Here is a 53,849-nt window from a genome sequence, read left to right as displayed (position 1 = left end):
CTGATCCCCGGTGGCACGTTCGCTCTCGCGTGGTGGCACTGGACGACCGCCGATCGCGGCTACGCGCTCATCGCGGCGGGGTCCGCGCTCTGCCTTCTCGGGTCGTACGCGTCCGACCTCCTCGATGGGCGGGGCGAGCCGTTCGTCGCCGCCGCGCTCGCGCTCTTCGGACTCGGCTGTATCGCCGTCGGCGCCCGCACCGCCTACGCGGAGCCCGGCGCCTGATCGAGGAGCACGCCGACGCCCGCTCGGCCCGCCTCGGTGAGCTCGTAGCCGCGTTCGCCGTGCACGTCGGCCTCGGTGACGAGGCCGGCGGCGCGGAACTCGGTGAAGAGACCGTGGGCGTCGCTCTCGCAGAGGTCGTACTCGGCGAGCACCGTCCTGACGGGGAGGGCGCCGCGCTCGTGGAGCTCGCAGAGGAGGCCGAGCGCGCGCTCGCTGCGCGCGACGGTGAGCACGCGTCGGACGGGATCGGGGACGGCGCGTGCGGCGGCTTCGAGGGGATCGACTCCACCCGCCGGCTCCAGCTCGTCGTTCGGCAGGTGGGTCTCCGTCCCGGTCTCCGGATCGCGGACGCGGCTGCTCTCCGCCGAGCGCTTCACGAGCAGGTAGGTGTGACCGTCGGCGTCGCGGACGGTACGCATACCCGATCGGTGGGACTCCGCGGTGGTAGGCGTGTCGCCTCTCACGCCGCCGGGTCGTCCGCCGTCGCGTCCGCCGGATCGGCCCCGTCGCTCGCGGCCTCTCCGTCAGCGCCGTCCGCCGGCGTGTCGTGTTCGCCGGCGTCGATGGCGCGCTGGACGCGCCGGTAGGTGACGAAGCCGTAGGCGAGGCCGGCGAACCCGACGACAGCGAGGCCACCGCCGAGGAGGAGCCGACCGCGGAAGTAAACGAAGAGCAGGCCGAGCGCCGCCGCGAGGACGGCGAGATTGAAGACGACGACGAGGTAGACGAACTGGCGCTGAAGCGGGTCGCTGAGGTCGACGTCGGGGGACTCCTCGTCCCCGTCGTCGCTCCCGTCCGCGTCGGCGCTCTCGGGCTTCAGCGAGTCGAACACGAACGGAAGACCGCCACCGAGGATAAAGAGCGTTGCTAGTTATCGCTGGTCGCCCAGCGGGACCGCGTGCGTCGCCTTCAGCCACGCGAGCGGGTTCTCCGAGTCGTAGAGCACGACCCCGTCGGTGGTGTCGTAGGTCTCGATACCGTCTCGGGGGTCGTGGCCTTCCGGGAGCTGGGGGACGTTGTTCCCGCGCTGATCGTCCTGCGTGGCGTTATCGGACACGTCGTTCACCTCTGATCTATGGTATGGAGTACCACGGTATATACCTTTCCCCCGTCCGGCGGTCGATCGACGTCACCGCGTCGGTCGCGGCTCGATCGAAGGAGCGGGCTTTTAGGAACGCGGGCGCAAGCAACGCGCAATGAGCAACGCGAGTCTCTCCGACTTCCCCTCGGGGACGAACGACGGGGGCGGCGACGGCGACGCGGCGGCGACCCCGCGGCCCGACGAGGAAGCGCGGTACGTCGCCGGCGACGACGACCCCCTCGTCAGCGAGGTGTTCGACGCCGAGTCCGGGGCCCTTCCGGACGTCGACGCCACCATCGACCTGTTGGTGACGCAGGTCGACTACACCGTCGAGGGCTCCGGCGAGCGCGAGCGCCCGGTCATCCACGTCTTCGGCCGGACGAGCGAGAACACGGTCGAGCACGTCCGCGTCCACGGCTTCCGCCCGTACTTCTACGCCCCCACCGACTCGCTCACCGAGGACGACCTCGCCAAGGACGTCATCACCGGTCACGAGGAGGGCTACGAGTCGATCCGCGGGGACGACCTCACGAAGATCTTCGGGCGCACCCCGCGCGACGTCGGGAACATCCGCGACGAGTACGATCACTACGAGGCGGACATCCTCTTCCCGAATCGCTTCCTCATCGACAAGGACGTCAACAGCGGGGTCCGCGTGCCCGCCCGCCGCGCCGAGAGCGACGGCGCGCTCGTCGTCCGCCACGACGAGGTCGAGGCCGTCGAGGCCGACGCCGAACTCCGCGTGAACACCTTCGACATCGAGGTCGAGGACCGCAACGGCTTCCCGGAGGACGGCGAGGAGCCCATCGTCTGTCTCACCAGCCACGACAGCTACCGCGACGAGTACATCGCGTGGCTCTACGACGCCCCCGACGGCGACGCGCCCGCCCCGGACGACCTCCCCGACTACGACCTGCTCGACGACGCGGCCGACGCGTCCCTCGACGTCCGGGTCTTCGAGGAAGAGGCGGCGATGCTCGACGCGTTCCTCGACTACGTGTCGGAGACCGACCCCGACGTCCTCACCGGGTGGAACTTTTCCGACTTCGACGCCCCCTACCTCATCGACCGCCTCGACGTGCTCGACTCGGGCGCCGACTACGATCTCTCGTACCACCGCCTCTCGCGCGTGAACGAGGTGTGGCGTTCCGACTGGCAGGGCCCGAACGTCAAGGGCCGCGTCGTCTTCGACCTCCTCTACGCCTACCAGCGAACCCAGTTCTCCGAGCTCGACTCCTATCGGCTCGATGCGGTCGGCGAGACCGAACTCGGCGTCGGGAAGGAGCGCTACGCGGGCGACATCGGCGACCTCTGGGAGGACGACCCCGAACGCCTCCTGGAGTACAACATCCGGGACGTCGAGCTCTGCGTCGAGATCGACAGAAAACAGGACGTGATCTCCTTCTGGGAGGAGGTCTCGACGTTCGTCGGCTGCAAGCTCGAAGACGCGACGACGCCGGGGGACGCGGTGGACGTCTACGTCCTCCACAAGGCCCACGGGCGCTTCGCGCTCCCCTCGAAGGGCCGCCAGGAGTCCGAGGACTACGAGGGCGGCGCCGTCTTCGACCCGATCACCGGCGTGAAGGAGAACGTGACGGTGCTCGACCTGAAGAGCCTCTACCCGATGTCGATGATGACCATCAACGCCTCCCCGGAGACGAAGGTCGACCCCGACGAGTACGCGGGCGACACCTTCCGCGCGCCCAACGGGACGCACTTCCGGGAGGAGCCGGACGGCATCATCCGCGAGATCATCGACGAGACGCTCTCAGAGCGCGAGGAGAAGAAGGGACTCCGCAACGAGCACGAGCCCGGGACGAACGAGTACGAGCGCTACGACCGCCAGCAGGCCGCCGTGAAGGTCATCATGAACTCGCTCTACGGCGTGCTGGGCTGGGAGCGCTTCCGCCTCTACGACAAGGAGATGGGCGCCGCCGTTACCGCCACGGGCCGCGACGTCATCGAGTTCACAGCCGACGCGGCGGGCGAACTCGACTACGAGATCGCCTACGGAGACAGCGTCACGGGCGACCGACCGGTCGTCGTGCGCGACCCCGAGGAACGCGTCCGCATCACGCCGATCGAGGACCTCTTCGAGCGGGCGACACCGTCGGAGAACGTCCTCGTCACCGCCGACGGCGGTCCGGTCGCGAGCGTGTCCGTCGGGAAGGACCGCCGGACGCTCGACGGGTGGGACGCGCTCTCGCTGAACGACGCCGGCGAGACGGAGTGGAAGCCGATCACGCAGGCGATCCGCCACGAGACGGACGGGTCGGTTGTGAACCTCCGGCACAAGCTCGGTGAGTCCACGACGACGCGCGACCACTCCTACGTGGTCGAGGGACCGGACAGCCTCGAAGAAGCCGCCCCGGTGGACGTCGACGAACCGCTCCGCGTTCCCGATATGCCCGACGTCGAGCGTGCCACCCAAATCGACGTCTACGATGTGCTACAGGGGTACGAACGCGAGTACGAGGACGGTCGCGGAACCGGCGGAACGACGGTGAAGACGAAGCGCGTGTACGCGGACGACGAACACGTCTGGTTTGGCCACGAGCACTACGGCGAGCTCGACTCGACCGTGAAAGTCCAGCGCCACATCGACCTCACCTGCGAGGACGGTGAGGCGCTCGTTCGCCTCCTCGGGGCGTACGTTCCCGAGGGGAGTGCCTCGACGGTCGAGACGAGCGACGCGAAGTTCGGCGCGAGCATCGCGGAGTCCCGTCGCGAGTGGCTCGAACGGCTACAGGACGACTATCACCGACTCTTCGAGAACGCGACGGCCAGCATCACGGCGAGCGACTCGTGCGAGGAGCGGACAGTCGAGTACGAGACGGACTCCGGTGAGGGGTCCGCGACGTACGACGACCGGACGCTGAAGCTCCAGATGATGAACGAACTCTCGGCGGTGTTCTTCCGGGAGTTCGCGGGCCAGACTTCGCGTGGGAAACGGATCCCCTCGTTCGTCTATCACCTCGACGAGGACCGACAGGCGCTCTTCCTCGACATCCTCGTCGAAGGCGACGGCTCACGCGAGTTCCCACGGTACTCCGAGGAGCACGCGGTGCGGAACTTCGACTTCGAGACGACGAGTCGCGAACTCGCCGCAGGACTCTCGATGCTCCTCACGCAACGCGGGGAGCAGCACTCGCTGAAGTACCGCGACAGCAAGGACTCCTACACGATTCGGACCTGCGACTCCTATCGTGGCGGGCGTGACCCCGTCCTCACCGAAGCCGAGCACGACGGTTACGTCTACGACCTGAGCGTCGCGGACAACGAGAACTTCGTGGACGGCCTCGGGGGAATCGTCCTCCACAACACCGACTCCGTGATGCTCGAACTCGGCGGCGACGTCGAGACGGAGGACGCCATCGAGCAGTCCTTCGAGATAGAGGAGTACATCAACGGTCGCTACGACGAGTTCGCGCGCGAGGAACTCGACGCCGAGGAGCACTTCTTCGAGATCGAGTTCGAGAAGCTATATAGACGGTTCTTCCAGGCGGGCAAGAAGAAGCGCTACGCCGGCCACATTGTCTGGAAGGAGGGAAAGGACGTCGACGACATCGACATCACGGGCTTCGAGTACAAACGCTCGGACATCGCGCCGATCACGAAGGAGGTCCAGAAGCGCGTCATCGACATGATCGTCCACGGCGAGGACACCGACGCGGTGAAGGAGTACGTCCACGGCGTCGTGGAGGACTTCCGGAGCGGCGACGTCGACCTCGACGACGTCGGCATTCCGGGCGGGATCGGGAAGCGCCTCGACAACTACGACACGGACACCGCGCAGGTGCGCGGTGCGAAGTACGCGAACCTCCTCCTCGGGACGAACTTCCAGCGGGGATCGAAGCCCAAACGACTCTACTTGGAGAAGGTCCACCCCGAGTTCTTCCGGGAGCTAGAGGAGGAGAACCCGACGCTCGTGGAGGACCCGCTCTACATTGAGTTCAAGCGCGACCCGGACGTCATCTGCTACGAGTACGCCGACCAGATCCCGGAGGCCTTCGAGGTGGACTGGGAGACGATGCTCGAGAAGACCTTGAAGGGGCCCATCGAGCGGATCACGGAGGCGCTCGGCGTCTCGTGGGACGAGGTCGAATCGGGGCAGACCCAGACCGGACTCGGCTCCTACATGTAGGCGGGCGAACGCCTAAGCCCGTGCCCGCCGTATATCCGTGCGGGTGATACCCATGGGAAAGAGACTCCTGATGATCGTCGGCGACTTCGGTGAGGACTACGAGATCATGGTTCCGTTCCAGGCCCTGCAGGCCGTCGGCCACGAGGTCGACGCCGTCTGCCCCGAGCGGGAGGCCGGGGAGGCGGTCAAGACCGCGATTCACGACTTCCGCGGCGACCAGACCTACCTCGAGGAGCGCGGGCACGACTTCGAGTTGAACGCGACGATGCGCGACGTCGATCCCACGGACTACGACGGCCTCGTCGTCCCGGGTGGGCGCGCCCCCGAGTACCTCCGGACGCACGAGATCGTTCTCGACGCCGTTCGACACTTCTTCGAGGCGGGGAAGCCGGTGGCGGCGCTCTGTCACGGCCCGCAGATCCTCGCGGCGGCGGGCGTCCTCGACGGCTACGAGATGACGAGCTATCCGGCGGTCCGCCCGGAGTGCGAGGCCGCCGGGTGCTCGTGGGTCGACGAGGTGACGACGGACGGCAACCTCGTGACGGGGCAGGCGTGGCCGGACCACCCGGAGTGGATCGCGCAGTACCTCGACCTGCTCGGCGACGAGGTGTCGCACGCCGACCCCGCCGCCGCGGACGACTGATCCGGCGCGCCTTTCTACAATCGAAAAATCGTTTTTCACTCAGAGAACTAGAGGGGGTAGGTTCCGAAACGTTAATCCCGCGCGCGGGCGTTCATACGAACGACCCAACCAATGGCCACGATCGAGCTTAAGAACGTTCACGCGGAAGTCGCCGAGGGGGACGAACAGATCCTTCACGGCGTCGACCTGGAGGTCAAGTCCGGCGAGATTCACGCCCTTATGGGCCCCAACGGCAGCGGGAAGTCCACCACGTCGAAGGTCATCGCGGGCCACCCGGCCTACGACGTGACCGAGGGCGATATCCTCCTCCACCTCGAGGCGGACGACTTCGACGGGATCGACGAGATCCCCGAGAGCGCACGCACTTGGGACCTCCTCGAACTGGAACCGAACGAGCGCGCCGCGCTCGGCGTCTTCCTCGCCTTCCAGTATCCGGCGGAGATCGAGGGTGTCACGATGACGAACTTCCTCCGCACGGCACTCAACGCGAAGCTGGAGGAGCGAGACGAACTCCTCTTCGGCGAGGACGAAGACGAGGACGAGGACGACGAGGCGGACGCCGGTTACGAGACCTCCCCGATGGAGGGCCCCGCGGACGAGGGCGAAGTCGGCGTCGCCGAGTTCCAGCAGCTCCTCTCGGAGAAGATGGAGCTCCTCGACATGGACGCGAAGTTCGCGCAGCGCTATCTCAACGCCGGCTTCTCCGGCGGCGAGAAGAAGCAGAACGAGGTCCTGCAGGCGGCCATCCTCGAACCCACCATCGCGGTGCTCGACGAGATCGACAGCGGTCTCGACATCGATCGCCTCCAGGACGTCGCGGACGGCATCAACGCCCTCCGCGACGAGCAGGGCACCGGCGTCCTGCAGATCACGCACTACCAGCGCATCCTCGACTACGTCGAACCCGACACCGTCCACATCATGCTCGACGGCGAGATCGCCATGGAGGGCGGTCCGGAGCTCGCCGAGAAGCTCGAGGACAAGGGGTACGACTGGGTGCGCGAGCAGGTCTACAACGCGGCTTAAGATACAATCATGAGTTCAGAAGAGAACCTACAAGAGACCGACACCGAGGCGCGCTTCGAGTTCAAGAAGGAGCAGCATTCGGCCTTCCAGTCCGAGAAGGGACTGACCGAGGAGACGATCCGACTCATCTCCGAGGACAAGGACGAACCCGACTGGATGCTCGAACGCCGCCTCCGCGCGCTCAAGCAGTACAAGAAGATGCCGATGCCGACGGATTGGCCGGGCCAGCCCGACCTCTCCGAGCTCGACGTCGAGGAGATCGTCCCGTACATCCGCCCCGACGTCGAGACGCGCGGCGGCGCGGAGAACTGGGAGGACCTCCCGGACGAGATTCAGGACACCTTCGAGAAGCTCGGTATCCCGGAGGCCGAGCGCGAGGCGCTCAGCGGCGTCGGCGCGCAGTACGAGTCCGAGGTCGTCTACCAGAACATGCAGGAGCGCTGGGAGGAGAAGGGCGTCGTCTTCTGCAACATGGACGAGGCCGTCCAGGAGCACGAGGAGCTCGTCAAGCAGCACTTCATGACGAAGTGCGTCCCCGCCAGCGACAACAAGTTCGCGGCGCTCCACGGCGCGGTCTGGAGCGGCGGCTCGTTCGTCTACATCCCCGAGGACGTCACGGTCGAGATGCCCGTGCAGGCCTACTTCCGGATGAACTCGGAGGGGATGGGTCAGTTCGAGCACACGCTCATCATCGCCGAGGAGGGCTCCGAGGTCCACTACATCGAGGGCTGTAGCGCGCCGAAGTACGGCACGCACAACCTCCACTCCGGTGGCGTCGAGGTCTTCGTGAAGGAGGACGCCCACGTGCAGTACTCGACCGTGCAGAACTGGTCGAAGAACACGTTCAACCTCAACACGAAGCGCGCCATCGTCGAGGAGAACGGCACGATGGAGTGGGTCTCGGGCAGTATGGGCTCGAAGGCCACGATGCTCTACCCCTGTTCGATCCTGAAGGGGCGTGGCGCGACGGACAACCACATCACCATCGCCTTCGCGGGCGAGGGCCAGGACATCGACACCGGCGCGAAGGTCTACCACAACGCGCCCGACACGAAGTCCACCATCGAGTCCAAGTCCATCAGCAAGGACGGCGGCCGCACGAACTACCGCGGCCTCGTCCACATCGCGGACGGCGCCGAGGACTCCTCGACGTCCGTCGAGTGTGACGCGCTGATGTTCGACAACGAGTCGACCAGCGACACCATGCCGTACATGGAGATCAACGAGTCCAAGGTCGACGTCGCCCACGAGGCGACGGTCGGGAAGATCGGCGACGAGGACGTCTTCTACCTCCAGAGCCGTGGGCTCGACGACGACGACGCGAAGCAGATGATCGTCGCCGGCTTCATCGAGCCGATCACGGAGGAACTGCCCATCGAGTACGCCGTCGAGCTCAACCGCCTCATCGAGCTCGAGATGGAGGGGAGCCTCGGGTAGCATGAGCGGAGCAACACGGTTCCACGCCGGCATCGACGTGGAGACGGTCGAGCGGATCGCCGAGGAGCGCAACGAGCCGAAGTGGCTCCGCGCGAAGCGCCTCGACGCCTTGGAAGCCCTCTCCGACCTCGACTACCCGGACGTCATCCAGACGCCGGGCCGGACGTGGACGAACCTCGCGGACCTCGACTTCGAGGCACTCGTCGAGCCGTTCGATCAGACCGAGGAGAAGGACTGGGTCGCGGACGATCAGGCGACCGTGGTGCCGTTCCACGAGGCGCTGAACGACGCGGACCTCGAAGCGCTCGTCAAGGAGCACTTCGGGAGCGTCGTCGACCCCGAGGAGAACCGCCTCACCGCGCTCTCCACCGCGCTCTTCACGACCGGGACGGTCATCTACGTCCCCTCGAACGTCGACGCCGAGGACGTGAAGATCCGGACGACGATGAACGGGACGTCCCTGTTCAACTACACGCTCGTCGTCACCGACCAGAACGCCTCCGTCACGATCCTGGAGCGTCAGGACACCGGAGCGGACGCCGCCACCGAGGAGCGCTACTACTCCGGCATCGTCGAAGCCGCGGTCGGCGAGAACGCCTACGTCCAGTACGGCTCGCTCCAGGACTTCGATCAGTCCACGTACAACTACACGCTGAAGCGCGGCGTCACCGACACGTACGCGACGCTGAACTGGATCGAGGGCAACATCGGCTCTCAGCTCACGAAGACCGGCGTCTCGACCCTGCTCGAGGGCGAGTCCTCGGAGACGAAGATCGTCGGCGCGTTCTTCGGCCACGAGGACCAGCACTTCGACCTCGACTCGAAGGTCTGGCACCGTGCCGAGCACACGACGGCGGACCTGGTGACGCGCGGCGTCATCGACGACGAGGCCCGGAGCGTCTACGAGGGCGTGCAGGACGTCGGTCGCGACGCGTGGGACACCTCGAGCTACCAGCGCGAGAACACGCTGATGCTCAGTGACGAGTCCGAGGCCGACGCCTCGCCGAAGCTCATCATCAACAACCACGACACCGAGGCGAGCCACTCCGCGACGGTCGGCCAGATCGACCAGGAGGACCTCTTCTACATGGAGGGGCGCGCCATCCCCGAGCAGGCCGCGAAGAACATGCTCGTCGAGGGCTTCTTCGTTCCCGTCCTCGAAGAGGTCGAGGTCGACGAGCTCCGCGAGGACCTCGAAGAGCGGATCCACGAACGCCTCCACTAACGCGCGTTCCGCTCGCCCCCGTTTTTCGACCGCGTTTCGCGTCGTCCTCGGTGAAAGCGCTTAGGTACTCGCTCCACATAGCGGGGGGTATGCGACCGAGAGCACGACGCGGGGAGGGACCGTGAGCGTCGCGTCACAGGTCGACTCCGACGGTCAGCTCGCCCGTCTCCTCCAGATCGGCATCGTGCTGGAGGAGGTCGTGGAGGCCCGCGCGTACGAGCACTACCAGCGTCTCCCGGACGACGAACGCGACGAGCGCATCGAGGAACTCCTCCGAGAAGCCCGTGAGGAGTCCGCCGACCACCGCGAACGCCTCAAGGCCATCGTCGACCGACTCGACATAGACGAGGACGCGGCGATCGACATCACGCCGCTCGTCCGCGAGCAGTACGCACAGACCGGGCCCGAGGACTTCGACGGGATCCTCTACGACCAGCTGAACGGCGAGGAGACCGCGTACAAGTTCTACGACGACCTCATCGAGGCCATCGAGCGGAGCGAGACCTCGTTCAGTATCGACCGTGAATCGCTGCTCTCGACCCTGCGGGACATCCGCGAGACGGAGGCCGAGGGTGCCGAGGCAGTCGCCGAACTCATGGAGTCACGCACATGACACGCTACACGACGACGGAGGACGCATCGTGAACACCGCCGATCAGTACCTGAAGGCGGTCTTCCTCGTGCAACAGATCGAGGACGGCCCGGCCTCCACGGGCGCGCTCGCCGATCGCCTCGGTGTCAGCCCCGCATCCGCCAACGAGATGGTGGGGAAACTCGCCGATCAGGACCTGCTCGTCCACGAGAAGTACAAGGGCGCGACCCTCACCGACGCCGGCGAGGAGCGCGCGCGCGACGCGCTCGCCACGTACTGCGTCCTCGAACGCTTCCTCGCGAACGTCCTCGACGTCGAGGAGTACCGGGACGAGGCCGGCCAACTCGAGGCCGTCATCGACGAAACCGTCGCCGACCGCCTCGACATGATCATCGACCGCGAACCGGACTGCCCGGACTGCTTCGACGCGGAGGCCGACGCCTGTTCGCACCTCGTCGAACAGCTCGGTGAGGCCGGCGCGGGTGCGGGTGCCGGTGATTGAGGGCTGCGGAGACGATCGCTATACGACGCGTCTCCGTCCACTCCCCCATCGACTGTCCGACGTGCGGCGACACGCTCGCCACGGAGCGCGGCGTCCGTCGGCATCACACGAAGGTTCACGGTGACCCGCTCCCGAACCGGACCTGTAGGGCTGTAGCGTCGAGTCCTACGACCCCGAGTCGCAGCGGGACCTCTGCGACGACTGCAACCCGAACGCCGGCGAGTACAACGGCAACTACCGCGACGCGACGGAGGCCGCGACGTGTCGCGTCTGCGGCGACGAGTTCGACTACTACCCCTCGGACGAGGACGGCGTCTACTGCTCGGCGTGCGTCGAGGCCGCCGAGGGGTTGTTGCCCGAGAACCCGGCCGAACGCGAGCGCGTAGACACCGCGTGTACGTACTGCGATACCTCCCCGTCCGTCGTGCCGTCGCGGTTGGACGGGGCGACGCGCGGGCCGTTCTGTACCCTCGACTGCTATGGGTCGTGGTTGTCGGAGAACGTCGTCGGTGAGGACTACCACCAGTGGGAGGGCGGCCCACTTCGCTACGGCGACGGGCGGTGGGCGATCCGGCGCGAGGCACTCGAACGCGACGGCCACGCGTGTTGTCTCTGTGGCGACGGCGTCGAGACTCTCGGCCGGGAGCCCGACGTCCACCACATCGAACGGAACGGGCCCGCGACTTCGATACACCGGCGGACGCGCACACGCTCGACAACGTCGTCACCCTCTACCGGCCGTGTCACCGCCGAGTCGAGAGCGGCGATCTCGCGGTATATCGGTCCGAAGAGTAACTCCTTAGTAGTGCACGAGCCACTACCGACATGAAGTCCCGTGGTGTAGTGGCCAATCATAGCGGCCTTTGGTCGTATTCGGTTCCGGCCGGTACGGAAGAAAGCCGTTGACGGCGGTTCGAATCCGCCCGGGACTATTCAGACACCTACCGCTAATCGGGTGCGTCGACGATCTTCGAGATCTCGGCGCCCCCGGGTCCCAGTTCGTCGTCGAGAGTGGCGCGGTGGACACGCCCACCCGTAGACGTTGAGGGAGGCGCCGGTGACGACGTCACCGACTCGTCCGCCGCGCGAACCGGGGCGGTTATCACGCTCCTGTCTCTCCGTTCGGATATGCACGTATTTCGTGCCACGTGGAAACTGCTCCGTACCGGATTCGCCCTCGCCGGCGTCCTCGCAGTCGCGTTCGTCGTCCTCTCCTACGGGTGGAACGGCGAGCCGCCGACTCTCTCCCTCGAGTGAGGCGCCCGAGCGTAACGGTTTAGCGCACGCCTCGCCTTCTCGTGTTCATGTCCGCTCTCTCCTCGCTCCCGGATCGCCCGCTCACGACCACCGAAGTCGCCGCGCTGAACGACGCCGACGCCTTCGACCTCGTCGTTCCCGTCGAGCGCGAGGAAGCGGTGCGCGCCGACGACAACGAACCCGTGGTCGTCACCGAGTCGCTCGTGCTCGCCGCCGCGGACTGGGTGAAGGGGGTCGTCCACGAGGACGACGGCTGGCGCGTCGTCGAGAGCGTCGCGGTCGAGGGCGACGACCGAACGGAGGCGATGTTGACCTGCGAGGCCGCGGTCGAGGACGCGCTCAAGCCCGGCGTGCGCGCCGAGACGGACGTCTGAGACGCCCGCGTGCGGGCGTCGGCGCCTGCAAAAGGCTAAAGAGCGAAACAGGCGTCTATTGACGTAACAATGACAACGCGACACGAACCCCCGCCGGAGGTGAGGCGATGGGTGTCGAGATAAAGGAGTCCGCGCTCACCGCCGACGAACTCGCGTCGATGGAGGCCTTCGTCTACGACTACCTCAGCGCGAGCGTCGAGAACGAGGAGGACGGCGGCCGGATGCGCTGGTACCCGTGGCACTCCGCCGAGTATCGCTTCAACCACATCTGCAACGTCCGCGAGCTGGCGAGCACCATCGCGGAGCGCGAGGGCGCGGACGTCGACGTCGTGCGCGTCGCCGCGCTCTTCCACGATATCGCCAAACTCGACGCCGAACAGGAGGTCCACGCGGAGGAGGGCGCACGCGTCGCCCGCCAGTACCTCGAGACGCACGGTGAGTACCCTCCATCGTTCGTTGATCGCGTCTGTCGCGCCGTCGCGTCGCACTCGGAGACCGGGGACCTCGAATCGCTCGACCTCGAGAGCCGCTGTCTCGTCGAGGCGGACATGCTCGATAAGGTCGGCGCGAACGGGATCGCCCTGATGCTCCTCCGGATGGGGTACGAGGCGCGCACGCACATGGACGCGGCGGAGATGGTGACGCGCGTCCTCGAACGCGGTGAGGAGGCTCGAAACCGCGTCCACAGCGACGCCGCGGAGTCGATCGCCCACCAGCGACTCAAGCGCGTCCGGTGGTTCCGCGAGTGGCTCGACACGGAAGTCCCACGGATGGACGCCGAGCCCGAAACGGAGCGTTAGACGGCGTCGAAGAGGAACCACAGCCCGAAGGCGCAGAGCACGACGGCGCTCCCGTACCCGACGACGCGTTCGAGCGTGTCGATCGCGTCGCCCGCGACGCGCAACAGCGCCGGGAACCCGGTGATCCAGAGGAGGATCCCGCAGAAGAACCCGATTACGGTGAGCGCGCCGTTCGTCACGCCGACGGTGTAGCCGAAGGCCGACACGGTCCCGGGGTCGAGGAGTGCGACGCCGGCGGTCAGCCACCAGATTATCTGCATCGGATTCGTGAGCGCCGCGAGGAACGTCTTGCGGAAGCCCGCACCCGACTCGGTCTCCGCGGCACCCTCGCGCGCGCTCTTCACCGCCCCGTACGCGAAGTAGCAGAGGAGGAGGCCACCGACCGCCTTCATCGCGGCCTGGAGCGTCGGCGCGTGTCTGATGAAGGCCACGACGCCGGCGTACGCGAGCGCGAAGAAACAGGCGTCCGCGGTCATGGCGCCGAGCCCGGCGCGGAACCCCGCACGCCACCCGCGCACCACCGACTCCTGGGCGATGAGGGCGTTCATCGGGCCGGGGGGCGCGGCGAGCGAGAGGCCGAGCGCGATCCCGGCGACGAGCGACACGAGGCCGGACATGGCGCATACGCGGACGCGATGTGCGAAAAAACCGTCGGACGGCGATCGATCTGTCCTCTGTGAGATGTGCGGGGCGTGCGACGCGAACGCGGACGACGCGTGCGGCGTCCGCGGCGCGCTACGCCGCCGCCTCCGCGGTCGATTCGACGCGAATACTCGCCGCGATCGACGTCGGTAGGTGGACGTCTCGGCCGTCGACGCGCACCGTCACCATGTCGATCGGCGCGATGGCGACCACGTCGAGTTCGGCACCGGGTTCGATGCCCCGCTCCGCGAGGTACCGGAGGTGTTCGTCGTCGCGGTCGCTGACGCGCGCGACGGTGACGGTGTCGCCTTCCTCGGCGTCGGCGAGCACCCCGGTGTCGTCGTCGGCGAGCGGCGTGAGCTCCGCGGTGGGGATCGGATCGCCGTGCGGGTCGACCGCGGGTTCGCCGAGTGCGTCGGCGACGCGGCGTTCGAACGCCTCACTGATGTGGTGTTCGAGCGCGTCGGCCTCCTCGTGGACCTCGCTCCAGTCGTAGTCGAGGTGCTCGGCGAGGTAGGATTCGAGGAGCCGATGGTGGCGTAGCACTTCGAGCGCGACCGTTTCGCCCTCCTCGCTGAGCTCGACGCCCTTGTACTTCTCGCGGACGATGAGGTCGCGCTCGTCGAGTTTCTCCACCATGCTCGTCACCGTCGGCGGCGTCACGCCGAGGTACTCCGCGAGATCGGACGTCCGGACCGGCGGCTCGCCTTCGCGTTGGAGGACGTAGATCGCTTTCAGGTAGTCTTCCATCACGTCGCTCAGCATCACTGTCCCGAGTTAGATGCGTCTAAGACTTAGGGTTGCCGTCCGCTAGATCCCCTTGCTCATCAGGTGCGAGCGCAGGACGTCGTCGTCCTTGCTCCCCGCTCCCGCGTTGACGAGGACGAGCGTGTCATCGGCGTCGAGCTCGCCGCGTTCGGCGAGCGCGTAAGCGGCCGCGACCGCGGTCCCGCTCGACGCGGAGAGTTCGAGTCCGGCGGTCCCCGCGAGTGACGTCGCCCCCTCCAGCGTCTCGGGGTCGGGCGCCGCGACGGCCCCACCGCCCGTCTCGCGGATCGCGTCGAGCGCGAGGTTCCCACCCGCGGGGTCGGGGATCTCGATGCGTCCGCAGATGGTGTCCGGGGCGTCCCACGGCTCGTACGCCTCGCGGCCCTCCTCGAACGCGCGGACGATCGGGGCACACCCCTCGGCCTGCGCGGCGTAGAGCTTCGGCGTCCCCGACGCGAGTCCGAGCGCGTCGAGTTCGCGCGCGGCCTTGCGAAAGGCGTGGAGTCCGGCGCCGCGGCCGGTCGGGTGGATCACGCGATCCGGCGTCTCCCAGTCGAGTGCCTCGGCGATCTCGACGTACGCCGTCTTCAGCCCCTCGTGGGGGTACGGTGTCGAGAGCGCCTGTACGGGGTGCCACTCGTCGTGCTCGGCGACCGCGTCCGCGAACGCCGACGCCGCGGCGTCGATGCGTCCCTCGACGACCGACATGTCCCCGCCGTGAACGTTCACCATCGCCTTGTTCGTGAAGGTCGCGCGCGACGGGACGAACGTGTGGCTGTCGAGGCCGGCGCGGGCCGCGTACGCCGCCGCGGACTGCCCGTCGTCGCCCGTCGAGGCGAGCGCCACGTCGCTCGCGCCGGCGCGCTTCGCCGCCGTCACCGCCACCGACTGCCCCCGATCGTCGATCGTTCCCGTCGGGTTCCGTCCCTCGTCCTTCACGTAGACGGCGGCGACGCCGAGTTCTTCGGCCAGCGACGGCACCGGCACGAGCGGCGTCCCGCCCTCCATCGTCGTCACCGCCGCCTCGGGGGAGAACGGGAGGAGCTCGTGGTAGCGCCACTGCGAACGGGTCGTGCGCGCCGCGAGCGTCGTCGGTTCGAGATCGACCGCGTCGAGCTCGTAGGCCGCGTCGAGTACGCCCCCGCACGACGGACAGCGTCCCGCCACGTCGTCGCCGTCGACCGTCGCGTCGCAGGCCGTACACCGCGCGCCCGTGAACGCCGGGTTCGTCTCCATGCCTGAGTCGTGAACGACGCGCGCGTTAAGCCCTGCCTTTCGGGACCGGTGGCTCTTTGACGCCCAGCACCGAGGTGTCGCGTATGACCGACGTCCTCGCGGACAAACGGACCGCGACGCGGTTCCGCGTGCTCGTCGAGATCGCGGACCGCCAGCCCGCGGTCAGCCAAGGGGAGATCGCCGACGCCGTCGGCGTCACGACGCAGGCCGTCAGCGAGTACATCCGCGACCTCGTCGACGACGGCCTCGTGGAGAAGGAGGGGCGCTCGCGCTACCGTGTCACCAAGGAGGGCGTCGACTGGCTGTTGCGCACCGCCGACGACGTCCGGCGCTACGCGGATCGCGTCACCGAGGACGTCCTCGGGAGCGTTCACGAGGACGCCGCCATCGCCCTCGACGACGTCGACGCCGGCGACGCGGTCACGCTCACGATGCGCGACGGCCTGCTCCACGCCGACCCGGGCGGCGAGGGATCGGCCTCCGGCGTCGCCACGACCGACGCCGCGGCCGGCGACGACGTCGGCGTCACCGGCTTCGAGGGCATCATCGACCTCGAGCCCGGTCGCGTCACCGTCTATCAACTCCCGCCCGTCCGAACCGGCGGGAGCGACGCCGTCGACCTCGATGCGCTCCGGGACGCCATCGCCGACGTCGACCTCGTCCTCGCCGCCGGCGTCGAGGCCGTCGTCGCCCTCCGAAAGGTCGATCGCCCCCCCGCGGTCACGTTCGCCGTCGGCGAGGTGGCCGCCGAGGCCACCAGCCGCGGCCTCGACGTCGTCGTCGTCGCCACCGCCGACACCGTCGGCCGCGTCACCGACCCGCTGCGCGACGCCGACGCCCGCTACGAGGTCGCGGACATCACGTAGCGAAGACGGACCGGTCCCGACTCCCTACGCTCCCGGAACTCGACGCCACGGTCGGCGAGTCCCGACCCACCGCGGTCCGAGCACACCGCCCGTTAGCCGATGTAGCGTAGGTCCTCGTCGCCGCCCGCGCTCGGCCCGCTCTCCATCTGTTGCATCTGCTCGACGACGTCCTCCATCTCGTCGGCCCGTTCGTCGAGCGCCTCGTAGTCCACCGCGAACCCGAGGAGGTCTTCGAGCGTTTCGAGGACGACGCGCGCGCTCTTCGGGTCGACGAGGTAGCCCGACGTCTCGCCCATCAGACACGCCGCGTCGAAGCCGCGCCGGCCGCCGAGGCCGACGAGCAGCCCGGAGGTACCGACGATGCCACCCGCGGGCTCCTCCGCTCGGAACTCGACGCCGACCTCTTCGAGGGACGCCTTGCGCTCGTCGTTCGAGACCGCGCCCACGACCGCGTGGTCCTCGACGAGTTCGCCCGTCGGCACGCCGCCGAGCGCGTACACCTCCTCGGTGCCGAAGTCGGCGGCGACGTCGAGGAACGCGTCCGTCAGTCGGTAGTGTCCGCGGTTGTCGGCGGCCTGGTGGTCACCGGTGAGCACGAGGAGGTCACGCCCCTCGGTCTCGATCGCGTGGAACGTCGCGTCGGCCAGCGAGGCGACACCGTCCTTGTCGACCGTCACCTGCGGCGGGAACGCCTCCGAGAACACCCGGCGGACGAGCGTCCCCCCGCCCTCCTCGATGAGGTGTTCGGCGACGAGTTTCCCGACGTGGCCGACCCCGGGGAGCCCCTCGATGAGGACCGGGTCGTCCAACTCGACGTCCGCGACGACCTCGATGTCGACTTCGTCCATGCGACTTACTCGCGTGCGCGGCGCTTAAGTTTGCGTCGGTACTCGCCGTACGGGTCGTCGGGATCGAACGGCGCGGGCGCCGAGTTCTCCGTCCGCTCGCCGCACTCCGGACACGTCTCAGAAAGGGTGTAGACGGGGCGTTCGTGCGCGCGGCAGAGACGGATGTCCGCGTGCACGGCCCTACGCCTCTTCTTCGAGTTGCCGCTCGCGGTGGAACTCGCCCGTCCCGCCGTGCGCTTCGACGTCCTCGGTCGCGCGCCCGGCGGCGGCCTCGAGCTCCGTCTCCGCCGTCTTGTAGTTCGGCGCTTCGACGCGCACGCGGTACTCGGGCGCGCCGACGTACGTCACTTCGAGTTCGGCCTCGTCGGGGACGCTGTCCGCGTCGCCCTCCGCGGCCCGGAGCGCGGACTTGATGTCGTCGACGCCGGCCGGCGACGGCGATTCGAGGTGCACGTACCCCGTCACCGTGACGTACGGAACGGAGACGTTCTCGCGCGCCGTGCTGACGATCGCGTCGACGTCGTCGTCGTCGAGGTCGCACGGCTCCAGGGCCTCCTCGCCGTGGATGGCGGCCTGCTCGAAGCCGTCATAGAGCGACCCGAACTCGGCGACGAGTTCGTTGGCGACCGCACGGAAGCGATCGTCCGCCATCTCCTCGCCGAAGGCCAGCTCCATCCACTTGTCGGCCTTCTGTTCGTTCTTCCACTCCTGGATCGCGTCGGAGCGCTGGTGGTCGTTGACGTCCTTGATCGAGAGGTCGATCTGCTTGGACGACGTGTCGACGTCGAGGACCTTGGCGACGACCGTTTGGTCCTCGCGGACGTGGTCCCGAACGTTCTTGATCCAGCCGGATGCGACCTCGCTGATGTGGACCAGCCCGCGCTTATCGCGGTACTCCTCCAAGTCGACGAAGACGCCGAAGTCCTCGATCTCGTCGACCTTCCCGACGACGAGTTCGCCGGGCTCGGGCCAGCCCTCGTACTTCATCGGGCCTCGACGGTCTCCGTGACCTCGGCTTCGATGGTTGCCTTCCCGCCGGTCGGGCGCGCGAGCGTCGTCCCGCAGACGGCGCACGCGACCGTCGAGGAGGCCTTCTCGAAGACGACCTGTTCGTTCTCACAATCCGGACAGCGGACGCGGAAGAAGTTCCCGGACATCGTTACTCCTGGAACTCCAGCTTGCCGGCGCGCCATCCCTCGCGGAGGTGGGCGTTGCCACACTCGCTGCAGCGGTACTTGAGGTCCGTCTTCTTCGTGGGCTTGTCCCCACCCGGCACCTTCGAGAACTTCCCGGAGTTCCCGATGCGGGAGGTCTGGCGCTCGCGCTGGCGGCCCTGGACCTTGGTCATGCCCGAGGTGCGGCCCGAACGGACCTTCTCGACCTCGTGCTCGTGGTGTTCGTGGCAGTGCGGACAGTAGGTGTTGAAGCGTCGTGGCATCTCCATAGCGAATCAGCTCTGTTGTCCCTCGGTTCGACTCCGACGCTTAAAATGGACACGGTTCGCCCCCGACCACGCGACGGTGTGGCCGTCGCTTCACACGGCCGTAGTTATTTGCCGTCGGCTGACACACCGCTCGGTATGGTCCGCCGCCGCGCTCTCCTCGGTTGTGTCCTCCTCGTCGCGGTGCTCGCCGTCGTCGTGACGCCCGCCGCTGCGCGCCCACCGCCACAGCCCGTCTCGGGCTTCGACGGGTTCGGCGGTGACGCGCGTGCGCCCGGGACCGGTCCGCCCACGGAGACGACCGACGTCACCGTGAACGTCGCCGTCGCCGCGAACGGGTCGAGCGTCTGGACCGAACGCGCGACGCTCACCGACCCCGACGCCGCCGATGCCCTCCGAGCGAACGAGAGCCGCCGCAGGGCCGTCATCGCCGCCCAATTCGACCATCGGTTCGGCCGCGACACCCACGCTCTCGCCTCGCACGTCGAGAACGACACGCTCGTCGTCACGTATCGTCTCGACGGCGTCGTCCATGAGGCGGGCGGCGGGGTTCTCTTCGCGCCGTTCGCCGACTACACCAACGACTACTACCCGGGCGACGCGGACGTGACCGTCGACGCGCCCGCGGGCTACCGGGTCGTCGATCGCCCGGACGCGATGGCCGTCGCGGACGGCGGCGCGACGCTCCGCTGGAACGACTCGACCGGCGCGGGCGACGCCGGCGTCTCCCCCGGCCTCGTGACGTTCGCGTCCGCGGGCGCGACACTCCCGGGCGTCCGCGCGGAACTCGCCGTCCTCGCCGCCTACGGTCTCCCGACGGTCGGCGTGGGCGGCGTCTACGCGCTCCTCTTCGGCGCCCCGTTCGGTCTCGTCGCCTCCGGCGGCGTCAGACTCGTCCGCGACGACCGACGGACGGTGCGCGCGAGCGCGCTCGCCGTCGCCCTCTCCGTCGGCGTCGTCGCGGCCCTCACGACCTATCCCGCGACCGGCAGTGTAGTCGCAGGCACCCTCCACCCCTTCTTCCTCACACTCGCCGTGCCGTTCGCCCTCCTCGTCTCGCTCGTCGGCATCGGGGTCCACGTCGCCATCGCCCGCCACGAGCGATAGCGCCACCAGTGCGATGGCTTTAATCGGCGGCCCGCTGAACCGGCGCGCATGAAGCGGCTCATCATCCACGGGGATCCCGGCGTGCGCAACGGCGCGGTCATTGAGCACGACGGCGCGGAGAAGGTCCTCTTCGGCGTCACCCGAAACGGCGACTGGCACGGCCCCGAACGCGTCCAGCTCTGGTGCGTCATGGGTGAGCGGGACGAGCTCGAGGACTACGAGAAGCGAAACTACGTCCCCCACTGGCTCGACGTCGAGACCGTCGACGCCGAGGACGTCACGGTCGTCACCGAGTCGCAGACGTCGCTGACGATCGAGTAGAACGCCCGTGCGATCCTCGCCGCTCATCGCGGCGACGAGTCGGTGACTTCGCGAGTGAGGGACGAGACCGATTCGGGGAACGACGAATCAGAGAACGGAGATAGCGGGTGGTAGATTTGAACTACCGATCTCCGGGTTATGAGCCCGGCGGAATCTCCTGGCTATCCCAACCCGCTGATTCTTCGTAACGCCCTCCTGCGGATAAGGCTTGCGAAGCCCGGTGCCGTGTGCGGGTTTTTCTCTCCCTCAGAGACCGAGTTCGTCCGCGAAGGTCGCGGCGGCGTCGGCGGAGGACTCCGGGCCGCGCGCGGTCACGAGGTCGCCGTCGACGGTGACCGAGGTGTCGGCGTCGAGTTCGGCGTCCCAGTTCGCGCCGGCCGCGACGACCTCGTCCTCGACCCAGTAGGGGAGCTTGCGGCCGTCCGGCATCAGGTCGTGCTCGTCGACGATTCCCTCCTCCCACTCGTTCGGGAAGCCGGTGACGTCGCGGCCGGCCACGACGAAGTCGCCGTCGGCGTCGCGCGCGAACGCGAGGATGCCGACGGCGTGGCAGACGACGAGCGCCTTCCCGTCCCCGCCCGCGACCTGCTCACGGAGGAGGCGTCTCGCGTCGCGGTCCTGATTCACGTCCCACGCGGTGCCGTGGCCGCCGGGGAAGACGACCGCGTCGTAGTCGGCCGCCTCGACCGCCGCGATCGGCTCGGGATCGTTCAGGCGCTCGTCGGTCTCGTCGACCTCCGTCACCCACGCGGCGGTCTCCTCGCCGACGTTCTCCGGGTCGACCGAACGCTCGTCGACGACCGGCGGGTTCCCGGTCGGCGTCGCCACCGTGATCTCGGCGCCGCGCTCGTCGAGCGTCGTGAGCGGCTCGATACACTCTTCGCCCCAATATCCCTCCTCGCTAACGACGAACAGTACGGACGTCATGGCGTCGTCAACTTCGGGCGCACCGGGGTTAACCGTGACTTCGTGTGCGACGCTCGCCGCTTCGGCCACCGCGCGTGACCCGCCTCCCCCGCCAGCGTCGACGCGACGTTTATATCCCGAGGGGGTCGTGTTGTAGGAACATGGTCGATGGGGCGGCTCCGACGCGACGCCGGTTCCTCGCGGCCGGCGCGGGCGCGGCGACGTTCTCCCTCGCCGGCTGTTTCGGCGACGACGCGACGTCATCGGCAGCGACGTTCGCGCTCGGGACGAGCGGATCGTTCGCCGGCCTGAACCCGCTCGCCACCGCCTCCTCGCACTCGTGGATCCTCCTCGATCTGGTGTACGAGAGCGGCACCGTGGTCGATCCCGTGACGTTCGACGTCCGCCCGAACGTCTTCACTGACTGGCGGATCACGGGCGCGGACGGCGCCGACGCCCGTCCCGCCATCGACGTCGCGGTCCGCGACGGTCTCACGTTCACCGACGGGACGCCGCTCACCGTCGCGGACGTCCTGTTCACCTACCGCTACCTCCGCCGACAGCGCCCGGCGCGTTATCTCCCGGTCGTCTCCGCGATCACCGCCGTCGAGCGCGCGCCCGACGACTGGGACGTCCGTCTCCGCCTCTCCGAGCCCGTCGGGACGTACGCGAGCAGCACGCTCGCGCTCCCGATCCTCCCCGAGCACGTCTGGAGCGACGTCGACGACTACCGCCGCTACCGCTCCTCGGAACGCGGCGGCCCCGTCGGTCTCGGCCCCGGGCGCGTCACCACCTACGACCCCGACACGTCCGCGTCGCTCGCCTTCCGCGATTCGGACGAGTACGTCCTCTCCTCGCTCGACTGGCGCCGCGACCACGACGTCCTCGACGCGGGCGGACCGTTCCTCGACGAGCTCCGCGTCCGCGTGTACGGCTCCGACGCCGCCCTCCAGCGCGCGTTCCTCGACGACGAGATCGACGCGATCTACCGGACGGCCGCCACCGCCTCCCTCCCGGAGATCGAGTCTGCGGCCGACAAGACGCTCGTCGAGGGGTCCGCGACCGGCTACGGCTACTACGGCTTCAACCTCCGGCGCGAACCGCTCGACGACCTCCTCTTCCGGCAGGCGCTCGCCTTCGCCTTCGACGACTACCACTACGTCACCGAACTCCACGACGGCTACGTCACGCGTGGCGACTTCGTCGTCCCGCCGGGATACACCGCCGTCCGCCCGGAGACGGACGCGGACGCCGCGGTCCTCGCCGACCCCGCCACGGAGGCCTACGCCTATCGCGGGCGCGACGACGGCGCCGCCCTCGACGTCGCGGCCGTCCGCGACTTCCTCACGAGCGGCGAACCGATCACGGGCGAACCCGGGACGTACGCGGGCCGGTCGTACCCCGGGAGTCTCACGGGCGTCCGCGCGAGCCAGCGCGGCGCGCGCCACGACTACACCTTCGGACCGGTGCGATCCGACGCGCTCGCGGACGCGGACACGGACGTCGAACTCCGCGTCGACGGCCGGACGATCCCGGACCTGCTCGGCGGTCCGCTCGAATTCCTCATCACGCCGGCGTCGCGCTCGCCCGAGCGTTCGGCGATGACGTCGGCCTGGATCGAGGCGCTCGGACGGCTCGGGATCCCGGCGACCCGAACCGTGTTGAGCCTCACCGCGATGGTCGAGGCCGTCTACGCCCGCGAGGCGTTCGACGTCTACCCGCTGAGCGTCGGCGACCTCTCGCCGTTCGCCGTCACGTCGCTCTACTCGCTCTTTCACGGCGACAACGCCGATCCCGCGGGCGACGACGCCGTCCGTGCGAACAACCCCACGGGATACGGGCTCGCCGCGCACGCGAGCGCGAACGACCTCATCGAGCGCGCGCTCCGCGAGACCGACGGCGAACGGCGCAACGCCCTCGCGCGCCGCGCGGTCGAACGGATCTACCTCGACGCCCCCGTGATGGTGACCGAGTATCCGCGGATTCGATGGCCCCTCGACACCGACGCGTGGACGAACTACGTCGCCGACATCCCCGGGCCCGGCTCCACGAACCTCGCGACCGAGCTCGCGCAACTCAGGCCGCGGAGGTGAGACGCGTGGGCGAGCCCGCGGCCCCGTGTCGCCGCACTCGTCGTCAGCGATCCACCGCCCGTCCGCGCCGGGGTCGTCGTCCCGTCGTGCCGCGGCGGTCGGGCCGCCAGTCGAGCGGGTGGTGCGCGTGACGCGCGTCGGCGCGGCCTACCTCGTCCGCCGCCTCGCCGTCGCGTACGCCACCCTCCTCGTCGTCATGACGCTCCTCTTCGTCCTCCTGCGCGCGATGCCCGGGTCGTTCGTGAGCGCGATGACGACGCCGGGGATGACCACCGCACAGCTCGCGCGCTTGGAGGCCGCGTGGGGCGTCCACGATCCCCTCTGGGTGCAGTACGGCCGCTTCCTCCTCAACTATCAGACCGGGCAGTTCGGCTGGTCGCCGACGATGCACGCGCCCGTCGCCGACGTGCTCGCGCGCCGCCTCCCGCGCACGCTCGTCCTCTTCGGTGCGGCCCTCCTCGCCTGCTACGTCGTCGGCCCGCTCGTGGGGATGGTGCTCGGCTGGTACCGCGACGCCCGCGGCGGGACGCTCGCCCTCGCCGTCTCGCTGTTCGTCTACGCCACGCCGGTCTTCTGGGTCGCGTGGCTCCTCGTCTGGCTCTTCGACCACCGACTGGGGTGGCTCCCGAGCGCCAACATGGTGACGCAGTTCCCCGCCTTCGCCCCCGCGCCCCTCCCCGTCGCCCTCGACTTCCTCCGGCACCTCGCGCTCCCCCTCCTGTCGGTCGCCGCGGTCGGGTGGGTCGGCGCGGCGCTGCTCGTCCGCCCCGCGATGCGCGACGCCATGCGCGCCGACTACGTTGACCTCGCGCGGGCGAAGGGGCTGCGCGAGCGCACGGTCCTCTTCAAGCACGCCGGTCGCAACGCCCTCGTTCCCGTCACGACGAGCGCCGCGATCGCCCTCGCTTTCCTCGTCGACGGGGCCGTCGTCACCGAGACCGTCTTCTCGTGGCCGGGGATGGGACGACTGATCGTCACGGCCGTTCTCGACCGCGACTACCCGCTCGCGCAGGCCGCGTTCTTCCTCGTCGCCGTCGTCGTCGTCGTCGTCCGCCTCTGTCTCGACGTCGTCTACACGTACCTCGATCCGCGGATCTCGCTCGGAGGGCGCGACGAATGACGGGCCGCGCCGCAGACCGCGACGCGAGCGCCGTGTCGCCGCGGGCGCGCCGGGCGCTCCGCCGGTTCCTGACGAATCCCCTCGCCCTCGTCGGGACGGTCGTCCTCGGCGTCGTCACGTGCTGCGCGCTCGCCCCGGACGTCGTCGCCCCCCACGACCCCGAGTGGGTGGCGTACGTCGGGACGGGCGACGGCCGCCTCACGCTCGCCCAATCGCGCTCCCTCCCGCACCCGCCGGCGTTCGGCGATCCCTTCTTCGCCCCGCTGGGAACCACGGCGTCCGGCCACGGCGTCTTCACCGAGCTCGTCTACGGCGCGCGCACCGCGCTCCTCGTCGGTCTAGCCGCGGCGCTCCTCTCCTCGCTCGTCGGCGTCCCGCTCGGCCTCTGCAGCGGCTACTACGGCGGCTGGGTGGACGAGGCGATCCAGCGCGTCGTCGACGTCCTCTACGGCGTGCCGTTCCTCCCCTTCGTCATCGTCCTCGTCGCCATTCGCGGGGCCTCGACGACCACCGTCGTCCTCGCCATCGCCGCGACGTCGTGGCTGAACAACTGCGTCGTCGTCCGCGGAACGACGCTGTCGCTCGTCCGGCGCACCTACGTCGACGCCGCGCGGGCCGCCGGTCTCCCCGCCCACCGGATCGTCGCCAGACACGTCCTCCCGGACGTCCTCCCCGTCGCCGCGGTCCTGCTCGTGCAGGACGCCGCGACCGCGATCCTCGCCCACGCCACCCTCGCGTACCTCGGCCTCGCGGACGTCACGACGGCCTCGTGGGGGGTGTTGCTCCAGCAGGTGCAGGCGACCGGGCACGTCTTCGACGCGCCGTGGTGGCTCCTCCCGCCCGGCCTCGCCATCGCGTCCCTCGTCGCCGCCTTCTACTACGTCGGGCACGCCGTCGAGGACGTCACGGGTGCCGACTGATGCTCCTCGACATCGACTCCCTCACGGTCCGCTATCGGCCGTCCGCCGGCGGCGCTGATCCCGACCCCGTCCGCGCGCTCGACGACGTCTCGCTGCGCGTCGAACGCGGCGAGACGTACGGCCTGCTCGGCGAGTCCGGCTCCGGCAAGACCACGCTCGCCCGCGCGCTCGTCGGCCTCCTCGACGACGCCGGCGGGGTCGTCCGCGGCCGCGCGTGGCTCGACGCCGTGCCGCCGGCGTGGGCGAACCCCGACGGGACACCGCGTGCGGCGGTCGTCGCCGACGACGCGTCCCCGGTGCGCGCGGACGGCGCCACGGACCTACTCGCGCTCCCCGACGGACACCTGCGAGACCTCCGGTGGGCCGAGATCGCCCTCGTCCCCCAGCGCGCGATGGGTGCCCTCGATCCCGCGTACACCGTCGGCGCGCAGATCCGCGAGGCCGTCCGGCGACACGACTCCGACGCGGACGCGGGCCGGCGCGCCCGTGACGCCCTCGATCGCCTCGGCCTCGGTGCGACACGGGCGGGCGATCGCCCGCACGAACTCTCGGGTGGCGAACGCCAGCGCGCCGTCCTCGCCATGGCGCTCGCGTGCGATCCCGCGTTGATCGTCGCCGACGAACCGACGACGGGGCTCGACGCCGTGACGCGCGATCGCATCCTCGACGACATCGCGTCGCTCGACGCCGCCGTCCTCCTCGTCAGTCACGACCTCGCCGCGCTCGCCGAGACCGCGACGCGCCTCGCCGTCCTCCACGACGGCCGGGTGGTCGAGACCGGGCCGACGGAGGCGGTGCTCGGCGAGCCGACGAACCCCCACACGGCCGCGCTCCGCGATGCGTGGCGCCTCGGAGGTGGCGCGTGGGACTGATCGAACTCGACGGCGTGTCGAAGGCCTACGGCGGCGAGCGCACCCTCCTCGACGTCCTGCGCGGGCGCGATCCCGACCCCGTCCGCGCGCTCGACGATGTCTCGCTGCGCGTCGAACGCAGCGAGACGTACGGCCTGCTCGGCGAATCGGGAGCGGGGAAGACCACGCTCTGTCGCCTCCTCGTCGCCCTCGACGCGCCGAGCGCCGGAACCGTCCGCTTCGACGGCCGCGACGTTCACGCGCACACCGGAAGCGAGGAGCGCGCGTTCCGCGCGCGCGTCCAGCCGGTGTTTCAGGACCCCTACGAGAGCCTGAACCCGACCGTGCCCGTCGGGCGAACCGTCGCCGAGCCCCTCGTCGGCCGTCTGGACGGTCCGGCGCGCCGCGAGCGCGTCCGGCGGGTCCTCGCGGACGTCGGCCTCACCCCCACCGACGCCTACGTCGACGCGCGTCCCCGGGAGCTCTCCGGTGGCGAACACCAGCGCGTCGCGCTCGCCCGCGCGCTCGCTTCCGACCCGGACGTGATCGTCCTCGACGAGCCCGTCTCGATGCTCGACGCGCGCACCCGCGCGGCCGTCCTCGCCCGACTCGCGGACCTCCAAGCCGACTACGGTCTCACATACGTCCTCGTCAGCCACGATTACCGCCTCGTCCGCGGCGTCTGCGACCGCGTCGCCGTCCTCTACCGCGGCCGCGTCGTCGAGCGCGGGCCCGCCGCGACCGTCCTCGCCGACCCGCACCACCCCTATACGGCCGCGCTCCGCGACGCTACGCCGACGCTCGATCCGACGACCGAACGCCGCCACGCGGACGTCACGCCCGCCGTCACCGACGCCGACGACCCGCCCTCCGGGTGCCGGTTCCACCTCCGCTGTCCGCGCGTCGTCCCGCCCGACGACTGGAGCGGGAGCCGCGACGCCTTCCGCCGCGCCCTCCGCTTCCGCCGCCGCGTCGCGGAACGCGATCCGGTCCTCGACGGTCACGCCGACGCCGACGCCGTCCTCGCGCACGGCCTCGTCCTCGACCTGCCACGCGCTCACCGGACCGCGTCCGAGCGCGACTCCGGTGGGACGCGCGTCGACCCCGATGCCCTCGACCTCGGCCGGGACGAACGCGCCGCGCTCGACGCCGCCGCCGCGGCGATCGTTCGCGGCGACGACGAGGCGGCGGAAGCGGCGCTCCGCGGCGTCGTCGAAACCGCCTGCGCGCGCGAGGCGCCCGCCGAACGGACCGTCGACGGCAGCACCGTCACCTGTCACGACCCGGTGTCGAGCGAGCGCGACGCGTAGCTACCGACTCTCCGCTATTCGAGGAGACGCCGAAACAGCCGCCAACAGCCGTACGCCATCGTGAGAAGGGCACACCCGAGGGCGACGATCGGGAGGCTCACCCGGAGCGGGACCGTTCCGTAGGCGGTGACGCCGGCGGCGAGCGCCGCGCCGAACCCGGCGAGCGCGTACCCACACACGAGCGCGACGACGCCGACGAGCGCCGCGAACGCGCACAGCGGCCCGCGGACCGACTCCGGGAGTGAGAGTAAGCCGAGGAACAGGAACGAGTCCGGGAGCGGCGGCATTCGAGCGGTCGTTGGCGCGCCGCACACGTCAACCCCCTCCTCTCACCGCAACGCCGCTCCCGAATGAGAGCGCGCTCGTCGCTATCCGTCGCCGTGCTCGTCCGTGATGACGACCTCGCCGTCGACGACGTCGACGTTGATCAACGTCTTCACGTCGACGTCCGTCCCGTCGAGGTCGTTCGGCCCCGCCTTCTTGATGACCGCGAGGACGTCCGCGACGTCCGCGCCGACGTGTTCGAGGGCATCCGTGATCGCGCGTAGCGTCCCGCCCGTCGAGAGCACGTCGTCGAGGACGACGACTCGGTCGCCCTCCTGCACGTCGTTGATGTACATCTCGGACTCGGAGTAGCCCGTCTGCTGGGTGAGCGACACCTCGTCGTCGAGGCCGTACTCGCGCTTGCGGATGACGACGAGCGGGATGTCCGTCATCAGGGAGAGCGCCGTCGAGATGTGGATGCCCATCGCCGCCGGCGTTACGATCTTGTCCACGTCGTCGAGGTCCGCCTTCCGGATAAGGCGGATCGTGATCTCGCGGAGGAGCTCGGGCTCCAGCATCGGCACGCCGTCGCTGATCGGGTGGACGAAGTAGTGATAGCCGTCCTTCTCGATGATCGGCGCGTCGAGTAACGAGCGCTTCAGTCGATCCATGTCGCCACTTCGAGCGCGCGCAATAAAGCCTGACGGACCGTCCGCCCCCGCCGATCCGCGCGCGTCGGCGGACACGCTTAAGCCCCCGTCTCGGATAGCCGGGTACGATGCCACGCTGGACCGCCCCCGAGTACGAAAATCCGCTCGCCGTCGTCTTCGTCTGGGTCAGCACCCTCCTCCCGTGGGAAGTCGCGTACGCCACGCTCCCCGGCCCCGGCGTCTCACTCCTCTTCGTCCGCTGGCCCTTCTTCCAACTCCGGCGACTCGCCGACCTGACGAGCCCCGCCAGCGAACTCACGTTCGCGCTCTCGCTCAACGCCTACCAGTTTCAGACCGGGACGACCATCTACACCGGCTATCTCGTTTGGACCGTCGTTTCCCTCGCCTCCCTCTGTCTCCTCGCCTTCAGCCTCTACTTCTACGTCCGCGAGGACGACGTCGTCGCGCGCGTCGACCGGCCCGCACGGCCCGTCGGTGCCGCGCTCTGTTGTACCGGCCTGGGCTATCTCGCCACCGGCTACGCCATCTACGCGACCGGCTTCGCCGGCCTCCACGTCCCCGTCGGCGCGCTCTTCCAACTCCTCTTCGGTGCGCTCCTCCTCACCAACGACCCCGCCTGAGCCGCTGAGGATAAGTACGGGCCGCGCGAGGTGGCCGATATGGCTTCGCTCCCGCCCGTGTTACTCGCCGCCGCCGTCGTCGCGCTCTTCATCCTCACCGTCATCTGGTGGCGTTCACGCGCCAGTGCCGACGTCCGCGAGTCCGAGCGCGCCCACGATGCCGCCCGGGAGCGCGATCCGCCCGTCGACATCGGCGAGACCTACGAGTTCGGCGTCACCGAATTCACCGACCACCACTCCGGCGAGCGCGTCGCCGTCGGCAAGGTGCAGGGGTTCGTCGTCTTCACCGAGGACGTGCCGGACTCCGTGAACGAGGGCGACGTCATCCGCGCCACGATCATGTCGTTCAACCGTGACAACACGTCTGCCGACGCGACGTACGACGGACGGGCCTAACCTCCCAGATGGTCTCCTTCGTCCATAGCTACGTTCGTCGACGCTATCACACCGAACGAAGCTATGGGCGCGACGTCGTGACGGCCGGCTGAGTGTAAATACAAGACGCTCCGCCGGAGGCGCATGTGCCGTTCTCGACGGCTTCGCTCACGCGGACCACCCTGGCAGAAAGATATCGACAGTCGGGTTTACGTGAAGTAACCGGAAGGAGACGGAGGATTCCGGAATTACTAAACGGAGAATGGGGCCGGAGGGCTCGCGGGGTGTTTTCGAACACCCACCGATCCCACCGAGTTCCCGAGTCTTACGCGCCATTCTCGTCCTCCGTCGTCAGGTCGTTCATGATGTCGAGGTGTTCCGTCTCCGGGCGTCGTCTCGCGAGCTCTTCCTCCAAGTCGGGCTTGTCGTAGTAGCGCCGGATCGTCTCCGGGCTCGCCGCCACGCGCTTCGCGACCTTCACGTAGCTGAGCCCCTGGTTCAACTGCCAGGTGATGCTCCCCGTCCGAATCGCGTGCGGGCTTCGCGACGACGGGCACTTGCTCGCGTGCTGGCGCTGCGTGTACTCGCAGGTGTCGCGACGGCGGTTGTGCGGACACCCCGCGTAGATGCAGGGCTGGGTCGCCTGATACGCCCAGCACTGGATGCTCGTCTCGCTCGCACGCCCGTGCGTGGTCGAGAAGAGCGGCTTCCGCCCGGCGTCGTCGCGCTTCTCCGGGCGCTCGCGCGCGATGAACAGCTCGAGGGCGTCCGCGACGGGCTTCGGGACGGCGACGTTCCGCTCGTGCTCCTTCCCGTCCTTCAGGCGCGTCTCCGGCGGCCGGTGACGGAAGCGAAGCACGCGCTCCTCGGGGTCCCAGTCGCCCACGTCGAGCGACCGAAGGCAGCTCGTGCGACACCCGACGTGCCACAGCACTTCGAGCGTCGCGTGCTGGACGGTCCCCGTGTGCTTCACGCTGTCCCGGTAGAAGTCCAGCAGGCCGCGCGCGTCGTCGGCGGCGAGGAGGTCGTCGTTCGTCTGGTCGTCCTTCGAGAGACGCGGGAGCGTCACCTTCTCCGGCAGCTCCTCGTCGACCACCTCGATGTCGGCGCAGTACTTCAGGAGTTCCTTCAGCGCGCTCAGTTTGCCCTTCACCGTCGCGGGCGCGTTCCCCTGCTCCTCGAGGTGACGCTCGTACTCGTCGATGAGCCACCCGTCGAGTTCGTGCATCGACTCGATGCCCTGCTCGTGCGCCCACATCACGAACGCCTCCGTCCGCTGGCGGTAGCTCCGCACCGTGTTCTCGGTGTTCTTGTTCTCGCGCTTGCGGATGAAGCGCTCGGCGGCCTGCACGGGCGTGATGTCGCGTCGCGTGTCGCGGTCGCTCACCGGTCGGCCCCCGTATCTCCCTCACGAACTCCGCCGGCGTAGTCGTGCGCGAGGAGTGTCGCGCTCGTTCGACGATCGACCGTGACGATGACGTCGCGATGGATCGGACCGCGCTGCAGAAGAACGGTCTCTTCGCGTTCGAAGGCAGGGAACGACCGCATCCCCCACGAGTTCCAGCCGAACGTCAGAACGGCCCCGCGGGGCCGGACGAGTTCGTTGAACTGGTCGAGAGCGGAGTAGACGTCGCTCGCGTGGAGGCCATCGTACTTCTCGTCGGCCTGTTTCTGGTCGAACGGCGGGTCGAAGACGACGGTGTCGAAGGATTGCTGGCCGAAGTGGTCCGCGATGCTCTCGACGTCGTGATGCGTGTCAGCGTCGCGCTCTGGGTTCAGGTCGTTCCGGACGATCTCGCCGTCGTGGTTAAGCTTCGTCTTCCCCGCGCAGGCGTTGAGAACACGGCCGCGTAGGCGCGCCTCGACAAAGCGCCGAGCGGGAGTGTACTGGAATGTCCACCGGCCCAGCATCCGCGCCGAGCCGTCCGGATCGCGGCCACCGTTCGAGACTATATCGGTGACGTCTGCGAAGCGTTCGGTTTCGCTACTCATCGTCGTCACCCACCCAGTCGGCGAGGTCGCTCGCCGGGACGAACTCGTCGCGTCCCTCTGCGGGGTCGGCCTCGAGGACGACGTCGCCCGCATCGTTCCGGCGGACGGTGACTTCGTCGCCCACCTCGGCGCCGATGGCGTCGAGCGCGGGCGCCGCGAGCGTGACGTGCTTCCCGCCCGTCGACGTCTCGAAGACCGAGTAGCGACGCGGCAAGTCCGGCGCGTGGCGCTCGTAGCTCCCGCGCTTCGAGGATTCACCGCTCATGCGTCCACCTCCGAATCGACGATGACGGTCGCACACGCAGGGCAGCGAAGACCCGTTTCACCATCGCCGAGGGCGTGACGCGACATCTCCTCAGGGTCGTGGGAGAACTGACCGGCACCGAGATGCTGACCACGGCAAATCGGGTTACTCATCGCTTTCCCTCCGAGCCCTCGCCGTCCGCGACGACGCGCGCGTCGATGCCGTCGCGGGCGTCCTCGATCTCGTCGTGGGCGACGTCGAGCAGCGACGCGCCCGCCGGCGTCACGCGGTACTCGTTCGTCCGGCGGTCGAGCGCGGACTTCTCCACGAAGCCCGCCTCGACGAGCGTGTCGAGGTTCGGGTAGAGGCGACCGTGGTTCACCTGACAACCGTAGCGCGCTTCCAGTTCGCGGTTGATGGCCAGCCCGTACACCTGCTCCTCGCCGTCCTCGAGGGACGCCGCGACGAGCAGGACGTCGCGCTGGAAGCCCGTCAGGTCGTGCCACTCATGCGTGCGGGTCATTCGTCCGCACCTCCCTCGAACGACGCACACACGCGGCAGGCGCTTCGCCCGTCCGGTAGGACGCCGGCGGCGGCGCGCACCTCGCACACCGCACACGGCGTGTCGGGGTCTTTTTCGGTCGGCAGTGCTTCCGGTCGGTCGTGCGGCTTCGGCCGCACAGTGTCGGTTTCGGACATTGTAGATCTGCGAAACCGTCCTCGGGGCGCGTTGCAGCGCGTCCCGTTCTTCACCAACCAACCAGAGTCATCTTCGACCAGCGACGACTTCGCAGATGCACAAACAATCTCTAAATGCATAAATGAAATAAAGGACCGATATTCTATCCAAGTAACGAATTGGAGTTCTAGCGACGAAATTCGAAATTCCGGCAGGAAATAGGTCACTCAACGATATAATGGGGGTATGAGAATGAGCGCGAAATGGATGAATATCTGGGCCGATAGAATCCTCGAAATCCTATCTGCTGAGGGAGGATATACCGTTGGCGACCTCGCGGACCATGTAGCAATTGACACGTCTGATTCGACAGTTTCACGGACGTGTTCCCGACTCGCCGATCACGGTCTCGTTCGTGAAATCGGGAACGGCGCATACGAGATTACAGAGGAGGGCGAGGGGTATCTGAGAGGGGAGTATGATGCTCGCAAGGGCGCATGGATCGAGAATAACACAGACGCGACCCCGTCACCCACAGGGTCGCGCGAGACGAACGGGGTGTAACCAGTATGTCGGTCCGCAGATCGGGACCGTGGATGCAGGCGGTTGATGAGCGTATCCTCGAACATCTCGCGGAATCACGGTGGGCGTCGCCGACTACGATGACGGCGGTTCTACCGTCTGCCTCGTCCCGCAGACGCATCTGGGACCGATGCCGGCTACTTTCCGAGGCGGGACTCATCGGCCCGCTCTGGCCGGGCACGCGGATGTACGAGATAACGACGAGTGGCCAGTTGTACCTCGACGGCGAGTTGAATACACACGACGTCCCCGCTCCTGGTCCGGTGCGCGTCGGGCCGCCGCCGAAGAAAGAGGAACGGCCCTGCTACACGCTTGGCTAAATTATTGAATGGTACGCTCCGATTTACTTTTACGGAGCAATTAACAGTAGCATCGTGATTATCCCGCATATGACAGTAGGGATGGTTGAGAGTAGGGCAAGACGAACCTGCTGATATTTTGTATTGTTAACGGCAGCTAATTGGTAGTTCTCATCAATTAATTCGTCAAGCAGCTCTTCAGAAGTCTTTGACCGAATCGTATCTCGATACCTCTCTTCACCCTTCTCCACGATTGACTCCCACATAACTAGACCCTGCGGCGTTGATGGTGTATTCGGATAAACAGCAGATGCAGCAAAGTAAATCGCAACAAGAGCCGAGAGAACACTACCACCAGCGAATATAAGAAATAGAATACCCTTCTGGCCCATATTCGTCCCAATAACACTTAGCGAGAGACCGAGATATGCGACGAGGCCCGAAAGCAGAATTGAAGCTTTCTGATCGGCAACCCGAATATACGTATTTTGATGATCACGAACTAGTTGACTGAACTCTGCAGCCGTCAAATCGGAATCTAAGTCTCCCCCCTGATTTGTTTCATTCGAGCTATTAGTCATCCCTCTACCTCCTCCTCAAGAGGAACCGTATCTTCCATCCATTCGCCGCCGTATCGGTAGATCGCGTACGGCTCCATTTCCTCTGTTTCGGGATTAGCCCACTGATATTGATCGTAAATATCCTCGAGAAGAAGGTACTCTTGATCATCTTCATCTGCATGGTATTCAATCGCAGGTCCGACAAGGTGTTCATCATCACCAGCTTGTGTTTCTAGCTGGAACGCTGTATTTACTTGGGGGGAGACAGCGGTTAAGCGTTTGAGTGATGCATCACGACTGGGGGTTCCAATTTCAGCGAGGTAGGCTTCACCGTACGCTGCACCAGAGCTGACGGTGACTGGTTGAACATTTAGTTCTTCAAGCCGGGGATTCACTTCATGAGAGAGGACCCATCGGATCGTCGTGATATATTGAAGGACGTCAGAGACTGATTCTTGCGCTGATTTGCCGAAACCGAAGTAAGCTAACAATCCGTCGCCCGTATTTTTCTCAAAATAACCATCGTATTCATTAATAACTCTCATCGCTTCTGGAATGAATAAACCAAGCATATACAGGGTAGCCCTCTTCCCATTATTGAGTAGATATTCAGTGAAGTGATCAATATCAATAAATACAGTTGCAATATGATAGCTTTTCGGCTCGTTTAATCTCTTATTCCAGTTTCGTGGATGAGATTTACCGGTAGCAACATCTTTGAGCCGTTCGTTCAACTGCTCCTCTCGCCGATCCAAGCTCTCGTGTATATCACGCTTTTGTGAGTATGTGAGGTTCTTCCGAACCACAGTTACGCTCCATCGCCGCCCGGGCTGGCGAATCCACTAATATCAACCTCTTGCTCAATAACAGCATCACCGACTTCCCGAGGCTTCGCACTTTCTGGATCTAGGCCCACCGTTTCACAGATTGTATAGTAATCGGACTCCTTCACCTGTAAGATAATCGACCGTGTTTCGGAGAAGGTTTGCTGTACCTGCCGTTCCGTTGTCGTTCCAAAGTCGATCGATTTCTTCTCTTCCTCACTCTCCCGGTCTTCAGTACTCCCCTTAGTGTTGTCTTGAGAGCCGAACTCAAGTGAGTCTTCGTCTGAGTCGATTTCTGTACTATCGCCAGGCTCCGCTTCGATCTCATCATCGCCGAGTGTGGAGTCTTGAGCCGGTACGTTTGTCTCATCTTCAATCTCTTCTTCCTCGGCTCCTTTGTCAGAATGTTCTGTGAGCTCTGATTGTGTCTCACCATCGTCTTGAGTTGTCTCTTCTTCAGAGAATACCTGCGATATGTCCGGTGATCGTAAATCGGTTAATATCGGCTCTGGCAGATCCCTTTGCTCGCCCTTTGCTTCAATCTGCCTATATAAGGTATCTATATCCTTTGTTGCCTCAAGAGCACTAATTGAGGTGTTATTTTCTTCAAGAACCCATTCGTAATATCCCTGCCACCACCAGTCACTATCTTCGAATTTGAATGTTACTCCGTTTTGAGCATGCCGTTCAGCTGTATCTTTCACAGCCTCCAGCACCATATGAAGCTCCTGCTCCGGGAACTTTTCACCTTCGGGGGGTAAAACCCAAAGATCGCCATTGTCGGGTATATAGGTTCCATCAGAGTCATTGTCTGGGTCAAAATAAGCACGATATGCCCGCTGGTATGGCTCAGCAACAATATGTGGGGCAAATACCCTCAAATTCTCTTGATGATAGTCGGCTAGTTCTTCAATCTGCTCTTTTTCGGGTAACTCGCTATTCGGCTTGTGTGCCGCAATAAATTGCTGACGATCACTGTAATTAAACTCCTGCACGTCTTGCCACGGCTTTCGTTCTTCATCATCAAGTTCGTCGTCAAATCTGTACGGAGCAGTGTAGGCAGTAGGGAAGTTCTCATAGGTGACCTTCGTGTAATCTGATCCCGCACGTCGCAAGACATTGAAAACCCGGTCAGTAATAACGCTATTTGGCTCAATTTTGTCTTTCTGTGTATCCCATGGTAATGTTTCCGGGTTACTCTCAGCAGTTATCTTTACAATAAATCGTGTCCGACGCAGGTTGGCCCGGAAACTCGGAAGGTGGGTACCCCAACCACCCATCTCCGTCTTATCGCTGGTCAGCACGCGGCGATTCTGGATAATCACGTCTGTCCCAGCATCTTCTGTCTTGCCGGTCCGCATCAATCCAGCCTTAATATCTACTGTGATCGGTTCTTCTCGACCTGGAATCTCTTCAGGACTAATCTCATACTGCTTGTAGAAGCGAGGGTGGTATCCGTCAAGAGGCGTGTACGCCCAATCTATAGCCGGCTGCTTGTCAACGCGAACCGCATTAACCATTATTGAGACGGTACCACCATCTGGCCCAGCTCGGCCCTTCAGGAATTCGTCGTACGTCTCAGAGAGATCTTCTCGAAGAGATTCCAAGTACTCCTCAGGAGTGTCGAAATTTGAGGTCTCCTCTTCATCATCTAAATCCTCTTCAAGATCTTCATCGCGTAGTTCTATATCGAGACCCTCAATTCGAATAACCGTTGAACCAGAATCAACGTTATCGAATTGCTGCTTAGCTACTTCCCAATCGTCGGAATGTAGCCACTCCTCATCAATCACAAAACCGTATGCATTCTGAGCATCTGTAGCACGACTCTTAATCGTTGCTCGATTTCCCAGTCGCAGGATCGCCTTCTTTGCCCCCATTCCGTAGGACCCAATTGAGTTCGGGATTTCCTCTTTTGTCGATCCCCCGAGAGCGAAGATTTTCTTGACGTTCTTCTCATTCAACCCCCCGCTATTATCTTCAATACGAAAAACTCCGTTTTCAAAGTCAAAATCAATATCAATCGTTATGTCTGATTTTGGGGATTTGACTCGCCGCCAATTGTCGAGAACGTTGTCAACCAGCTCCTCCACGGCGGTAATCGGAGTTACGTCAGATCGAAGTGACCGAAGCGTCCGCTTGTCGGGGCTTAGGTCATAATATTCTCCTTCGGAAGACATTGCTAATAGTGATTAATTCTACCATATTGAATCTTGTCACAAAACAAAGGGGGAGAGGAGCTACAGCCGGATAGTAGCTTGAACTTTCTCAGCTTCCGGGTTCGGGATCGGGTAATTTGTCCACAGAGATTCCTCACGAGTTTCCTTTGATGTGTGAGATGTCTTCTTGATGTCAATCCGGTTCCAATCACCATATAGCTCCTCGGTCAAATCACACTGGTAGGACGAGATTGCCACTTTGGCCTCCACCTCATGGAGAACATTTGCCAGGTCTTTATGCTCCTCATCGGACATCTCATAGCGGTATGTCGTAGTTGTCCCCTGAGATCGTGAGTCATGCGGGTACGGCGGATCGCAATAGATTAGAGCATCTTCAGAATCACCGTATGTTTGGATTACGTCAATAGCATCACGGTTCTCAATTTGAACACGGCGGAACCGATCAGCCATATCTTCTAGCTTTGCCTCTTGGAGAGCCTTTACTGCCTCCTGATTATTCATCCCCTGCAGCTCGTCAGCGATTGCCTCTTTGCCTTCCTGCTTCAGCTCCTCAATGACTGCTTCCACCTCGCTATATCCACCAATTCGGTCAGCCGCCTCCTTCAGGTGATCAAGCCGTGAATGCCAGCGAGAAACTGCTGAGGCCATATCGCGACGACTAGCGCTCTTACAGTATGCCCATCTCCCGGGAGTAGCGTCTTGCGCGAGACCACTCCTCACTTGGCCGGCACGAACGAAGAACAAGCGTGCTTGCTCAATATCGCTTAAATCGTCGCCTTGCCTCTCAATAGCGTGTTCAAATTCTTCTCGTGAAAATGGAGTAAGTGCGATCTTCTCAAGGAGCTCGTCACGATTATCGCGAAGTACCTTAAAGAAGTTCGTAACATCGCTGTCACGGTCGTTATATACCTCTACTGGTGATGGGTCCCGATTCAGAAGCACTGCACCAGACCCACCAAAGGGTTCCACATAGCGATGGGCTTCGGGAAGCTGTGGGAGAAGCCACTTAAGATGACTATATTTCCCGCCATACCAGCGGAAAGGAAGACAACGGGCCATATCACTCAGTACTTTGTATAGCACAAAAGCGTTGTTAAATATGCATTCGTGGTGACTACCGTCGTGCGGTAGACGTACAGTGGAATGTCACCGAGGGCTGCGCTGTGTCCCCCGCTGGAGAACCCTAGTCGTCTCGTCGGAGAGAGCCCATTACCGATCGATGTATTAACTGCAAATTAGTCGGATCAGCAGTGTAAGTCAGTAAGTCACACATCGAAGGAGACTTTAACATTTGGTTCGCAGTACTTGATCAACACGTTCCGACACTCGCGGTTTACCATCTCTACGATTTCTTGGGCGACCCTTGGCGGCAGCTCTTCGTGGGTGAGGGCTTCCTCAAGCTGTGGCACCAGTCGGCCGGCGAGGTCGCAGGACCTGACGATGGCGTCGGTCTTGTTGACGCCCCAGAAGTCGGCGGCGTCCTCGATAACGTCCTTCCAGTACGCGTAGTCGCCGTCAGTTCGGATACGCATACCCGTACACACGACGCGCGAGAGGGAGGCTGCTGCGATTCCTCAAACAGTTTCACCTTATGTACCTCGGTCGATTCGCCCCCGATTCGGCGTCGTCGACGAGCGACCACCGCCGTCGAATCGGCGCCGCGTACACACGCCGGTCCCGACGGCGGCCGGACTCGTGTGCATATTCGGGAACGCCGTTCCGGGGACGTGCGACCCCCAGGGGTCACGCCCAAAGCCCACAGCACGACGTCGAGAAGAAGCGTCGGCGCTACGGTGCGGCGGCGCCGACGTTGTTCGAGGAGTCGACGAAGGGGATGTCGATCTCGATGCCGTCGTAGGCGAGGATGGGCGTCTTCGGGTGACCGTCGCCGTCGCTCTCGAACTCGATGACGCCGAGGTCCGCGAGCTCGCTCAGGTTCTTGTGGACCTGCTTGTAGTCCCGGTCGACGAGCTCGGCGGCTTCGCGGATGCTCTCGGGGTGATGGTTCGCGATGGCCTCGAGGAGCTCGAGGTTCTTTGGACTGAGGAGTCGGCTGAGTTCGGCGTAGGACTCGAAGTTGAGCGTGGGCTGGGCGTCCTCGAGTTCCTCGCCGGCCTGTGCGGCCTTGAGACGGTTCCGCGTCTGTTCGTGGAGCGTCTCGGCTTCGCCGACGGTGACTTTGAGCGTTGGCATGGTGGTTCCCCCTGGATGACGTCCTACTCGAGCAACCAGTCCCACGACGTCGACGACCGTTCGTCGACTTCGCGCGTGAAGCGCTCGTAGAGCTCGAGCATCCCGGGGAAGTCGATGTACTCGACGTTGTCGCGGGTGTGGCGCTCGTGGCCCTTCGTGCGTTCGTGGGCGTTGTCGTAGCGGAGGACGGTGTCGCCTCCGACCTCGCCGAAGTGGAGGCTGTAGTCCCATCCGCTCGGGTATTCGTCGTGCTCGGTCTGCCGGATAGTGATGGCCACCACGTAGCCGTCTCTGACGTCGCGCCAATCTGCAATCGTGGTGTAGGACGCCATCCGTCACCCTATGGTTCTCCCTCCATAGCCAAAAGCCTATGGACGTTTCTCCATACCTTCGCCCGAAGCAACAGACAGAAAGACGACACTAGGCACCTATACCGCCATCGTACGCGTGCATGGCGTACAATCTCGACCGCGAACGGTTGGTACAGGTAGTCGACGGCGTGCTGTCGCCGTTCTTCGTGATCGCGACGCTGGTGCTCGTGGGGATCGGGCAGTTCTCCGCGCTCGGCGTCTCGATGGCGGACACGCTCGTCGAGGCGAACGGCTCGCAGATCTCCGTCTCGCTCATCGTCTCGCTCGTCGTCGTGGTGGCGGCGTACGTGATGAACGAGTCGGTGGACTGGTCGGAGTGGAGCGAGTGGGAGGCCGCGCTCGTCAGCGCGATGGTCGTCTCGAACGTCTCCGTCGCGCTGGTTCCGCTCGTCCGTGACGTCGTCACGGGCTCGAAGTGGATCGGCGTGCTCGTGCTCATCCTCAACTCGGCCGCGTACTACGTCGTCGCGTACTGGGACGGTGGTCGCTAATGCTGGACGTCGCCCACACGCGCGACGTCGACGCGCGCCTCGCCTTCCTCCTCGGGTCGCTCGCCAGCTTCGTCGGCGTCGCCCTCGCCGCCACGACGGGGGTGGGGCTGTGAACGACGCGATGCTCTGGAAGAGCGCGCTCGCCAGCGGTATCCTCCTCGTAATCGCCTCCGTGACGGGCGCGGACGGGACGGCACTCGTCGGCGCCGCCCTTCCCGTGGCCTGTGTCGCGTGGGTTCGCTACGACCGCCGGCGCCATCTGCGCCTCGAGGACGAACCGGTTCGTCTCAACCGCGATGGGCATGGGCGTCGTGACATCGGTGGTCTCAGCTACGCCGGACAGAAACTCCGGCGGGAGGATCGTCGATGACCGCACGGCTTCGCCGGCTCGCGGCGGTCGCGCTCGCCGTGCTCATCGTCTCCTCGAGCGTTGCTTCGCCCGTCGTGGGCGCATCAACCAGCCCGACTGGGACGGCCGCCATCGACTCGCCGGACGGGTTCAGCGTCGTCGCGGGTGGCTCTTGCTCGTACAGCGGCCTGTTCAACTTCTTCGGCATCAATCTGAACGACAACTGTGGGCCGGGCGCGCCAGACACGTCAGGGGCCAGCAACGAGGTGGAAGTCTATCAGCGCGCCAGCGAAACGAAGTCGTGGGCTGAGACCACGACGGCCCAAACCAACAACTCGCTCACGAACCTTCAGACCACCCTCTACGCCTCTGGCGAAGCGCGGCAGAACGCCGTCATCGAGAACGGAACGACATCAGTTCCGTCCGTCAATACGGCTGTTAACCAGAGCATCGACCAGCGCCTGAGTAAGATGCAGATGAACCAGATTGCCGCGTGGAATCAGTTCATCCAGTCTCTGATTAATGCACAAAATGGCACCTCTCAAGACGTGATTGCGGTATATGCAGATGGCATATCTTGGTCGAATGGTCCTTCCCAAGATGGACGGACAAAATTGAGTTCTAGTCTCGTTTCGAATCAGACGCTTGTCTTAGCTAACGGGACTGAAGTTCCCGTGTTGCAACTGAAGGAGGTGAGAGTCAGCGGCGGATCAACGGTACATATCACGATCCGGCTGAATGAGTATCTAAGCATCTACGGGACAGGGACTCCTGTTGATGATTACGGCCTAGAAGCGAAGAGCGTTAACTCGAATCCTCGAATCAAGTTCGCCTTAGAGTCGTGGCAATCTAATTGGCAAACACTTCAGCAGAAGGCCCAAATCGCGAAAGAGAACCTCGCAGCAACGGCGAGCTGGAAGGTGGATGCCTACGCTGCCGGCGAACTCGATCTGGCGAACGCGACGAGCGGGCTGACGCTCGCTCAGGAGTACTCGACGTCGTACGCGGAGACGGGAAACCTCGCGTATGCTCGCGCTGCGGCCGCTGCATCGGGCTACGCGACGCCGGATCTGGATAACGTCTCGGTGATGAACGTCACCGAGGACGGGTTCACGTACACGGGCGCGCTCTTCAGCCAAAGCGCCCCGGACAACGGGACGTGGAAGCTCGGACAGACGTACAACGCTTCCCGGATTGATGGCGTCCAACTCGTCGCGACAACGTCCGGTAAGACCCACACCCTCACCGGGAACTTCACCGTCACTGCGATGAAGGATGCCAACGGCCAGACGCTGAATCAGACCCACGTCCGCCAGTACGACTACCAGACCGCCAACACGAGCGAGTACCGCCAACTCCAGCAAGAGCTGAACGAACTCCGTGAGGAGGTGGCTAACCAGACCGCCGGCGGCTCCGGTAGTGGCTCCGGTTCCGGCTCGGGCGGTAGTGGGCCGCTCATCATCGTGGGGCTCGCGGTGGTCGCGATTGGCGCGGCGGCGGTCATGCAGAGGGATAACTGACGATGGCGCGCCCGCTGCTCTCCCTCGCGCTCGTCTTCGTCGGCCTCCTCGCGCTCGCGTGGGTCGCCGGCGACCTCACCGGCTGGTGGTCGATGCAGGCCATCGTCGGTGACGCGATCTCCCAGACAGTCGGCGGGTTCGTCGACGCCATCGTCGACGGGGCGCAGGGCCTCGTCGATTGGTTCTTCACCCGCCTCGGCGACGCCGTCAGCCCGGTCTAACGACCGGCAGCCGCCCGTGGTCGGCACCTGCGTCGGTTCGATTCCGGCGGCGCCCCTCAGATGAGACGACTACTGTTGGTTATTGCCGTGCTCGGCGTCGCGGTCGCACCGGCGGCCGCCGCGCCGAACGGCTCGACGACGTCGACGAACGCGACCGTCGTCGCGGGCGGCCATCCGGTCTCTGTCGACGGCGTGATGACGATTCAGGGCTGGGAGTACGAGGACGGGCGGTTCAACGTCACGCTCACCGCCTCGCAGTATCACGTCGCGACGCTCGCGGCGTCCGCGCGTGCGAGCGAGCGAGTCGCCCACAGCCCATACCGGCAGGTCGTCCTCGAGGGCAGCGAGTCGACGACGGTCTCCATCCCCGCTGACCGCGTCGACGGCGAGGCGAGCGTGAGCGTCACGACGGGCGCGTGCATCCAGTCGGGGAGCTGTCCCACCGTCTACAGCGACGACACCAGCCTCGGCTCGCCGTTCGGCGGATCGCCGACGCTCGGGTGGCTCGGCGGCGCCGGCATCGCCGTCCTCTCGATGGTCGCCGGCGCGCTCTACGTCGTGCGTCGCAGGGGCGCAGAACCCCGGGAGGCCCGCTGATGGGTCTTCGACCGACCTTCGCGAGCGCGTGGGACCGCCACACCTACCTGCTCGCCGAAGCGCAACTGCTCGTGGCGGCGCTCGTCGTCACGAGCGGCGTCCTCCTCTGGGTCTTCTCGCCGTCCATCCCTGCCCTTCCAGCGTGGGGCGTCCACCTGCTCGTCGGGTCACTCGTCCTCGCGCCGCCCTGTCTCCTGGTGGGCGTGCGCTTCGCCGGGTGGTTCGACCGGCGCGACTGGGTGGACGTCCAGCACATCAACGCCGTCGAGGACGTCGCGAAGGACTACAAGGTGCCGCCGGACGTCTGGAGCGAGAAGATTGTCGAAGGCCCCGCGCCCTACCCGATGAACGACGGCGACACCTGGGTCGTGCGCGAGTACGAGTGGCTTCCCGACGCCGGCCCGAGCGGGCAGCTCGTCGTTCGCGGGTGTTGGCTCTCTGAGCTCGAGGACACGAAGCTCCTCACCACTCGCTCGCACTTCAACCGCGTCTACGACACCCTCCAACAGTCGCACATCCGCCTCGACCTCTTCGCGGACAATCTCGAGGACATGGCAGCCGCTCTCCAATCCCGACTCATGAACAAGATCACCGAAGCGAAACAGCGCGGCGAACTGCTCGACAAGAACGCGGTCACGGCCGTCGTCGACGAGTTCGAAGACGACATCGAGGAGGTGACGGGTGACGACCTCGCCGATCTCCGCGAGGACGACGTCGACCCCTTCGACCCCGACGACATCGCGGGCGCGGTCACCGAGGAGATCGGGGCGAACTCGCCGGCGGCCGGTTCGGACGCCGTCGCGACGGACAGAGGTGGTGACGGTGAGTGAGGACGGCGAGCAGTACACGCCCCCGCAGCTCCGCGAGCACCAGGCCGAGCATGGCCACCGCGACCCGCTCGTCCACCAGCACACGGGCATCACGCGCGACCCCGCGCTCTCGCGCTTCCTCTCCATCCAGGCGAACAGCTACGACCCGGTTTCCTACGCCGAAACCCCGGGGAAGATGCCCGGAGACCCCGCCGAAACCGACCTTGTCCAGACGATCCTCCAGAACGAGGCGACGGATGTCGGGCGGGAAGCCCTCGAGGAGGGCGACATGGCGACCCTCAAGCACCTCACAGGTGACGCCGGCCAGCAGGCCGACGTCTCCGGGCTGAAGGCCATCGGGAAGATCGACCGACTGCTCGACAACCCCGCGCCCGTGCTCACCCTCCTCGGGAAGATGGGTAAAGGGAAGACGGACTTCGCCTTCATGCTCGCCCAGCGACTCACCGCGCTCGCCGACGAGCGCGTCCTCGTCGGGACGAACGTCCGCACGCTCCGCGAGGCGGACACGTTCATCCCCGACTTCCCCACCCTCAAGGAGTGGCTGGAGCAGGACGGCGACCCGACGACGAACGCGCAGCGGCGCAAGGTCTTCATCGGTGATGAGTTCTCCATCTCCGCGAGCGGGCGCGGGAAAGCCGGCTACGAGACCGCGCAGAAGATGGGGCCGATGCTCTTCCTCATCCGGAAGTACAACGGCGCGCTCATCTACATCGCGCACACTCCCCACTCGATTCACCCGATGCTCCGACGCATGAGCACCATCATCCGGAAGACCGACCGGAAGGTCGCCGAGATCGACGTTCAGGGCGGGGAGACGACGAACCCGAGCTACACCATCGAGGGCGTCCCGCCGACGGACTGGCGGTACAACGACAAGGAAGCGAGCACGTGGTCGTGGGACGCCGATCCGGAGGCAGTAGCGGACGGTGGGAAGTCGGTCGCAGTCGAGGATATTGCGAGTACCGAGTCCGAAGCCCGCAAAATCAGCATTGCGACCGCCATCGACGGGATGCAACTCGGGATGTCGAGCCGGGAAATCGCCGAATACATCGACTACAGCTACAAATGGGTCCAAAATCGCCAGAAGGAGTACCGCGACGACGGCGAGCACCGAGAAGTCGTCATAGAAGTCGATTCGGTCCTGAGCGCCTGATGCGCCCGAATCCCACGACTTCCCACTTCCCACCCCTCCCTATACGCGCGCGTACGCGAGGAGATCGCCCACAGCCACGTTCGTCCGGCGCTAGCGCGCCGAACGAAGCCATGGGCACGACGTCGCGCGGGCCGACGGAGTATATATATAAGACGCGCGACGCGCGCGGAGCGCGATAGCGATGCCCTCGAAGAAGGCGAATCAGTACGGGACGCTCGCCGAGCGGAAGGCGTGCGAACGCTACCGCCTCCGGCGCGAGGGCGTGCATACGAGCTGGCGCGACGCCGTCCAGGATGACGGCACGCCCGTCGAGATCAAGGCCACCGACGCGAGTCGGGACTACCCCCGCTTCAAGGTCTTCGAGGAGTACCACGACCGCCTCGCCGCCGCCGGCGGGAAGTACGTCTTCGTCCTCTACCGCCGCCGTGGGCGTGGGCTAACCGTCCTGCGGATGCAGATGCTCCCCGCGACGCAGATTCCCGTCTCGACGTGGTACACGAACGGCGGCCATCGAGACAGCAAGGAGACGAAAATACGGCCGGGAGACGTGTTCTGAGTTACTTTAAGCAGTCATTCGCCTCTTGACTGACGATATTCCCGTAACCGCTCTTGCGCCTCTTGGCTTCGGTTTTTGGCTTTCTCATCGGACCATTCACTGAAGCGCTCGCGGGAATCTTCTGGTCCATATTTCGTCCAATTAAGACTCTCTTCATCGTCTCGCAGATCTACAACGATGACATCGTCTGGTGTATCGTTACTTTGGCCATGGAACACCCCCCCATCTACCGTCTCTCCATCATCATCTCTGAGAGTTCCACGTTTAACGGGCATCTCTGGATACTCGTGATATGACTCTCCAACCACATATAATTGTTCGGCCATCATCACCATCTGTTATCATATAATATCTGTCATATGGATCTGTGCTCACGCTCATTCTCTTGGCCCGCCTCCTTCAGGTAATCAACTTGGTCTTTGAGTGATTGGGTCTTCGCTGCAGAATATATCTCACGTGATCTAACCTCGTAAAACCAGTCGATGAGACGATCAGCGCCATCAGATGTTGTAACTGGCTCATCATGCTTAAACATCATCTCAATTAGATCTGCGATATCCTTGTGTACTGAGTTATCAAGTGACTCTGAAGAGCTCATACTCTGTATGATTGTTCGCATACGACGAGTTATCCCGGAGTGCGTTCCCTCGTGAATAACCCCCTTAGGCCCAACTCTGAGTATACCTCCAACAAGTTGGAGCTCGTCTTCATGAGCAGGAGTATTGACTAGGCGGTCTGCTGCAAAAGCGACCTGATCTCGAGGCACGTCGAAGCTAACTATAATTCCATTAGAATGGTAGAACCCCACACCCTGTAATCCAGAATGGTTGGAAACAGCGGACGTATAGAAATAATACTCATCAGCTTCGGGATTATCAATCATTTGTGCTACGAGTTTTGCTATTGAAATCTCTCGAATACCTCTATGAACCCTAATTTTTGCGTCCTCTTCTCTTGTCCCGTAATGGATGGCGAGGAAGCATTGTGTTGCTACATATAACCGCTCAAATGTATGCTTCTGGCTTCCGGTTGGATAATTTGCCTGCTCACCACCGTTGCGGACTCCGGTAGGGATGCTAAGTGCATCTTTGACAAGTTTCTCGTAGGATTGTGCTACCTTCTCATTATATTCGTTTGGATTTTTCCAAGAATTTAAGTATTCGTGGATGGAGTCGAAATCGCCACGGGTGTCTCGTTGTAGATCCTTCTCAAATCTTCTCCTTTGGTCGGTCGAAAGTCTGGAATACGTTTTAGAAGTGTAATCAGACACTTGTGCCTCATCATCATGTGGGTCAAATGTCAGGTTCACCTCTAGCGAGGACAATCGATTTTCATCGACTTTGATCTCGTCTGGAGGACTCCATTCGTCCATGGACATATCCATTCTAATCAATCTTATTGGTATTTTGGGTAATTATGATGGAATTCTCCCGTCACAATGTTGTGACACCGGGTGTAGGTAGACCCGTGACGCGAAACAGGATTTTTGCAGTACGTAACGACCCTAAAACAGCCAGAAGAAACAGCCAGAAGAGACGTACCCAGCAGTAGTGGAGTGTTGCTTTCGTGGGGTAGTGGTCTGCAACTCGTGACCGGCCTCGTGCGGCGGTCAGTCGTCGTAACAGCCGTATCTACGGCCCCCGTCACAACATTGTGACGTCGGCCTTACTCGCTCTCACCTCCGGCCTGGTTCGCCCATTCGCGGTACTCCTCGAGATCTGCCTCGACGGTGAGGTGGCCGTTGCGCTTCCCGAGCGTCCAGAGGTTCGCCGAGTCCTCCGGGTCACGGCGTTCGTCTGTCTTTGATGACGTAAGCGTACAGAGCTCGCGCATAGTGCGACGAATGAGTTCGCGAGGCCACTCGTCACGGTCGGTCTTGTCGGCGAGAATCTCGCGGACGTCGTCGCTGGCGAGTACGAGCTTGGAGCCGCCCACAGTGCGACTCTTCGTGGCGGCGCGGGGGAAGACGACGGCCGCACGCGCTTCGTCGACGGGAAGCGACTCGCCGCGCTGCTGGCGAGCGATGGAGGACTCGATGGGTAACGACTCCTCGTCGTGCTCGGAACGCACCACGACGTCCGCACGGCCTTCCTCGACGTCCGTGAGGCGCTCCTCGATGTCCGCGACGTCGCGCTGGTCGGCTTTGTCGGTGATCGCCTGGTAGGGATAGACGCCGTTCCCCGTCTCGCTGGCGACGATCTCGATGTCGGCGGGGTTCGGTCCCGCCCATCGGATGGTGGCTTCCCGCTCGCGCTGCTCTTCCAGGTCGGCGACGCGCTCGCGGAGGGCGTCGTTCTCCGCGCGGAGTTCGCGTACTTCGTCGGCGAGGTCCTCGACGAGCGCACGCAGGTCACCGTCCGCCTCGACGCCGACGCTCGGAGCGTCGGTGCTCATTCGCGCTCACCCCAGAGACGCCGGCAGGAGCGACAGAGCGGCACCGGACCGTGCTGTGGGGTCTCGGTGTGGGCGACGCCGTGCGACGCGCCACAGAGGGCGCACGTTCCGCTCGCGACGGCTTCGCTCACGCGGACCACCTCGAGAAACAGCGATGGCTCTCGGTGCTTACGTGAGGTAAACGGAAGGAGGCAGAACCTTCCGAATTTGTTAAATGTAGTATGGGGCCGGAGGGATTTGAACCCCCGATCGACTGATATCTCCGGTGCGCCTCGGAACTCCAGAGGGTCGTCGTCGCGGCGAGGTGATCAGCCCGCCGCTCGGTATACCAGTCTGGAATTTCGTCCCGGGCGCGTGGCCTCTGGAGTCAGTCGCCATCCCTGGCTTGGCCACAGCCCCACGCACTCCGTCATAGGACGATTTCGCCTAAATGGGTTTCGATCCGTTACCGATCGGTCTCGCGCCAGTCGCACTCTTGGCACTTGTAGCCGGTGACGTACTCCGTGACGCTCGGCATGTAGCCGACCGAGACGACGTCTCCGCCGCAGTCCGGGCACTCTCGGTCGGCGTCCTCGATGGTCTCGGCTTCCATGACGTCGTCGTCCTCGATGAGTTCGGCGAGGCTGTGCGGCGTCACCATCCGTCCTTGGACGACGCGGTTCGCTGGCATACGCTCGTCGAGGACCGGGATCGCCGTAAACGCACCGTTACCCGCTCCGCGCCGTCACAGCCAGGGGGCGCGCTCCTCCCCGTTCTCGCCGGGGTAGCCGTAGGGCGCGTCCGTATCGGCGCGGTCGTCGGTCCCGGTCGCCGCCGCGTCCGCCTGGCCGGGATCGATCGCGAGGAGCCCGGCGAGCGCGAAGACGGGGAGCGCGGCCCCCTCGGGGACGATGCCGAAGAGCGAGAGGGCGAGCGTCCCGAGCGCGACGGCGCTCCCGAAGCGGAAGCGGTCGATGTCGAGCAGGTGGCGGAGGTGCGGCTCGAGCAGCGCGACGCCGAGCGCGAAGGCGACGGCGACGGTTGCGGCTCCCGCGGCCGCGGCCACGACGCTCGGCTCGACGCGGACGGCGAGCGTCGTGGTCGTCGGCCGGACGCTCGCCAGCAGACCGAGCCCGACGACGACGCCGGGGCTGGGGAGGTAATCGCCGATGCGCGAGCTCGCGGTCTTCGCGGCGATGGCGAGAACGACGAACGCGGCGAAGCGCTCGAAGACCGCCGTGTCGAGGACGCTCTCGATCGTCGGAGCGAGCGCGGCGACGGCGACGGCGCCGACGACGAGCGGGACGCCGACGGTGAGGACGGCCCGGGACTTCTCGCGCCGGTCGCCCTGCATCTCGACGAGGACGACCGCGACGGTGGCGCTCCCGCCGAAGACGAGGAGGCCCACTTGTAGCGCGCCCGTCGGGATCACGAGCGGGCCGACGGCGGTCGTCTGCGTGAGCGCGCCGCTGAGGACGAGCGCGGCGAAGATCCCGTCGATGAGCGGGAGCAGCATGACGGTGGCGAGGAGTCGCGTCGCGCCACCGACACGCTGTTCTAAGCGGAGGGCGACCGGATGTCCGGAGATACTCATCTCAGGGACGATGGCCGTGACCACCGGCCGAACGGCGATAGGAGGGATGGTACGACGACGGCCGCGGGGCCATCTGTCGCCGCCAGAGCGCGGCTCCCATAACGGTCCCTGTCTCGCAGAGTTTTGTAAAGTCGCCGGAGCGCTGAGGCTGATCACCGGCGATACGGACTGCGAAGGGACTGAGGGAGTCCATGTCTGAGTGTTCCGGACTGAGAGACATAAGCGTTGTGTGGGGCGTGACCGCACGCGCCGTTCGGCTGGCCACATCACACACACAGGCACCATTCGATCGTCCGTCTGGTCATCGAGAGATGGACCCAAACTGGTCCGTTCCATCCGCTTTCGTGTCGCCGACCGTGCCGATCACGCGGTGCCGTCGCCCCGATCGGTATGCACGACCGTGGCGATGTTCGTCGCACGACGCGGCCGGTTACGGAACGTTTTTGCGTATCGCGCGAACACGGTTTACATGGCGAACGACGAGCGATCTAGTGGTACCTTCTCCGAGAAGCTCGACGTCCCCGAAGCGCTCACGTTCGACGACGTGCTGCTTCGTCCGGCAGAGAGCCGCGTCGAACCCGACGAGGCGGACGTTTCGACGCGCGTTTCGAAGAACGTCTCGATCAACGTGCCCGTCCTCTCCGCGGCGATGGACACCGTCACCGAGGGCGAGCTCGCCATCGCGATGGCGCGCGAAGGCGGACTCGGGGTGCTCCACCAGAACCTCGACGACGAGGAGCTCGTCGCCGAGATCGAGCGCGTGAAGCGCGCGGACGAACTCGTCATCCGCCGCGAGGACGTCGTCACCGCCGCCCCGGAGCAGACCATCGAGTCCGTGGACGCGATGATGGAGCGTGAGGGGGTCTCCGGTGCGCCGGTCGTCGACGACGACGACACGGTGCTCGGCATCATCTCCGGGACGGACATCCGCCCTTATCTCGAGGTCGGCGAGGAGGACACCGTCAGGGAGGCCATGACCGACGAGGTCATCACCGCGAGCGCGGACGTCGACGCCCGCGGGGCCCTCGAACTCATGTACGAGCACAAGATCGAGCGCGTCCCGATCGTCGCCGACGACGACCGGCTCGTCGGCCTCGTGACGATGCAGGGCGTCCTCGCCCGCCGCGAACACGAGGAGGCCGCCCGAGACGACGACGGCCACCTGCTCGTCGGCGTGGCCGTCGGTCCCTTTGACGTCGAGCGCGCGAAAGCCGCCGACGAGGCCGGCGCGGACGTCGTCTTCATCGATTGTGCGCACGCACACAACCTGAACGTCATCGACTCCGCCCGGGAGATCAAAGCCGAGATCGACGCGGATGTCGTCGTCGGCAACGTCGGCACCGCCGAAGCCGCCGCGGACATCGTCGACTTCGCGGACGGCATCAAAGTCGGCATCGGCCCCGGTTCCATCTGCACGACGCGCGTCGTCTCCGGCGCCGGGATGCCCCAGATCACCGCCGTCTCGCAGGTCGCGGACGTCGCCGCCGACTACGACGTTCCCGTCATCGCCGACGGCGGCATCCGGTACTCCGGCGACGCCGCGAAGGCCTTCGCCGCGGGAGCGGACGCGGTGATGCTCGGTTCCTACTTCGCCGGCACGGACGAAGCGCCGGGGCGTGTCATCACGATGAACGGCAAGAAGTACAAGCAGTACCGCGGGATGGGCTCCGTCGGCGCGATGCAGTCCGGCGGCGGCGAGCGATACCTGAAGGAGGACGACGCGGACGAGGAGTACGTTCCCGAGGGCGTGGAGGCCGCGACGCCCTACAAGGGGCCGCTCGCGAGCGAACTCCACCAGCTCGTCGGCGGCATCCAATCGGGGATGGGATACGTCGGCGCGGCGACGATCCCCGAGTTCAAAAACGAGTCCGAGTTCGTCCGCGTCTCCTCGGCCGGCCAGACCGAGGGCCACGCTCACGACGTCATGATCACGGACGAGGCGCCGAACTACAGCCCGGGAGAATAACGCCGGCTCCGAGCGACTGCGGGGACCTACAACGCCTCAGAGTTCGTCGACGAGTTCGTCGGCGACACGCAGACCCAGTCCGCTTTTCGGGCCCGCGTACTCCGCATAGCCGTCCGCGCGGACGACGAGCGCGCGCGTCTCGTCACCGCCCATGACGCGCGCGTCGTTGGCGACGACGAAGGCGAGGCCGGCGCGCTCCATGATGCGTCGTGCCTCGCGGACCATCGCCTCGTCGTCGCCGTTCGTCTCTGCTTTGAACCCGACGAGCGTGAGCGCCGGGTACTCCTCGCGGACGGTGTCGAGGAGCTTCGGCGTCGCCTCCAGATCGAGCGTGAGGTCGCCGCCGCTGCGGATCTTCTCGTCGGCCGGCTCGACGGTGTAGTCGGAGATGGCCGCGACGGAGAGCAGCGCGGACGCGTCCTCGCAGGCGTCGAGGACGGCGGCGAGCATCTCCGCGGCGGACTCGACGCGCCGGACGTCGGCGTACGGGACGTCGTCGCCGTCGTGGACGAGCGTGACGTCGGCACCCCGGACGTAGCACGCGCGGGCGACGGCACGACCGGTCCGCCCGGAAGCGCGATTCGTCAGCACGCGCACGGGGTCGATGCGCTCGCTCGTCGCCCCCGACGTGACGACCACGTCCTCGCCGGCGAGGGGGCGCTCCCCCGCGGCGCGGGCGACGTCGAGGCAGATGGCGTCGAGGCTCGCCAGTTTCGCCTTCCCCTCCTCGATGCGCGGGTCGACGACGTCGACGCCCCAGGACTCGACGCGCTCTAAGTTCTCCAAGACGCCCGGGTGGTCGTACATCGGCTCGTGCATCGCGGGTGCGAGGACCACGGGGACGTCCGCCCCGAGGGCCGTCGTCGCCGTCGTCGTGACGGGGGTGTCGTCGATCGCCGCCGCGATCTTCCCGACGGTGTTCGCCGTCGCGGGCGCGATCAGGTAGACGTCCGCCCACCCCTCGCGGCCGCAGAGCTCGACGTGTTCGACCGCGCCCGTGAGCTCCGTCGTGACGTCGTGCTCGGTGGCGAACTCCACGGCCCACGGGTGGACGATACCCCGCGCACCGTCCGTCATCAGGGCGCGCACGGACGCCCCGCGTCGCCGGAGCTCGTGGGCGAGTTCGACGACCTTCACCGCCGCGATGCTCCCGGAGACGCCGAGCGCGACGTTCACACCCTCCAACATGGCTCACTCTCCGCGTCCCCGCCAGTAAAAGTGTCCGCCTTCGCGGTGGTCCGCGACGGCGATTACGTCTCGAACGACGCGATCTCGTAGGAGTCGCCAGGGCTCACTTCACCGGCCTCCTGTGCGCGGAGCGACTTCGACGTCCAGTAGATCGACACGTCGGTGTCTGTCGCGTTCCCCTCCGGGTTCAGGTAGATCGTCTCTCCGGCTTGCCACGTCTCGCCGATCCCGATCTGCGGCCCGTCAGTCCCCTCGGTGAACGCCTCTCGGTCGCTCAGCGACTCCTCGCTCTCGTAGGCCCGCCCCGGATCCTCGGCCGAACCGATGTCTATCTCTTTCGACGCCGTAACATACAGTTGGTCGATCTCTAGTGGCCCACCTGATTCGAGCGTGACCGCGACCAAGTTGTCGCCGTCGGTGCTGGTGTCGTAGTCCGTCCCGCCGGTCGAGTTCGTGATCCGGTGGTCGACGGAGACCGTCGGCGCCTTCGCCTGCGTCTCCCCGGCGAGGTTCATCACGAACGGCGTGATCGCGCCGATGAGCACGATGACGATTCCGACGAGCAGTATGACCCCGATGACCGACGACGCGCCTCGCTCCCGATTCGTGGAACTCCTGATCACACTGGGTGTTATCGTGTACGAATAAAACACTTGCTCCGGTGACACCATCGACGCCCGTTCGCTCTGGTCGTGATTCGAGCGCCGCTCACGCGGTGAACGATCCGATGTCGTAGGAGTCCGATCCCTCGACCTCGCCGGGGTTGTTCCCCGCGACGTCGCGGGTGTTCCAGTAGAGCGTCACGTCCGTCCTACTCGCCTCTCCCACGGGATCGACGTAGACGGTTTCCCCAGCCTCCCACGTGTCGCCGATGCCGACCTGCGGCGGCGCGCCCATGTAGGACTCAGTGAACGCCTCCAAGCCGCTCGCCTTGCTGTCCGAGTCCGCGGTCGGGCGATCCGACTCCGGGCCCGCCCCGATGTCGAGCGGTTTCGACCCGCCGACGTAGAGGTAATCCGTCTTCACGGGCTCGCCCGACCGCTTGGTGATGGCGATCAACTGCTCGCCGCTCCCGTCGCCACGGTCGACGAGTTCGTGCGACACCGAGATCGTCGGTGCGGTCGGTTGCGTCTGCTCGCCGAGCCCGAGCGCCAGCGTTCCGACTGTGACCGCCAGCAGCACCGCGACGGCGAGCAGCAACACGACACCGACGACCGCCGAGACCCCCCGCTCGCGACCGGGCATAGTCGGTCTCTCGGGTCCCACGACGATAAGGCCCGCGCCGGTCTCGGACACCGACTCGCGGTCGTCCGGCCGCGCGCCGCCGTGTCGGGCGGCGACGACGCACGACGGCGCAGACGACACACCGGGTTCAGCCGTCGACGATGCCCCCAGTCGTCGGCGACGCCCGCGCGCCCCTCG

General features: G+C 65.6%; 65 protein-coding genes, 3 tRNA genes and 1 pseudogene (1 of these 69 only partly in view). 33 read left to right on the top strand and 36 right to left on the bottom strand.

Annotated elements, in window-relative coordinates:
- On the top strand, nt 1-225 hold the 3' portion of the coding sequence (locus IEX91_RS09590) for a hypothetical protein (RefSeq protein WP_188878610.1). The gene continues 114 nt to the left of window position 1, outside the view; the window shows 225 of its 339 coding nt (coding positions 115-339); the start codon falls outside the window, past its left edge; the stop codon is at nt 223-225.
- Here the strand turns inward: IEX91_RS09590 and IEX91_RS09585 are convergent.
- Genes IEX91_RS09585 through IEX91_RS09575 form a run of 3 tightly spaced genes read right to left on the bottom strand, consistent with a single transcriptional unit; the run spans nt 204 to nt 1,291 of the window.
- Nucleotides 204-644 (bottom strand): DUF7346 family protein, encoded by a 441-nt coding sequence (locus IEX91_RS09585; protein ID WP_188878609.1) that lies wholly within the window; start codon nt 642-644, stop codon nt 204-206. The genes IEX91_RS09590 and IEX91_RS09585 overlap by 22 nt on opposite strands.
- Before the next feature lie 41 nt (nt 645-685).
- Entirely contained in the window at nt 686-1,057 is a 372-nt protein-coding gene (locus IEX91_RS09580) for a DUF7322 domain-containing protein (RefSeq protein ID WP_188878608.1), read from the bottom strand.
- Nucleotides 1,058-1,096: 39 nt separating this feature from the next.
- Complete coding sequence (locus IEX91_RS09575; protein ID WP_188878607.1) at nt 1,097-1,291, bottom strand: DUF7331 family protein; 195 nt, start codon at nt 1,289-1,291, stop codon at nt 1,097-1,099.
- 130 nt (nt 1,292-1,421) lie between these two features.
- On the opposite strand from IEX91_RS09575, the gene IEX91_RS09570 reads away from it, so the two are divergent.
- From IEX91_RS09570 to IEX91_RS09520, 12 genes and pseudogenes are all read left to right on the top strand, one after another.
- Nucleotides 1,422-5,450 carry a DNA polymerase domain-containing protein gene (locus IEX91_RS09570; protein ID WP_188878606.1) on the top strand — a complete coding sequence of 1,343 codons (4,029 nt, stop codon included), beginning with the start codon at nt 1,422-1,424 and terminating at the stop codon, nt 5,448-5,450.
- Nucleotides 5,451-5,502: 52 nt separating this feature from the next.
- The gene (locus tag IEX91_RS09565; protein ID WP_188878605.1) at nt 5,503-6,093 is read left to right on the top strand and encodes a DJ-1/PfpI family protein; all 591 of its coding nucleotides are present in this window, start codon (nt 5,503-5,505) and stop codon (nt 6,091-6,093) included.
- 111 nt (nt 6,094-6,204) lie between these two features.
- Nucleotides 6,205-7,119, top strand: a complete 915-nt coding sequence (locus IEX91_RS09560) for an ABC transporter ATP-binding protein (RefSeq protein WP_188878603.1) — start codon at nt 6,205-6,207, stop codon at nt 7,117-7,119.
- Between the two features lie 9 nt (nt 7,120-7,128).
- Nucleotides 7,129-8,556, top strand: coding sequence for a Fe-S cluster assembly protein SufB (sufB, locus tag IEX91_RS09555; protein ID WP_245333022.1), 1,428 nt, complete (start codon nt 7,129-7,131; stop codon nt 8,554-8,556).
- Nucleotide 8,557: 1 nt separating this feature from the next.
- Nucleotides 8,558-9,781 (top strand): Fe-S cluster assembly protein SufD, encoded by a 1,224-nt coding sequence (gene sufD / locus IEX91_RS09550; protein WP_188878600.1) that lies wholly within the window; start codon nt 8,558-8,560, stop codon nt 9,779-9,781.
- A 121-nt stretch (nt 9,782-9,902) separates the two neighbouring features.
- Nucleotides 9,903-10,394, top strand: coding sequence for a ferritin-like domain-containing protein (locus IEX91_RS09545; protein ID WP_188878598.1), 492 nt, complete (start codon nt 9,903-9,905; stop codon nt 10,392-10,394).
- Nucleotides 10,395-10,422: 28 nt separating this feature from the next.
- Nucleotides 10,423-10,875, top strand: coding sequence for a metal-dependent transcriptional regulator (locus IEX91_RS09540; protein ID WP_188878596.1), 453 nt, complete (start codon nt 10,423-10,425; stop codon nt 10,873-10,875).
- Nucleotides 10,876-10,922: 47 nt separating this feature from the next.
- Nucleotides 10,923-11,670, top strand: a pseudogene (locus IEX91_RS16745) (HNH endonuclease).
- 34 nt (nt 11,671-11,704) lie between these two features.
- A tRNA-Gln gene (locus IEX91_RS09530) sits at nt 11,705-11,807 on the top strand.
- A 196-nt stretch (nt 11,808-12,003) separates the two neighbouring features.
- Entirely contained in the window at nt 12,004-12,132 is a 129-nt protein-coding gene (locus IEX91_RS16520; RefSeq protein WP_268238689.1) for a hypothetical protein, read from the top strand.
- Nucleotides 12,133-12,179: 47 nt separating this feature from the next.
- On the top strand, nt 12,180-12,506 hold the full coding sequence (locus IEX91_RS09525) for a hypothetical protein (protein WP_188878593.1): 327 nt from the start codon (nt 12,180-12,182) through the stop codon (nt 12,504-12,506).
- Between the two features lie 107 nt (nt 12,507-12,613).
- Nucleotides 12,614-13,306, top strand: a complete 693-nt coding sequence (locus tag IEX91_RS09520) for an HD domain-containing protein (RefSeq protein ID WP_188878592.1) — start codon at nt 12,614-12,616, stop codon at nt 13,304-13,306.
- On the opposite strand, the gene IEX91_RS09515 is transcribed toward IEX91_RS09520, so the two are convergent.
- The 3 genes from IEX91_RS09515 to IEX91_RS09505 all read right to left on the bottom strand — a co-directional run bounded on the left by IEX91_RS09515 (nt 13,303) and on the right by IEX91_RS09505 (nt 15,952).
- The gene (locus IEX91_RS09515; RefSeq protein WP_188878591.1) at nt 13,303-13,923 is read right to left on the bottom strand and encodes a LysE family translocator; all 621 of its coding nucleotides are present in this window, start codon (nt 13,921-13,923) and stop codon (nt 13,303-13,305) included. The two genes, IEX91_RS09520 and IEX91_RS09515, sit on opposite strands and share 4 nt — an antisense overlap.
- Before the next feature lie 118 nt (nt 13,924-14,041).
- Nucleotides 14,042-14,713, bottom strand: coding sequence for a metal-dependent transcriptional regulator (locus IEX91_RS09510; protein WP_188878590.1), 672 nt, complete (start codon nt 14,711-14,713; stop codon nt 14,042-14,044).
- Between the two features lie 45 nt (nt 14,714-14,758).
- Complete coding sequence (locus IEX91_RS09505; protein WP_188878589.1) at nt 14,759-15,952, bottom strand: threonine synthase; 1,194 nt, start codon at nt 15,950-15,952, stop codon at nt 14,759-14,761.
- Between the two features lie 83 nt (nt 15,953-16,035).
- Between IEX91_RS09505 and IEX91_RS09500 the strand changes: the two genes are divergently transcribed.
- The gene (locus IEX91_RS09500; RefSeq protein ID WP_188878588.1) at nt 16,036-16,818 is read left to right on the top strand and encodes a DUF7839 domain-containing protein; all 783 of its coding nucleotides are present in this window, start codon (nt 16,036-16,038) and stop codon (nt 16,816-16,818) included.
- 92 nt (nt 16,819-16,910) lie between these two features.
- Here the strand turns inward: IEX91_RS09500 and IEX91_RS09495 are convergent, their stop codons facing one another.
- The 5 genes from IEX91_RS09495 to IEX91_RS09475 are packed head-to-tail and all read right to left on the bottom strand — an operon-like array spanning nt 16,911 to nt 19,110.
- Nucleotides 16,911-17,666 (bottom strand): proteasome assembly chaperone family protein, encoded by a 756-nt coding sequence (locus IEX91_RS09495; RefSeq protein ID WP_188878586.1) that lies wholly within the window; start codon nt 17,664-17,666, stop codon nt 16,911-16,913.
- Between the two features lie 5 nt (nt 17,667-17,671).
- Nucleotides 17,672-17,842, bottom strand: coding sequence for an RNA-protein complex protein Nop10 (locus IEX91_RS09490; protein ID WP_188878585.1), 171 nt, complete (start codon nt 17,840-17,842; stop codon nt 17,672-17,674).
- Between the two features lie 4 nt (nt 17,843-17,846).
- Nucleotides 17,847-18,653 (bottom strand): translation initiation factor IF-2 subunit alpha, encoded by an 807-nt coding sequence (locus IEX91_RS09485; protein WP_188878584.1) that lies wholly within the window; start codon nt 18,651-18,653, stop codon nt 17,847-17,849.
- A complete protein-coding gene (locus IEX91_RS09480) occupies nt 18,650-18,823 on the bottom strand; it encodes a 30S ribosomal protein S27e (RefSeq protein ID WP_188878583.1) in 174 nt (57 codons plus the stop codon). Before IEX91_RS09480 ends, IEX91_RS09485 begins: the two co-directional genes overlap by 4 nt.
- Nucleotides 18,824-18,825: 2 nt before the next feature.
- Nucleotides 18,826-19,110, bottom strand: a complete 285-nt coding sequence (locus tag IEX91_RS09475) for a 50S ribosomal protein L44e (protein ID WP_188872706.1) — start codon at nt 19,108-19,110, stop codon at nt 18,826-18,828.
- A gap of 135 nt (nt 19,111-19,245) precedes the next feature.
- On the opposite strand from IEX91_RS09475, the gene IEX91_RS09470 reads away from it, so the two are divergent.
- Both IEX91_RS09470 and IEX91_RS09465 read left to right on the top strand, forming a co-directional pair.
- Complete coding sequence (locus IEX91_RS09470; RefSeq protein ID WP_188878582.1) at nt 19,246-20,214, top strand: hypothetical protein; 969 nt, start codon at nt 19,246-19,248, stop codon at nt 20,212-20,214.
- A gap of 48 nt (nt 20,215-20,262) precedes the next feature.
- Entirely contained in the window at nt 20,263-20,535 is a 273-nt protein-coding gene (locus tag IEX91_RS09465; RefSeq protein WP_188878581.1) for an HAH_0734 family protein, read from the top strand.
- 101 nt (nt 20,536-20,636) lie between these two features.
- On the opposite strand, the gene IEX91_RS09460 is transcribed toward IEX91_RS09465, so the two are convergent.
- Together IEX91_RS09460 and IEX91_RS09455 are read right to left on the bottom strand one after the other, a co-directional pair.
- Nucleotides 20,637-20,711 (bottom strand) — tRNA-Met (locus IEX91_RS09460).
- A 70-nt stretch (nt 20,712-20,781) separates the two neighbouring features.
- Entirely contained in the window at nt 20,782-21,462 is a 681-nt protein-coding gene (locus IEX91_RS09455) for a type 1 glutamine amidotransferase domain-containing protein (RefSeq protein ID WP_188878579.1), read from the bottom strand.
- Nucleotides 21,463-21,602: 140 nt separating this feature from the next.
- On the opposite strand from IEX91_RS09455, the gene IEX91_RS09450 reads away from it, so the two are divergent.
- The 5 genes from IEX91_RS09450 (at nt 21,603) to IEX91_RS09430 (ending at nt 27,735) form a co-directional block, all read left to right on the top strand.
- The gene (locus IEX91_RS09450) at nt 21,603-23,534 is read left to right on the top strand and encodes an ABC transporter substrate-binding protein (RefSeq protein WP_188878578.1); all 1,932 of its coding nucleotides are present in this window, start codon (nt 21,603-21,605) and stop codon (nt 23,532-23,534) included.
- A 127-nt stretch (nt 23,535-23,661) separates the two neighbouring features.
- Complete coding sequence (locus IEX91_RS09445; RefSeq protein ID WP_229772839.1) at nt 23,662-24,654, top strand: ABC transporter permease; 993 nt, start codon at nt 23,662-23,664, stop codon at nt 24,652-24,654.
- Nucleotides 24,651-25,574 carry an ABC transporter permease gene (locus IEX91_RS09440; RefSeq protein ID WP_188878576.1) on the top strand — a complete coding sequence of 308 codons (924 nt, stop codon included), beginning with the start codon at nt 24,651-24,653 and terminating at the stop codon, nt 25,572-25,574. The genes IEX91_RS09445 and IEX91_RS09440 overlap by 4 nt, the downstream gene beginning before the upstream one ends.
- A complete protein-coding gene (locus IEX91_RS09435; protein WP_188878575.1) occupies nt 25,574-26,446 on the top strand; it encodes an ABC transporter ATP-binding protein in 873 nt (290 codons plus the stop codon). The genes IEX91_RS09440 and IEX91_RS09435 overlap by 1 nt, the downstream gene beginning before the upstream one ends.
- Nucleotides 26,437-27,735, top strand: coding sequence for an oligopeptide/dipeptide ABC transporter ATP-binding protein (locus tag IEX91_RS09430; RefSeq protein ID WP_188878574.1), 1,299 nt, complete (start codon nt 26,437-26,439; stop codon nt 27,733-27,735). The genes IEX91_RS09435 and IEX91_RS09430 overlap by 10 nt, the downstream gene beginning before the upstream one ends.
- A gap of 14 nt (nt 27,736-27,749) precedes the next feature.
- On the opposite strand, the gene IEX91_RS09425 is transcribed toward IEX91_RS09430, so the two are convergent.
- Nucleotides 27,750-28,022, bottom strand: coding sequence for a hypothetical protein (locus IEX91_RS09425; RefSeq protein ID WP_188878573.1), 273 nt, complete (start codon nt 28,020-28,022; stop codon nt 27,750-27,752).
- Between the two features lie 81 nt (nt 28,023-28,103).
- Nucleotides 28,104-28,670, bottom strand: coding sequence for a hypoxanthine/guanine phosphoribosyltransferase (gene hpt, locus IEX91_RS09420; RefSeq protein WP_188878571.1), 567 nt, complete (start codon nt 28,668-28,670; stop codon nt 28,104-28,106).
- A gap of 107 nt (nt 28,671-28,777) precedes the next feature.
- Between hpt and IEX91_RS09415 the strand changes: the two genes are divergently transcribed.
- A complete protein-coding gene (locus IEX91_RS09415; protein ID WP_188878570.1) occupies nt 28,778-29,290 on the top strand; it encodes a DUF7549 family protein in 513 nt (170 codons plus the stop codon).
- Nucleotides 29,291-29,329: 39 nt separating this feature from the next.
- Nucleotides 29,330-29,686, top strand: a complete 357-nt coding sequence (locus IEX91_RS09410) for a hypothetical protein (protein WP_188878569.1) — start codon at nt 29,330-29,332, stop codon at nt 29,684-29,686.
- Between the two features lie 304 nt (nt 29,687-29,990).
- Here the strand turns inward: IEX91_RS09410 and IEX91_RS09405 are convergent, their stop codons facing one another.
- The 4 genes from IEX91_RS09405 to IEX91_RS09390 form a co-directional block, all read right to left on the bottom strand.
- Nucleotides 29,991-31,052, bottom strand: a complete 1,062-nt coding sequence (locus IEX91_RS09405; RefSeq protein ID WP_188878568.1) for a tyrosine-type recombinase/integrase — start codon at nt 31,050-31,052, stop codon at nt 29,991-29,993.
- Complete coding sequence (locus IEX91_RS09400; protein WP_188878567.1) at nt 31,049-31,657, bottom strand: hypothetical protein; 609 nt, start codon at nt 31,655-31,657, stop codon at nt 31,049-31,051. Before IEX91_RS09400 ends, IEX91_RS09405 begins: the two co-directional genes overlap by 4 nt.
- On the bottom strand, nt 31,650-31,922 hold the full coding sequence (locus IEX91_RS09395; protein ID WP_188878566.1) for a hypothetical protein: 273 nt from the start codon (nt 31,920-31,922) through the stop codon (nt 31,650-31,652). The genes IEX91_RS09400 and IEX91_RS09395 overlap by 8 nt, the downstream gene beginning before the upstream one ends.
- 148 nt (nt 31,923-32,070) lie before the next feature.
- The gene (locus IEX91_RS09390; protein ID WP_188878565.1) at nt 32,071-32,424 is read right to left on the bottom strand and encodes a PadR family transcriptional regulator; all 354 of its coding nucleotides are present in this window, start codon (nt 32,422-32,424) and stop codon (nt 32,071-32,073) included.
- A gap of 408 nt (nt 32,425-32,832) precedes the next feature.
- On the opposite strand from IEX91_RS09390, the gene IEX91_RS09385 reads away from it, so the two are divergent.
- Nucleotides 32,833-33,144 carry a winged helix-turn-helix domain-containing protein gene (locus tag IEX91_RS09385; protein WP_229772838.1) on the top strand — a complete coding sequence of 104 codons (312 nt, stop codon included), beginning with the start codon at nt 32,833-32,835 and terminating at the stop codon, nt 33,142-33,144.
- Between the two features lie 367 nt (nt 33,145-33,511).
- On the opposite strand, the gene IEX91_RS09380 is transcribed toward IEX91_RS09385, so the two are convergent.
- From IEX91_RS09380 to IEX91_RS09350, 7 genes are all read right to left on the bottom strand, one after another.
- On the bottom strand, nt 33,512-34,042 hold the full coding sequence (locus IEX91_RS09380; RefSeq protein WP_188878562.1) for a Pycsar system effector family protein: 531 nt from the start codon (nt 34,040-34,042) through the stop codon (nt 33,512-33,514).
- Nucleotides 34,039-34,755 (bottom strand): adenylate/guanylate cyclase domain-containing protein, encoded by a 717-nt coding sequence (locus IEX91_RS09375; RefSeq protein WP_188878560.1) that lies wholly within the window; start codon nt 34,753-34,755, stop codon nt 34,039-34,041. The genes IEX91_RS09380 and IEX91_RS09375 overlap by 4 nt, the downstream gene beginning before the upstream one ends.
- Before the next feature lie 74 nt (nt 34,756-34,829).
- Nucleotides 34,830-37,025: an ATP-binding protein gene (locus tag IEX91_RS09370; RefSeq protein ID WP_188878559.1), complete on the bottom strand. Its 2,196-nt coding sequence runs from the start codon at nt 37,023-37,025 to the stop codon at nt 34,830-34,832.
- A gap of 60 nt (nt 37,026-37,085) precedes the next feature.
- On the bottom strand, nt 37,086-38,084 hold the full coding sequence (locus IEX91_RS09365) for a DNA adenine methylase (protein ID WP_188878558.1): 999 nt from the start codon (nt 38,082-38,084) through the stop codon (nt 37,086-37,088).
- Nucleotides 38,085-38,290: 206 nt separating this feature from the next.
- On the bottom strand, nt 38,291-38,557 hold the full coding sequence (locus IEX91_RS09360) for a DUF7692 domain-containing protein (RefSeq protein WP_188878557.1): 267 nt from the start codon (nt 38,555-38,557) through the stop codon (nt 38,291-38,293).
- 256 nt (nt 38,558-38,813) lie between these two features.
- Entirely contained in the window at nt 38,814-39,218 is a 405-nt protein-coding gene (locus tag IEX91_RS09355; protein ID WP_188878556.1) for an HVO_A0114 family putative DNA-binding protein, read from the bottom strand.
- A gap of 23 nt (nt 39,219-39,241) precedes the next feature.
- Nucleotides 39,242-39,550: a toxin-antitoxin system TumE family protein gene (locus IEX91_RS09350; RefSeq protein ID WP_188878555.1), complete on the bottom strand. Its 309-nt coding sequence runs from the start codon at nt 39,548-39,550 to the stop codon at nt 39,242-39,244.
- 119 nt (nt 39,551-39,669) lie between these two features.
- Between IEX91_RS09350 and IEX91_RS09345 the strand changes: the two genes are divergently transcribed.
- The 8 genes from IEX91_RS09345 (at nt 39,670) to IEX91_RS09310 (ending at nt 45,306) form a co-directional block, all read left to right on the top strand.
- Entirely contained in the window at nt 39,670-40,080 is a 411-nt protein-coding gene (locus tag IEX91_RS09345) for a hypothetical protein (protein WP_188878553.1), read from the top strand.
- A 109-nt stretch (nt 40,081-40,189) separates the two neighbouring features.
- The gene (locus tag IEX91_RS09340) at nt 40,190-40,450 is read left to right on the top strand and encodes a hypothetical protein (RefSeq protein ID WP_188878552.1); all 261 of its coding nucleotides are present in this window, start codon (nt 40,190-40,192) and stop codon (nt 40,448-40,450) included.
- A complete protein-coding gene (locus IEX91_RS09335; RefSeq protein WP_188878551.1) occupies nt 40,447-41,949 on the top strand; it encodes a hypothetical protein in 1,503 nt (500 codons plus the stop codon). The genes IEX91_RS09340 and IEX91_RS09335 overlap by 4 nt, the downstream gene beginning before the upstream one ends.
- A 2-nt stretch (nt 41,950-41,951) precedes the next feature.
- On the top strand, nt 41,952-42,170 hold the full coding sequence (locus tag IEX91_RS09330) for a hypothetical protein (protein WP_188878550.1): 219 nt from the start codon (nt 41,952-41,954) through the stop codon (nt 42,168-42,170).
- 60 nt (nt 42,171-42,230) lie between these two features.
- Entirely contained in the window at nt 42,231-42,767 is a 537-nt protein-coding gene (locus tag IEX91_RS09325) for a hypothetical protein (protein ID WP_188878548.1), read from the top strand.
- A complete protein-coding gene (locus IEX91_RS09320) occupies nt 42,767-43,597 on the top strand; it encodes a hypothetical protein (protein ID WP_188878547.1) in 831 nt (276 codons plus the stop codon). The genes IEX91_RS09325 and IEX91_RS09320 overlap by 1 nt, the downstream gene beginning before the upstream one ends.
- Nucleotides 43,590-44,750: a hypothetical protein gene (locus tag IEX91_RS09315; RefSeq protein ID WP_229772837.1), complete on the top strand. Its 1,161-nt coding sequence runs from the start codon at nt 43,590-43,592 to the stop codon at nt 44,748-44,750. Before IEX91_RS09320 ends, IEX91_RS09315 begins: the two co-directional genes overlap by 8 nt.
- Before the next feature lie 181 nt (nt 44,751-44,931).
- Nucleotides 44,932-45,306: a hypothetical protein gene (locus tag IEX91_RS09310; protein ID WP_188878543.1), complete on the top strand. Its 375-nt coding sequence runs from the start codon at nt 44,932-44,934 to the stop codon at nt 45,304-45,306.
- A 14-nt stretch (nt 45,307-45,320) separates the two neighbouring features.
- Here IEX91_RS09310 and IEX91_RS09305 read toward each other — a convergent pair whose 3' ends face one another.
- From IEX91_RS09305 to IEX91_RS09280, 7 genes are all read right to left on the bottom strand, one after another.
- Nucleotides 45,321-45,641 carry a hypothetical protein gene (locus IEX91_RS09305; protein ID WP_188878542.1) on the bottom strand — a complete coding sequence of 107 codons (321 nt, stop codon included), beginning with the start codon at nt 45,639-45,641 and terminating at the stop codon, nt 45,321-45,323.
- 20 nt (nt 45,642-45,661) lie between these two features.
- Nucleotides 45,662-46,684: a hypothetical protein gene (locus IEX91_RS09300; protein ID WP_188878540.1), complete on the bottom strand. Its 1,023-nt coding sequence runs from the start codon at nt 46,682-46,684 to the stop codon at nt 45,662-45,664.
- Nucleotides 46,685-46,971: 287 nt separating this feature from the next.
- Nucleotides 46,972-47,700, bottom strand: coding sequence for a hypothetical protein (locus IEX91_RS09295; RefSeq protein WP_188878539.1), 729 nt, complete (start codon nt 47,698-47,700; stop codon nt 46,972-46,974).
- Nucleotides 47,697-47,831, bottom strand: coding sequence for a hypothetical protein (locus IEX91_RS16515; protein WP_268238688.1), 135 nt, complete (start codon nt 47,829-47,831; stop codon nt 47,697-47,699). The genes IEX91_RS09295 and IEX91_RS16515 overlap by 4 nt, the downstream gene beginning before the upstream one ends.
- Before the next feature lie 91 nt (nt 47,832-47,922).
- Nucleotides 47,923-48,099, bottom strand: a tRNA-Trp gene (locus tag IEX91_RS09290).
- Nucleotides 48,100-48,145: 46 nt separating this feature from the next.
- A complete protein-coding gene (locus IEX91_RS09285; RefSeq protein ID WP_188878538.1) occupies nt 48,146-48,370 on the bottom strand; it encodes a DUF5795 family protein in 225 nt (74 codons plus the stop codon).
- A gap of 54 nt (nt 48,371-48,424) precedes the next feature.
- Complete coding sequence (locus IEX91_RS09280) at nt 48,425-49,273, bottom strand: DUF5794 domain-containing protein (protein ID WP_188878537.1); 849 nt, start codon at nt 49,271-49,273, stop codon at nt 48,425-48,427.
- Between the two features lie 469 nt (nt 49,274-49,742).
- Between IEX91_RS09280 and guaB the strand changes: the two genes are divergently transcribed.
- Nucleotides 49,743-51,239, top strand: coding sequence for an IMP dehydrogenase (guaB, locus tag IEX91_RS09275; RefSeq protein WP_188878536.1), 1,497 nt, complete (start codon nt 49,743-49,745; stop codon nt 51,237-51,239).
- 36 nt (nt 51,240-51,275) lie between these two features.
- On the opposite strand, the gene coaBC is transcribed toward guaB, so the two are convergent.
- The 3 genes from coaBC to IEX91_RS09260 all read right to left on the bottom strand — a co-directional run bounded on the left by coaBC (nt 51,276) and on the right by IEX91_RS09260 (nt 53,672).
- Entirely contained in the window at nt 51,276-52,427 is a 1,152-nt protein-coding gene (coaBC, locus tag IEX91_RS09270; protein WP_188878535.1) for a bifunctional phosphopantothenoylcysteine decarboxylase/phosphopantothenate--cysteine ligase CoaBC, read from the bottom strand.
- Nucleotides 52,428-52,489: 62 nt separating this feature from the next.
- Entirely contained in the window at nt 52,490-53,050 is a 561-nt protein-coding gene (locus IEX91_RS09265; RefSeq protein ID WP_188878534.1) for a type IV pilin, read from the bottom strand.
- An 85-nt stretch (nt 53,051-53,135) separates the two neighbouring features.
- The gene (locus tag IEX91_RS09260; RefSeq protein ID WP_188878532.1) at nt 53,136-53,672 is read right to left on the bottom strand and encodes a type IV pilin; all 537 of its coding nucleotides are present in this window, start codon (nt 53,670-53,672) and stop codon (nt 53,136-53,138) included.
- Between the last annotated feature and the right edge of the window lie 177 nt (nt 53,673-53,849).

It is taken from the genome of Halarchaeum nitratireducens (assembly GCF_014647155.1).
Taxonomy (GTDB): Archaea; Halobacteriota; Halobacteria; order Halobacteriales; family Halobacteriaceae; genus Halarchaeum; species Halarchaeum nitratireducens.
This window is presented reverse-complemented; position numbering and strand designations above follow the sequence as displayed.

What these genes read in the sequence shown, in the direction of transcription:
- guaB (WP_188878536.1), top strand. Translation starts at nt 49,743, where the DNA reads ATGGCGAACGACGAGCGATCTAGTGGTACCTTCTCCGAGAAGCTCGAC.
- IEX91_RS09350 (WP_188878555.1), bottom strand. Translation starts at nt 39,550, where the DNA reads ATGGCGTCCTACACCACGATTGCAGATTGGCGCGACGTCAGAGACGGC.
- IEX91_RS09565 (WP_188878605.1), top strand. Translation starts at nt 5,503, where the DNA reads ATGGGAAAGAGACTCCTGATGATCGTCGGCGACTTCGGTGAGGACTAC.
- IEX91_RS09370 (WP_188878559.1), bottom strand. Translation starts at nt 37,025, where the DNA reads ATGTCTTCCGAAGGAGAATATTATGACCTAAGCCCCGACAAGCGGACG.
- IEX91_RS09280 (WP_188878537.1), bottom strand. Translation starts at nt 49,273, where the DNA reads ATGAGTATCTCCGGACATCCGGTCGCCCTCCGCTTAGAACAGCGTGTC.
- sufB (WP_245333022.1), top strand. Translation starts at nt 7,129, where the DNA reads ATGAGTTCAGAAGAGAACCTACAAGAGACCGACACCGAGGCGCGCTTC.
- sufD (WP_188878600.1), top strand. Translation starts at nt 8,558, where the DNA reads ATGAGCGGAGCAACACGGTTCCACGCCGGCATCGACGTGGAGACGGTC.
- IEX91_RS09455 (WP_188878579.1), bottom strand. Translation starts at nt 21,462, where the DNA reads ATGACGTCCGTACTGTTCGTCGTTAGCGAGGAGGGATATTGGGGCGAA.
- IEX91_RS09260 (WP_188878532.1), bottom strand. Translation starts at nt 53,672, where the DNA reads ATGCCCGGTCGCGAGCGGGGGGTCTCGGCGGTCGTCGGTGTCGTGTTG.
- hpt (WP_188878571.1), bottom strand. Translation starts at nt 28,670, where the DNA reads ATGGATCGACTGAAGCGCTCGTTACTCGACGCGCCGATCATCGAGAAG.
- IEX91_RS09365 (WP_188878558.1), bottom strand. Translation starts at nt 38,084, where the DNA reads ATGGCCCGTTGTCTTCCTTTCCGCTGGTATGGCGGGAAATATAGTCAT.
- IEX91_RS09360 (WP_188878557.1), bottom strand. Translation starts at nt 38,557, where the DNA reads ATGCGTATCCGAACTGACGGCGACTACGCGTACTGGAAGGACGTTATC.
- IEX91_RS09520 (WP_188878592.1), top strand. Translation starts at nt 12,614, where the DNA reads ATGGGTGTCGAGATAAAGGAGTCCGCGCTCACCGCCGACGAACTCGCG.
- IEX91_RS09480 (WP_188878583.1), bottom strand. Translation starts at nt 18,823, where the DNA reads ATGTCCGGGAACTTCTTCCGCGTCCGCTGTCCGGATTGTGAGAACGAA.
- IEX91_RS09390 (WP_188878565.1), bottom strand. Translation starts at nt 32,424, where the DNA reads ATGACCCGCACGCATGAGTGGCACGACCTGACGGGCTTCCAGCGCGAC.
- coaBC (WP_188878535.1), bottom strand. Translation starts at nt 52,427, where the DNA reads ATGTTGGAGGGTGTGAACGTCGCGCTCGGCGTCTCCGGGAGCATCGCG.
- IEX91_RS09325 (WP_188878548.1), top strand. Translation starts at nt 42,231, where the DNA reads ATGAGACGACTACTGTTGGTTATTGCCGTGCTCGGCGTCGCGGTCGCA.
- IEX91_RS09380 (WP_188878562.1), bottom strand. Translation starts at nt 34,042, where the DNA reads ATGACTAATAGCTCGAATGAAACAAATCAGGGGGGAGACTTAGATTCC.
- IEX91_RS16520 (WP_268238689.1), top strand. Translation starts at nt 12,004, where the DNA reads ATGCACGTATTTCGTGCCACGTGGAAACTGCTCCGTACCGGATTCGCC.
- IEX91_RS09320 (WP_188878547.1), top strand. Translation starts at nt 42,767, where the DNA reads ATGGGTCTTCGACCGACCTTCGCGAGCGCGTGGGACCGCCACACCTAC.
- IEX91_RS09400 (WP_188878567.1), bottom strand. Translation starts at nt 31,657, where the DNA reads ATGAGTAGCGAAACCGAACGCTTCGCAGACGTCACCGATATAGTCTCG.
- IEX91_RS09330 (WP_188878550.1), top strand. Translation starts at nt 41,952, where the DNA reads ATGGCGCGCCCGCTGCTCTCCCTCGCGCTCGTCTTCGTCGGCCTCCTC.
- IEX91_RS09570 (WP_188878606.1), top strand. Translation starts at nt 1,422, where the DNA reads ATGAGCAACGCGAGTCTCTCCGACTTCCCCTCGGGGACGAACGACGGG.
- IEX91_RS09505 (WP_188878589.1), bottom strand. Translation starts at nt 15,952, where the DNA reads ATGGAGACGAACCCGGCGTTCACGGGCGCGCGGTGTACGGCCTGCGAC.
- IEX91_RS09435 (WP_188878575.1), top strand. Translation starts at nt 25,574, where the DNA reads ATGCTCCTCGACATCGACTCCCTCACGGTCCGCTATCGGCCGTCCGCC.
- IEX91_RS09395 (WP_188878566.1), bottom strand. Translation starts at nt 31,922, where the DNA reads ATGAGCGGTGAATCCTCGAAGCGCGGGAGCTACGAGCGCCACGCGCCG.
- IEX91_RS09305 (WP_188878542.1), bottom strand. Translation starts at nt 45,641, where the DNA reads ATGGTGATGATGGCCGAACAATTATATGTGGTTGGAGAGTCATATCAC.
- IEX91_RS09470 (WP_188878582.1), top strand. Translation starts at nt 19,246, where the DNA reads ATGGTCCGCCGCCGCGCTCTCCTCGGTTGTGTCCTCCTCGTCGCGGTG.
- IEX91_RS09515 (WP_188878591.1), bottom strand. Translation starts at nt 13,923, where the DNA reads ATGTCCGGCCTCGTGTCGCTCGTCGCCGGGATCGCGCTCGGCCTCTCG.
- IEX91_RS09285 (WP_188878538.1), bottom strand. Translation starts at nt 48,370, where the DNA reads ATGCCAGCGAACCGCGTCGTCCAAGGACGGATGGTGACGCCGCACAGC.
- IEX91_RS09485 (WP_188878584.1), bottom strand. Translation starts at nt 18,653, where the DNA reads ATGAAGTACGAGGGCTGGCCCGAGCCCGGCGAACTCGTCGTCGGGAAG.
- IEX91_RS09345 (WP_188878553.1), top strand. Translation starts at nt 39,670, where the DNA reads ATGGCGTACAATCTCGACCGCGAACGGTTGGTACAGGTAGTCGACGGC.
- IEX91_RS09510 (WP_188878590.1), bottom strand. Translation starts at nt 14,713, where the DNA reads ATGCTGAGCGACGTGATGGAAGACTACCTGAAAGCGATCTACGTCCTC.
- IEX91_RS09495 (WP_188878586.1), bottom strand. Translation starts at nt 17,666, where the DNA reads ATGGACGAAGTCGACATCGAGGTCGTCGCGGACGTCGAGTTGGACGAC.
- IEX91_RS09465 (WP_188878581.1), top strand. Translation starts at nt 20,263, where the DNA reads ATGAAGCGGCTCATCATCCACGGGGATCCCGGCGTGCGCAACGGCGCG.
- IEX91_RS09410 (WP_188878569.1), top strand. Translation starts at nt 29,330, where the DNA reads ATGGCTTCGCTCCCGCCCGTGTTACTCGCCGCCGCCGTCGTCGCGCTC.
- IEX91_RS09335 (WP_188878551.1), top strand. Translation starts at nt 40,447, where the DNA reads ATGACCGCACGGCTTCGCCGGCTCGCGGCGGTCGCGCTCGCCGTGCTC.
- IEX91_RS09425 (WP_188878573.1), bottom strand. Translation starts at nt 28,022, where the DNA reads ATGCCGCCGCTCCCGGACTCGTTCCTGTTCCTCGGCTTACTCTCACTC.
- IEX91_RS09300 (WP_188878540.1), bottom strand. Translation starts at nt 46,684, where the DNA reads ATGTCCATGGACGAATGGAGTCCTCCAGACGAGATCAAAGTCGATGAA.
- IEX91_RS09475 (WP_188872706.1), bottom strand. Translation starts at nt 19,110, where the DNA reads ATGGAGATGCCACGACGCTTCAACACCTACTGTCCGCACTGCCACGAA.
- IEX91_RS09415 (WP_188878570.1), top strand. Translation starts at nt 28,778, where the DNA reads ATGCCACGCTGGACCGCCCCCGAGTACGAAAATCCGCTCGCCGTCGTC.
- IEX91_RS09450 (WP_188878578.1), top strand. Translation starts at nt 21,603, where the DNA reads ATGGTCGATGGGGCGGCTCCGACGCGACGCCGGTTCCTCGCGGCCGGC.
- IEX91_RS09295 (WP_188878539.1), bottom strand. Translation starts at nt 47,700, where the DNA reads ATGAGCACCGACGCTCCGAGCGTCGGCGTCGAGGCGGACGGTGACCTG.
- IEX91_RS09500 (WP_188878588.1), top strand. Translation starts at nt 16,036, where the DNA reads ATGACCGACGTCCTCGCGGACAAACGGACCGCGACGCGGTTCCGCGTG.
- IEX91_RS09560 (WP_188878603.1), top strand. Translation starts at nt 6,205, where the DNA reads ATGGCCACGATCGAGCTTAAGAACGTTCACGCGGAAGTCGCCGAGGGG.
- IEX91_RS09310 (WP_188878543.1), top strand. Translation starts at nt 44,932, where the DNA reads ATGCCCTCGAAGAAGGCGAATCAGTACGGGACGCTCGCCGAGCGGAAG.
- IEX91_RS09440 (WP_188878576.1), top strand. Translation starts at nt 24,651, where the DNA reads ATGACGGGCCGCGCCGCAGACCGCGACGCGAGCGCCGTGTCGCCGCGG.
- IEX91_RS09355 (WP_188878556.1), bottom strand. Translation starts at nt 39,218, where the DNA reads ATGCCAACGCTCAAAGTCACCGTCGGCGAAGCCGAGACGCTCCACGAA.
- IEX91_RS09525 (WP_188878593.1), top strand. Translation starts at nt 12,180, where the DNA reads ATGTCCGCTCTCTCCTCGCTCCCGGATCGCCCGCTCACGACCACCGAA.
- IEX91_RS09385 (WP_229772838.1), top strand. Translation starts at nt 32,833, where the DNA reads ATGAGCGCGAAATGGATGAATATCTGGGCCGATAGAATCCTCGAAATC.
- IEX91_RS09585 (WP_188878609.1), bottom strand. Translation starts at nt 644, where the DNA reads ATGCGTACCGTCCGCGACGCCGACGGTCACACCTACCTGCTCGTGAAG.